Origin of the sequence: Streptomyces sp. NBC_00358, from assembly GCF_036099295.1 — a bacterium.
Lineage (GTDB): Bacteria > Actinomycetota > Actinomycetes > Streptomycetales > Streptomycetaceae > Streptomyces.
Genome location: NZ_CP107976.1, coordinates 4,482,366 through 4,539,140 on the forward strand (window position 1 = coordinate 4,482,366; position 56,775 = coordinate 4,539,140).

50 protein-coding genes and 2 pseudogenes (2 of these 52 running past the window's edge) are annotated in these 56,775 nt (G+C 69.4%); 13 read left to right on the plus strand and 39 right to left on the minus strand.

Going from position 1 to position 56,775, the window contains the following annotated elements:
* The 16 genes from OHT01_RS18855 to OHT01_RS18930 form a co-directional block, all read right to left on the minus strand.
* Positions 1-961, minus strand: the 5' portion of a protein-coding gene (locus tag OHT01_RS18855; RefSeq protein WP_328554301.1) for a site-specific integrase. Its footprint begins 221 nt before the window's first position; 961 of the gene's 1,182 nt are visible here — the first part of the coding sequence; the start codon lies at positions 959-961; the stop codon falls past the left edge of the window.
* Positions 962-1,036: 75 nt separating this feature from the next.
* A complete protein-coding gene (locus tag OHT01_RS18860; protein WP_328554302.1) occupies positions 1,037-1,258 on the minus strand; it encodes a helix-turn-helix domain-containing protein in 222 nt (73 codons plus the stop codon).
* Positions 1,259-1,723: 465 nt separating this feature from the next.
* On the minus strand, positions 1,724-3,199 hold the full coding sequence (locus tag OHT01_RS18865; RefSeq protein WP_328554303.1) for an ATP-binding protein: 1,476 nt from the start codon (positions 3,197-3,199) through the stop codon (positions 1,724-1,726).
* A 2-nt stretch (positions 3,200-3,201) separates the two neighbouring features.
* Positions 3,202-4,035, minus strand: coding sequence for a bifunctional DNA primase/polymerase (locus OHT01_RS18870; RefSeq protein WP_328554304.1), 834 nt, complete (start codon positions 4,033-4,035; stop codon positions 3,202-3,204).
* Positions 4,032-5,246 (minus strand): DNA cytosine methyltransferase, encoded by a 1,215-nt coding sequence (locus tag OHT01_RS18875; RefSeq protein WP_328554305.1) that lies wholly within the window; start codon positions 5,244-5,246, stop codon positions 4,032-4,034. The genes OHT01_RS18870 and OHT01_RS18875 overlap by 4 nt, the downstream gene beginning before the upstream one ends.
* Before the next feature lie 88 nt (positions 5,247-5,334).
* Entirely contained in the window at positions 5,335-5,823 is a 489-nt protein-coding gene (locus tag OHT01_RS18880; protein WP_328554306.1) for a hypothetical protein, read from the minus strand.
* A gap of 19 nt (positions 5,824-5,842) precedes the next feature.
* Positions 5,843-6,316, minus strand: coding sequence for a hypothetical protein (locus tag OHT01_RS18885; RefSeq protein ID WP_328554307.1), 474 nt, complete (start codon positions 6,314-6,316; stop codon positions 5,843-5,845).
* 12 nt (positions 6,317-6,328) lie between these two features.
* Positions 6,329-6,523, minus strand: coding sequence for a hypothetical protein (locus OHT01_RS18890; RefSeq protein ID WP_328554308.1), 195 nt, complete (start codon positions 6,521-6,523; stop codon positions 6,329-6,331).
* Between the two features lie 16 nt (positions 6,524-6,539).
* Positions 6,540-6,794 (minus strand): hypothetical protein, encoded by a 255-nt coding sequence (locus OHT01_RS18895; RefSeq protein WP_328554309.1) that lies wholly within the window; start codon positions 6,792-6,794, stop codon positions 6,540-6,542.
* A 141-nt stretch (positions 6,795-6,935) separates the two neighbouring features.
* On the minus strand, positions 6,936-9,182 hold the full coding sequence (locus tag OHT01_RS18900; protein WP_328554310.1) for a cell division protein FtsK: 2,247 nt from the start codon (positions 9,180-9,182) through the stop codon (positions 6,936-6,938).
* A 91-nt stretch (positions 9,183-9,273) separates the two neighbouring features.
* Positions 9,274-9,654, minus strand: a complete 381-nt coding sequence (locus OHT01_RS18905; protein ID WP_328554311.1) for an RRQRL motif-containing zinc-binding protein — start codon at positions 9,652-9,654, stop codon at positions 9,274-9,276.
* A complete protein-coding gene (locus tag OHT01_RS18910; RefSeq protein WP_328554312.1) occupies positions 9,654-10,301 on the minus strand; it encodes a GGDEF domain-containing protein in 648 nt (215 codons plus the stop codon). Before OHT01_RS18910 ends, OHT01_RS18905 begins: the two co-directional genes overlap by 1 nt.
* Positions 10,298-11,155, minus strand: coding sequence for a protein spdB (locus tag OHT01_RS18915; protein ID WP_328554313.1), 858 nt, complete (start codon positions 11,153-11,155; stop codon positions 10,298-10,300). Before OHT01_RS18915 ends, OHT01_RS18910 begins: the two co-directional genes overlap by 4 nt.
* On the minus strand, positions 11,155-11,493 hold the full coding sequence (locus OHT01_RS18920; RefSeq protein ID WP_328554314.1) for a hypothetical protein: 339 nt from the start codon (positions 11,491-11,493) through the stop codon (positions 11,155-11,157). The genes OHT01_RS18915 and OHT01_RS18920 overlap by 1 nt, the downstream gene beginning before the upstream one ends.
* Positions 11,490-11,756, minus strand: a complete 267-nt coding sequence (locus OHT01_RS18925) for a DUF6284 family protein (protein ID WP_328554315.1) — start codon at positions 11,754-11,756, stop codon at positions 11,490-11,492. Before OHT01_RS18925 ends, OHT01_RS18920 begins: the two co-directional genes overlap by 4 nt.
* A 90-nt stretch (positions 11,757-11,846) precedes the next feature.
* A complete protein-coding gene (locus OHT01_RS18930) occupies positions 11,847-12,008 on the minus strand; it encodes a hypothetical protein (RefSeq protein WP_328554316.1) in 162 nt (53 codons plus the stop codon).
* Between the two features lie 363 nt (positions 12,009-12,371).
* Here OHT01_RS18930 and OHT01_RS18935 point away from each other — a divergent pair, with 363 nt between their 5' ends.
* Together OHT01_RS18935 and OHT01_RS18940 are read left to right on the plus strand one after the other, a co-directional pair.
* On the plus strand, positions 12,372-12,749 hold the full coding sequence (locus tag OHT01_RS18935; protein ID WP_328554317.1) for a GntR family transcriptional regulator: 378 nt from the start codon (positions 12,372-12,374) through the stop codon (positions 12,747-12,749).
* Positions 12,750-12,907: 158 nt separating this feature from the next.
* Entirely contained in the window at positions 12,908-14,155 is a 1,248-nt protein-coding gene (locus OHT01_RS18940; protein ID WP_328554318.1) for an XRE family transcriptional regulator, read from the plus strand.
* A 62-nt stretch (positions 14,156-14,217) separates the two neighbouring features.
* Here OHT01_RS18940 and OHT01_RS18945 read toward each other — a convergent pair whose 3' ends face one another.
* The 4 genes and pseudogenes from OHT01_RS18945 to OHT01_RS40175 all read right to left on the minus strand — a co-directional run.
* Entirely contained in the window at positions 14,218-15,663 is a 1,446-nt protein-coding gene (locus tag OHT01_RS18945; RefSeq protein WP_328554319.1) for a hypothetical protein, read from the minus strand.
* Positions 15,664-15,671: 8 nt separating this feature from the next.
* Positions 15,672-17,774, minus strand: a complete 2,103-nt coding sequence (locus OHT01_RS18950) for an ATP-binding protein (protein WP_328554320.1) — start codon at positions 17,772-17,774, stop codon at positions 15,672-15,674.
* A gap of 137 nt (positions 17,775-17,911) precedes the next feature.
* The gene (locus OHT01_RS18955) at positions 17,912-19,009 is read right to left on the minus strand and encodes a DNA adenine methylase (protein WP_328554321.1); all 1,098 of its coding nucleotides are present in this window, start codon (positions 19,007-19,009) and stop codon (positions 17,912-17,914) included.
* Between the two features lie 197 nt (positions 19,010-19,206).
* Positions 19,207-19,403, minus strand: a pseudogene (locus tag OHT01_RS40175) (hypothetical protein); the annotation flags it as partial.
* Positions 19,404-19,569: 166 nt separating this feature from the next.
* On the opposite strand from OHT01_RS40175, the gene OHT01_RS18960 reads away from it, so the two are divergent.
* Positions 19,570-19,878 (plus strand): hypothetical protein, encoded by a 309-nt coding sequence (locus tag OHT01_RS18960; protein WP_328554322.1) that lies wholly within the window; start codon positions 19,570-19,572, stop codon positions 19,876-19,878.
* 573 nt (positions 19,879-20,451) lie between these two features.
* Here the strand turns inward: OHT01_RS18960 and OHT01_RS18965 are convergent.
* From OHT01_RS18965 to OHT01_RS18990, 6 genes are all read right to left on the minus strand, one after another.
* On the minus strand, positions 20,452-20,790 hold the full coding sequence (locus tag OHT01_RS18965) for a cyclic-phosphate processing receiver domain-containing protein (RefSeq protein ID WP_328554323.1): 339 nt from the start codon (positions 20,788-20,790) through the stop codon (positions 20,452-20,454).
* 256 nt (positions 20,791-21,046) lie between these two features.
* Entirely contained in the window at positions 21,047-21,349 is a 303-nt protein-coding gene (locus OHT01_RS18970) for a hypothetical protein (protein ID WP_328554324.1), read from the minus strand.
* Between the two features lie 632 nt (positions 21,350-21,981).
* Entirely contained in the window at positions 21,982-22,353 is a 372-nt protein-coding gene (locus OHT01_RS18975) for a hypothetical protein (protein ID WP_328554325.1), read from the minus strand.
* A gap of 755 nt (positions 22,354-23,108) precedes the next feature.
* Entirely contained in the window at positions 23,109-24,380 is a 1,272-nt protein-coding gene (locus OHT01_RS18980) for an acyltransferase family protein (protein ID WP_328554326.1), read from the minus strand.
* A complete protein-coding gene (locus OHT01_RS18985; RefSeq protein ID WP_328554327.1) occupies positions 24,377-26,551 on the minus strand; it encodes a bifunctional polysaccharide deacetylase/glycosyltransferase family 2 protein in 2,175 nt (724 codons plus the stop codon). Before OHT01_RS18985 ends, OHT01_RS18980 begins: the two co-directional genes overlap by 4 nt.
* A gap of 25 nt (positions 26,552-26,576) precedes the next feature.
* Positions 26,577-27,089, minus strand: a complete 513-nt coding sequence (locus OHT01_RS18990; protein ID WP_328554328.1) for a hypothetical protein — start codon at positions 27,087-27,089, stop codon at positions 26,577-26,579.
* 222 nt (positions 27,090-27,311) lie between these two features.
* On the opposite strand from OHT01_RS18990, the gene OHT01_RS18995 reads away from it, so the two are divergent.
* From OHT01_RS18995 to OHT01_RS19005, 3 genes are all read left to right on the plus strand, one after another.
* Entirely contained in the window at positions 27,312-28,322 is a 1,011-nt protein-coding gene (locus OHT01_RS18995) for a glycoside hydrolase family 26 protein (protein ID WP_328554329.1), read from the plus strand.
* A 109-nt stretch (positions 28,323-28,431) separates the two neighbouring features.
* Positions 28,432-30,072: an outer membrane protein assembly factor BamB family protein gene (locus tag OHT01_RS19000; RefSeq protein ID WP_328554330.1), complete on the plus strand. Its 1,641-nt coding sequence runs from the start codon at positions 28,432-28,434 to the stop codon at positions 30,070-30,072.
* 360 nt (positions 30,073-30,432) lie between these two features.
* The gene (locus OHT01_RS19005) at positions 30,433-32,397 is read left to right on the plus strand and encodes an NAD-binding protein (protein ID WP_328558170.1); all 1,965 of its coding nucleotides are present in this window, start codon (positions 30,433-30,435) and stop codon (positions 32,395-32,397) included.
* Positions 32,398-32,528: 131 nt separating this feature from the next.
* Here OHT01_RS19005 and OHT01_RS19010 read toward each other — a convergent pair whose 3' ends face one another.
* Complete coding sequence (locus OHT01_RS19010; protein WP_328554331.1) at positions 32,529-34,361, minus strand: S9 family peptidase; 1,833 nt, start codon at positions 34,359-34,361, stop codon at positions 32,529-32,531.
* Positions 34,362-34,489: 128 nt separating this feature from the next.
* Between OHT01_RS19010 and OHT01_RS19015 the strand changes: the two genes are divergently transcribed.
* Entirely contained in the window at positions 34,490-34,864 is a 375-nt protein-coding gene (locus tag OHT01_RS19015; RefSeq protein ID WP_328554332.1) for a nuclear transport factor 2 family protein, read from the plus strand.
* Positions 34,865-34,913: 49 nt separating this feature from the next.
* Positions 34,914-35,753: an SURF1 family protein gene (locus OHT01_RS19020; RefSeq protein ID WP_328554333.1), complete on the plus strand. Its 840-nt coding sequence runs from the start codon at positions 34,914-34,916 to the stop codon at positions 35,751-35,753.
* 131 nt (positions 35,754-35,884) lie between these two features.
* On the opposite strand, the gene OHT01_RS19025 is transcribed toward OHT01_RS19020, so the two are convergent.
* The 7 genes from OHT01_RS19025 to OHT01_RS19055 all read right to left on the minus strand — a co-directional run bounded on the left by OHT01_RS19025 (position 35,885) and on the right by OHT01_RS19055 (position 42,441).
* Positions 35,885-36,922, minus strand: coding sequence for a hypothetical protein (locus OHT01_RS19025; RefSeq protein ID WP_328554334.1), 1,038 nt, complete (start codon positions 36,920-36,922; stop codon positions 35,885-35,887).
* 83 nt (positions 36,923-37,005) lie between these two features.
* The gene (locus tag OHT01_RS19030) at positions 37,006-37,581 is read right to left on the minus strand and encodes a SigE family RNA polymerase sigma factor (protein ID WP_328558171.1); all 576 of its coding nucleotides are present in this window, start codon (positions 37,579-37,581) and stop codon (positions 37,006-37,008) included.
* A 571-nt stretch (positions 37,582-38,152) separates the two neighbouring features.
* The gene (locus OHT01_RS19035) at positions 38,153-39,214 is read right to left on the minus strand and encodes an aspartate-semialdehyde dehydrogenase (RefSeq protein WP_328554335.1); all 1,062 of its coding nucleotides are present in this window, start codon (positions 39,212-39,214) and stop codon (positions 38,153-38,155) included.
* The gene (locus tag OHT01_RS19040) at positions 39,211-40,503 is read right to left on the minus strand and encodes an aspartate kinase (protein ID WP_328554336.1); all 1,293 of its coding nucleotides are present in this window, start codon (positions 40,501-40,503) and stop codon (positions 39,211-39,213) included. The genes OHT01_RS19035 and OHT01_RS19040 overlap by 4 nt, the downstream gene beginning before the upstream one ends.
* 255 nt (positions 40,504-40,758) lie before the next feature.
* Entirely contained in the window at positions 40,759-41,418 is a 660-nt protein-coding gene (locus OHT01_RS19045; RefSeq protein ID WP_328554337.1) for a DUF5063 domain-containing protein, read from the minus strand.
* Complete coding sequence (gene recR, locus OHT01_RS19050; RefSeq protein ID WP_328554338.1) at positions 41,411-42,010, minus strand: recombination mediator RecR; 600 nt, start codon at positions 42,008-42,010, stop codon at positions 41,411-41,413. Before recR ends, OHT01_RS19045 begins: the two co-directional genes overlap by 8 nt.
* Positions 42,011-42,096: 86 nt before the next feature.
* Positions 42,097-42,441, minus strand: a complete 345-nt coding sequence (locus OHT01_RS19055; RefSeq protein ID WP_328554339.1) for a YbaB/EbfC family nucleoid-associated protein — start codon at positions 42,439-42,441, stop codon at positions 42,097-42,099.
* Positions 42,442-42,742: 301 nt separating this feature from the next.
* On the opposite strand from OHT01_RS19055, the gene OHT01_RS19060 reads away from it, so the two are divergent.
* A complete protein-coding gene (locus tag OHT01_RS19060; protein ID WP_328558172.1) occupies positions 42,743-43,486 on the plus strand; it encodes an SLATT domain-containing protein in 744 nt (247 codons plus the stop codon).
* Between the two features lie 76 nt (positions 43,487-43,562).
* Here the strand turns inward: OHT01_RS19060 and OHT01_RS19065 are convergent.
* Both OHT01_RS19065 and OHT01_RS19070 read right to left on the minus strand, forming a co-directional pair.
* Positions 43,563-45,083: pseudogene (locus OHT01_RS19065) on the minus strand (substrate-binding domain-containing protein); the annotation flags it as partial.
* A 177-nt stretch (positions 45,084-45,260) separates the two neighbouring features.
* Positions 45,261-47,375 (minus strand): serine/threonine-protein kinase, encoded by a 2,115-nt coding sequence (locus OHT01_RS19070; protein ID WP_328554340.1) that lies wholly within the window; start codon positions 47,373-47,375, stop codon positions 45,261-45,263.
* Between the two features lie 367 nt (positions 47,376-47,742).
* On the opposite strand from OHT01_RS19070, the gene OHT01_RS19075 reads away from it, so the two are divergent.
* The 3 genes from OHT01_RS19075 (at position 47,743) to OHT01_RS19085 (ending at position 50,825) form a co-directional block, all read left to right on the plus strand.
* The gene (locus OHT01_RS19075; RefSeq protein WP_328554341.1) at positions 47,743-49,098 is read left to right on the plus strand and encodes an aspartate aminotransferase family protein; all 1,356 of its coding nucleotides are present in this window, start codon (positions 47,743-47,745) and stop codon (positions 49,096-49,098) included.
* A 171-nt stretch (positions 49,099-49,269) separates the two neighbouring features.
* Complete coding sequence (locus OHT01_RS19080; protein WP_328554342.1) at positions 49,270-49,965, plus strand: GntR family transcriptional regulator; 696 nt, start codon at positions 49,270-49,272, stop codon at positions 49,963-49,965.
* A gap of 209 nt (positions 49,966-50,174) precedes the next feature.
* A complete protein-coding gene (locus tag OHT01_RS19085; RefSeq protein ID WP_328554343.1) occupies positions 50,175-50,825 on the plus strand; it encodes a hypothetical protein in 651 nt (216 codons plus the stop codon).
* Between the two features lie 73 nt (positions 50,826-50,898).
* Here OHT01_RS19085 and OHT01_RS19090 read toward each other — a convergent pair whose 3' ends face one another.
* The 3 genes from OHT01_RS19090 to OHT01_RS19100 form a co-directional block, all read right to left on the minus strand.
* Complete coding sequence (locus tag OHT01_RS19090; protein WP_328554344.1) at positions 50,899-51,189, minus strand: DUF3303 family protein; 291 nt, start codon at positions 51,187-51,189, stop codon at positions 50,899-50,901.
* 206 nt (positions 51,190-51,395) lie between these two features.
* Positions 51,396-53,213, minus strand: a complete 1,818-nt coding sequence (locus tag OHT01_RS19095) for a bifunctional metallophosphatase/5'-nucleotidase (RefSeq protein WP_328554345.1) — start codon at positions 53,211-53,213, stop codon at positions 51,396-51,398.
* Positions 53,214-53,557: 344 nt separating this feature from the next.
* Complete coding sequence (locus OHT01_RS19100; protein ID WP_328554346.1) at positions 53,558-54,637, minus strand: LacI family DNA-binding transcriptional regulator; 1,080 nt, start codon at positions 54,635-54,637, stop codon at positions 53,558-53,560.
* Positions 54,638-54,976: 339 nt separating this feature from the next.
* Here OHT01_RS19100 and OHT01_RS19105 point away from each other — a divergent pair, with 339 nt between their 5' ends.
* Positions 54,977-56,775: the 5' portion of a glycoside hydrolase family 127 protein gene (locus tag OHT01_RS19105; RefSeq protein ID WP_328554347.1), read on the plus strand. Its footprint extends 139 nt past the window's final position; 1,799 of the gene's 1,938 nt are visible here — the first part of the coding sequence; its start codon is at positions 54,977-54,979; its stop codon lies off the right edge, out of view.

Sequence of the window (56,775 nt, forward strand, 5' to 3'; positions counted from 1 at the left end):
CGAGTCCTGCCTTCCTCACTACGGCTTTGAAGTCACGCCGCACGTTCGCCGCATCCAGCGGCTCACCGCTCCGGGTGGTGAATACGCGGCCAGCCGGACTCCACTCCATCCCCTTCGACGCCCGCTCCTGCATCTGCCACCGCTTGTGCTCTTCGAGCACGTCGACCACCTGCTGCGGCAGGGCGATGGTCCGGCGACTCTTCCTGGTCTTTGTCTCGCCGTGCTTACGCACCGACCGCCATACAGCGACATGAGGCGGCACACCATCCCCTGCCTCCAAGAAGACGTGATCCCAGGTGAGGGGCCGCGCCTCTTCCGTGCGCACACCGCCGAGTAGCGAGAGCACAAGATAGGCGTACAGCCGTGACGGGCGAGCGGCAGCAAGCACAGCTTCCGCCTGCTTCAAGTTCAGTGCCTTGCTCGGACGTCCGGGCCGCCCCTCCGGTGCGGTGACGAGCAGGGCGACGTTCCGCGCGGCCTTGTCCCTGCGCTGCGCGTGCTCGATGGAGCGGCGGAGGATGGCGAGTAAGTCGCGAAGGCTGCGCGTCGCGAGGAACTCAGCCCTGTCGTCCAGCCAGTCGTCGACGTCGTCCGCGCTGAGGTCCTTCAGCTTTGCCTTGCCGATGAGCGGGATGAGGTGCTTGTTCGCCATCGAGCGGTTCTTGCCGATCGTGCCCTTCTCGTCGCGTCCCTTGAGTCCGCGCTCAAGCCAGTCGTTCACTGAATCAGTCACGGTGTAGTTGGCCGGCGCTTTGACGCCGGATTGCACTTCCTTCTTCAAGTCACGAATCTTTTGGCGCACCTCGGTCTTGGTCTTGCCGTAGACCTTCGGACGACGGCGCTTGCCGTTCGGGGCGTACCCCAGGGATACCGCGCCGACGTAGCGGTTCTTCGCGGCGTCCCAATAGATCGTGTCCTCACCGTGGCCAGCTCTGCGGGCACGCTTCGGGGTCTCTGTCATGTGGTGCTCTCCAAACAGCAGGGCCGCGCTCCGGGAAGCGCGGCCCTGCCGAAGTGCGTAGGGATAGAAGGTTGTTCAGGCGGATCGGGCTACGGCTTCCGCCTCGCGCTTGAGGAGTTCGACGTACTGCGCGACGTACTCAGGCGGGACAAGTCGGCGACGGCCGATGCGGACCGTCCGGAGTCGTCCGAGGCGGATCTCCTCGTAGATCAGCGACCGACCGATGCCCAGCGTGGCCGCTGCTTCTTCCGGCCGGTACAGGACCCGCTCAATGTGAGGGGCGAGCGTGACGCTCATTCCGGAGTGCCTCCTAAGCAGGGGGTCTTGAGTGCTTCTCAGGGGGTCGCGCCTGTCCGAGGTGCGGATTTCTGCGTCATTGCGTCATCAGCGTCATTCAGGCTTCTGACCTGCAGTTTCGCGTGACGCGGGAGCTAGGGGCTGCGTCATCGCAGCGTCATGGGCTGCGTCATCGAATGACGCAGATGACGCAGGATGACGCAGGGCCCGCCCTCTGCGTCATGGCCGTAGCCGCAGGTCAGGCGCCGGTTTTCGACCCGCATGACGCAGATGACGCAGCGTCTTCCCTCTTAGGACAAAAGAGGGGTGGTGTCTGTTGTGGTGCGGTACCGCTTCACGCGCAAAGAAGGAGCCGCTACGCGGCGCGACCCTCGGGTGGCGTTCCGCCGAACAGCAAGAAGAGCACGCCCCCTCGCCGCCGGTGGTGCTCTTCTTGCTTGTCCGCGCGAGCGCGCGCACTGCGGGTCAGAACGCCCGTGCTTGCTCGTGTGGGGGCGCTGTGGTCGTGCGGGTCATTTCGAGGTAGCGGCCCTCGCTGGTGCGGCCCGTGTCGATGAGGACACCGCGAGCGGCGAGCGTCGGTTGGAGGCGCTTCAGCCGGTCGGAGAGCACCTTTCCTGTGGTTGGCCACCCCTTGGGCAGAGCACGCAGTTCCTCGCCGCTGTAGAGGCAACTGAGGCAGTGCAGCCACTCAGTTGAGGTCATCCGCTGCGCCGCGCCCGGCTCGATGGTCTCGGCGTGCCTGAGGACGGTCTGTGCGAGGAGGTCACCCTCGATCACGTCGTCGTTCAGGTCGTCCAGACTGGCCCGATAGGCGGCCAGCGCCCCGAGGCCGGTCGCCGCGTCGAGCTGCGCGCACAGGTGCGCGAAGTCCGCCATCCGCAGATCGGTGGGGGTCTCCGCCTCCACTGCACGGACCTTGACCGTGAGATCAAGGAGCGAGCCGAGCACGACGGGCAGCACCTCCGCGTAGTCCGTCCACAGTTCGGCCTCGGTGCGCCGCACCCGGGGCCGTTCCAACCGCAGGGGCAGGAGCCGTTCGGCGAGGTCGGGCCGGATGACGCCGACGTCGATTCCGGTGAGGAGGAGTGGCCGGCGGTAGCCGACGCGGAACACGTCCCCGTCGGTGAACAGGGCGCGCTTGACGCTCTCGGCCCCGGTGACGATGCAGCACATGGCGTCGGACAGGTCCGGCGTCATGTGGGAGAGGTTGTCCAGCGCGGTGACCCAGCCAGCCGCGACCGCCGCGATCAGGTTCTCCTCGTCCTTCGGGGCCCGGCGCAGGTCCCCGCTCATGCCCTCGATGATCCGCACGAGCATCCGTCCGCCGGTGGACTTGCCCGCGCCCTGCGGTCCGGTGAGGAACGGCGCGGGGACCGGCACGGACGGGCCGAGGCAGCCGATGAGCCAGGCGATGGCCAGGCATTCGGTCTCCGCGTTGGCGAAGTTGCACAGCCGCATCAGCAGGTCGATGCCCTTGCCGTCGGTGTCCTTGGTCGGCAGGGGCAGTTCGCCGGTGAGCTGGGTCCGCCGCCAGCAGACTTCGCGCGGGTCGGGGGTGAGGATGTCCCAGCCGGTGGGGTGGATGCGGACGGACTGCCCGTCGTTGCGGCCCAGGTCCAGCCACGTCGCCCCGTCGAACCCCGGGGCGACGCGGATGTTCACGGGCTGCACGTCCTCGGTCAGCGCGAGTGCTTCGATCAAGTCCAACGCCTCCTTGAGCGCGGTCCCGTTGAACACGCCGACCCCGTCCTTGAACAGGCCGACCATGAGTTCCTGCCGGTGGCTGCCCGTCGTACCCTGCGATCGGATCGGACGGGCCACGGGGTGGCCGTTCTTCTGCGCGTACACGGTCCCGTCGGCGGTGCGGAAGTACCGGAAGTACTCGTGCGCGTAGTCGGCGATGACCTCTCGGCCGGGGGTCTTCTCGTCGTCGGACATGGTCACAGTCCCAACCTGGTCAGGGCGTTGGTCCATGCGTCGGTGCAGTGCCGGGGCGTTTCGCCCTTGGCCTGCGCGGCGGTGAACAGCCGCGCGGTGTGCGCGTCGGTGAGGCAGCCGCACCGGCCGTGCTTGGACAGCACCGCGAGGAACGTCCGGTAGACAGTGGCGTGCACCGCCTCACGGGCTCCGGTGATGCGCTGCTCCGCCATGGCGATGCCACGATCCAGATAGGTGGGCGTGCGGTGAGGGCACTCCCCGCCCCCGGTCGGCGAGGGCACCGTGACGGCCGCCGGCCGGATCGTGGAGGGCTCCTTCACGGTCAGCGCGCGCACGACGTACGGCAAGGCCGTGATGGTTCCGGTGCCAGGCCCGAGCCACCGGGCGTACTGCATGGACGACTTGATGTCCACGCCGGGCCGTACGGCGTTGGCGGACTGCATGGCGCCCCGGTAGAGCCAGTGCTCGCCACGGGTCGTCGGCACGATCCGGGTGGCGGGCAGGGTCGCACGGGCCCACGCGATGGCTTCCGCGTTGTCGAGGTCGACGACGGTGAGGCCGGCACCGCCGGGGTGATAGGCCACCCCGGCGGCGTCGCGCCACGCTCGGGCCCACGTCGTCGAGTTGATGACGCCGGGGTCGGTGGTGGCGGCGGCCCAGCCGTGGCACGGGTGCGGGCAGGTGCAGGGGCCGGGGGCCTTCATGTTCGGCCGGCCACCGCACGCGTTCTTGGCGCAGGCCGGGCAGTTCCCGAACGGCACCTTCCCCGCCCTCAGCGGCAACGCCGGCACGCCAGCCTCGGCCAGGCCGAGGGCGATCCGCAGTTGGCTGCTCATGCGGCGGCCTCCCGTTCGAGCCGCGCGGTGGCGCGGGCGTCGAGCAGCAGGCCGTAGGCGTGGTGGGCTTGTCGGGGGACGACGCCGTTGCCGAGAATGCGCAGTTGTTCCCGGCGGGGGATGCCGGGCACGTCGGTGACCCAGCCAGCGGGCAGGCCCATCATCCACTCGACGAACCGGGGGGACAGACGGCGGTTTCCGCGGGTGCCGGGTTCGGTGGGCAGGGGCGCCGGGCGTCCCAGGATCAGTTCCCATCGACGAACGGCCGTCTCGTATTTGCCCCATTCCTGGTCGAGGTGGTCGGGCTGCCAGGAACGGGGGGCCTCGTGCCAGGCGCGCAGCTCGCGCGGGAGACGACCGTCGGCGATCTCGACGGCCTGCTCCAGCGACGGCGCGGAGCGCTGTGCCGTTGCCGCTCGACGACTCGTGCGGTCAGCGGCGGCACGGGGGGTCGGCAGAAGGTTGACGACGGTCTCGTTCAGCGGGCGCGCGTTCCTCCCGAGCAGGTTGGAGGCGCCCGACTTCCAGTCCCGGGCGGCCGGCGTCGGGAGCAGGCTCACTTTTCCTGCGGGGCGGGCAGCGTCGTCACGGCGGTCCGCAGGTTCATCCCGCCCTTGCGGTTGGGGGAGGTGCCGGGCCCACCTGTACCGTCGGCCGTGGTCGGGGTCGGCATCAGCGGGATGAGCAACTGCGAACCAGCGGTCCCGCGGGTGCGGGGCGCCGACTTCTCGGTCACCAGCTCGTAGACATGTCCACCGCGCGTCATACCCGAGCGCGGCCAGGTCCGCGGCGACGACGTCCAGCCCCCGAGAGCGGAGCGCCGCCACGTTTTCCAGGAAGACGAGACGCGGTCGAAGGACGCCCACAGCCTGAGCGACGTTTTTCCAGACCCGAGACCACTGGCCATTGATTCCGTCCCTTCGTCCAGCGTTGGAGATGTTGCGGCAGGGGAAGCCAGCGCCGACGACGTCTGGGGCGTACAGGTCGCGGACCTGGAGCCAGTCGACGGCGGTGATGTCCCCGAGGTTCGGCACTCCGGGGTGGTGTGCGGCGAACACGGCCGCGGCGTGCGGGTCGTTCTCGGCGAACGCGGCGACCTCGCCGCCGATCCCGGCACGGATCGCCGTTTCGAGTCCGCCGTAGCCGGCGCACAGGGCGACGATCGTCGGTGGCGAGCCGGGGGCTCGTCGGATGTCGGTGGGTTGCGTCATGCTGGATGTCTCCAGTTCCTTAGGTGGGTACTGGCTGACAAGGGCGGCCCCGTTCTTTGGCGAGATGCGGGGGCCGCCCTTGGCGTAGCTACTGGTTCTTGGCCCAGAGGGCGTACTGCCGGCGGACGTAAGCGCGCGGGTCGCAGATCACCGGTACGTCGTCCAGGTCCATGAGTTCGCGGGCGGCTTGTACGGCGAGGTCCGCGGCGGCGGTGGGGATGTCGTCGCCGTCGCTGTTGTCGTGCAGGGCGATGCGGTCGAGCAGGGCGGCCTTGCGGAGCCAGAACTCGCGCTCCGGGAAGGTGCCGGACACCACTTCGCGGGCTGTGCGTGCGGTCCATCCGATCTCGCGGACCATGCTGGGGGCGGTGTCGTACGCGGTTTCCGGTGTGGGCCAGTGCGCTGTGTCTGTCTGCGCGTCTGCGGTGGGCAGGTGGTCGGCCCTGATGTAGAGGCGGTTCCGCTGGCCGTCACGGGTGGGGTAGACGGTCACGGTGCCGGTCGTGAACGTGCCGTCGAGTGCGGCGACGACACGCTCGGTGTCCTGCGGGGCGCAGATGACTCGGATCTCGAACACGGGTGTCCTCTCCGGGGGTTCAGCCGTGGAAGTGGTTGCGCTTGATGACGGCCTTGCGGATGTTGACCGTGCTGCCGCGCCCGCCGCTGATGGAGCGGATCGGGGTGCGCCAGGCGAGGAGCGCGAGCGCGATCCACATGACGGTGCCGGTGCCGAGTCCGGCGGCGGCGTTGACGACCTCGCCCACGCCGTAACCGACGCCGGCCGCGAGGGCGCCGCCCCCGAGCCCGGCACCCAAGAACCGCTGTGCGACCGGGTCCAGAAGCGGGAGCGGGGTCAGGTCGCGCGGTTCGGGGCGGATCATCGGGGCGGGGGCAAGGTGCTTGGCCATGGGGACCATGCGCCCGTAGGCGTCGGGCACCCACACCACAGGTCCGCGTTCGGCGGCCAGTTCCCCGGCGGCCGGGGCGGGCGTGTAGAGGGTCAGGGATGCCGGGTCGTACGCCGGGGCGGCCGGGAGGTCCGGCCGCAGGGCGGGGGCGTGTTCGTTCACGGCGGGTCTCCTTCAGTTGCCGAGGGCGGACAGGGCGTCGGCGGATGCCTGCACGAGGTTGTGGATGGGCTCGTAGGCGCCGGTCCCGGCGACGAAGAAGCCGAACAGGAACAGGACCAGGGCGGAGCCGCCGCCGGCGGAGCGGGTCTTGACGGCGAGGGCGGATGCGGCGCCGAACAGCAGCACGGCGGAGATGTTGAGGATCATCGGGTGCCTTCCGGGGTCAGTCGGCGGTGCCGGCGCGGTAGATGCGGGCCCAGCGGTTGTAGAGCCAGCGGCCGGCGCGGATGCGTTTGCCGGTGGCCTTGCAGCGGCGGCAGTCCTTGCCGCGCTTGAGGCGTCCCTTGCGGTCGGTCTTCAGCGCGTGGCCCATGCCGCGGCACTTGCGGCAGTTGCCGAACGGCGAGCCGGCGCACACAGCGACGTAACAGAACGTGACGCCGAACAGGAGGGTGATAGCGAGCAGGGCAGGGGGCATGGCGGGCCCTTCCAGGCGGTTTTCGAGGGTTTCCGCAGGTGGGCCGCTATCCGCTAGCGACCTGATCACAGCAGGTTTGGGGCGCTAGCGGGGCCGCTAACGTTAGCGGGGTGTGCCGCTAGCGCTAGCGGCCCCGGACTCTCAGCCCGCATCCCGCTTTCCATCACGCTCCGCAATCGCGGTGGTGATGTGGGAGCGGTCGATGCCGCGCCGGTTGACGACCTTGCCGTCCACCCGGCGCCCCACCTGGATCGTGGACACGCCGTGCGGCTTCAGCGCCGCGGCGAGTCCTTCGGGGTCCCATCCGTCGTAGACGTCCGGCCGCAGCTCGGCGAGCCGGGCGACGACGGTCTCGGACCACACCTTGGTCTCCTCGGCGGGGACGACGGCGAGGATGTCGGCGAGCAGGTCGTATCCCGCCGACTCACTGACCGGCGGTTCCTGTCCGAGGGCGTGTCCGGCGAGCGTGCCCGCCTTCTCGCGCAGTGCGCGGGCGCGCAGGGCTATGGTCTCGGCGAGCACCGAGTTGACGTTCACGGAGCGCACGATGCGGGCGTCCGAGCCCTCACCGACGAAGTAGCAGATGCCTTTGTCGGCCCAGGCGAACATCGTGGCCCGCACCCCGCGCTTGTACGAGGACGTGCCGAGCACCATGTCGTTCTCCAGCTGGCCCATCACCTTCAGGCACCAGCGGGCCGACGCGTTCGCGCTGATCCCGGTCGGCAGCGACTTGGCGTCCGGGCGCTGGGTGGCGAGCAGCAGCACGATCCCGGTGGCGGGGCCGCGCTTGACCAGGTCGGTGCAGATCTCCTCGAACTCCGCCCCGTACTTGGGGTGTTCGAACCACTTCTGGCACTCGTCCACCCCGATCACGATCGGGTGCAGACCGAGCGACGGTTTGTCCGCCAGCTCGGAGGTGACCTTGGACTCCGGGCAGATGTCCCGGGGAAGGGAGCGGATCACCTTCGCGCGCCGGCGCAGCTCGCCGCGGACCTCGCGCATGTCGGCCAGCGCGTACTCGAAGTCCTCCTCGTCCTCTCCGGCCCGGTGGCGGTAGGACACTGCGTCGCCGACCGGGTCGAGGTCGCCGGTGCCCTTCATGTCGTAGCTGTGCACTTCGGCGCGCGGGTCCAGTGCGGCGAGTAGCAGGAGCAGGCGCAGCAGGAAGGTCTTGCCCATGCGCGGGATCGCGCCGATGACTCCGGCGATGTACATGAGGGTGACCTCGACCCAGCGTCCGCGCTGGTCGGTGGCGAACGCAGCGGGCTTGAACAGGTCCACTGAGCCCGTCTTGGCCAGCGGCCACGCGGGCGCCACGGTCTTGGACATGTCCTGATCGCCCACCCACAACACCAGACGCCCGGTGTGCTCATCGGGCACCGCCTCGGGCCACACGCAGCCCAGCGGACGGCGCAGCCCGGAGGCGAGGCGTTCGCGGCGGTCCATCACGTCGGTGACCGTCACGCCGTACGGCAGGTCGCCCTCGGCTCGCCAGCCGGGCCCGTCGCGGGTGATCGGCGCGGTGAACGCGAACCCGTCCCGGCCCTTGCCCTGCGCCTGATTGATCGCCGGGATACCGAGCGCGCCGAGCGCCCGCAGCACGATGTCGCTGGTGAGCTTGGGTGCGTTCGGAAGTTCCACAGCCCTGTGGACGACCGGAGCATCGGCACGGCGGCCGGCGCCCCCGAGCGCCATCACGACCGCGCCGACCGAGACGGCCTGAAGCCAGTCGGGGGCGAGGACGTAGAGGGCGAGCGCGGAGCCGAGCCCGACGAACATGGCCAGCACCGCGACCAGGGTCCGCAGTCGGACCCGTCCGTCGCGCTGCCGCGACAGCTTCAGGTACTCCGCGGCGTCCTCACGCCGGACCGCGGCGAGCCGGACCGGCTCGCCCTCACGGTCGGCCACCCACCGCATCGCTCCCCCGACGAACCGGGCCGCGCCCGTCGGCGCCTGGAAGGCGAGACGGCCGGCGTAGACCGGGGAGCGGAGCGCGTGATAGCCGAGTGAGTGGGCGTAGTGGCGGGCCACCCATCCACTCGCGGTCTTCAGCTCCGCGAGGGACTTGAGCCAGACCGGTACGACCGACCGTCGGCGGGCGCCTTGCAGCCGACCGAGATAGCCCGGACCGGTCGCCTTCACGGCTTGGTCGACCGTGATGCGAGCGGTCGGATCGCCCGATGCGGCGCGGAACGGGTCGAGGTCTCCCCTGCCCTGCGAGTCGGTCACATACACCGTGTCGTCGACCGACTCGGTCGGGTCGGAGTCGGGCGACTCCGACCGGGCGGATCGAGCCTTGTCGAGGTCGACCACCTCTCCCCCGGAGTCGGCGGCCAGGTCGGCTTCGAGTCGGTTGAAGAGTTCGTTCTCGTCGTCGGGGTGCTTCACTGAAAGTCCTTCCAAGGGAGGAAAGGCGGGGTCCGGCCGTCGCTGTAGGAGGTGGGCGGACGGACCCCGCCGGATCGTGGTGCAGGGAAGTTCAGGCAGCGCGCTGTTCCTCGGGGTAGGCGCACGGCACGCACACCCCGAGTGAGGCCGGGATGACGTATCCGGCGTCCAGGGCGCAGGCCGGGCAGGTACGGCGCGCCCGCATCGCGTTGGCGAGCGCAGCGCGCTTGCCCGGCGTCATCGGACGGACCGGCTTGGCGCAGTCGACGCGGTAGAGGTAGGCGACCAGCGGACCGCGCCGGTGGCGCGGGCGCATGAGCTGCGCCGCTATCGACTGACCACCCGGACGCAGCCCGCGGGCACGCAGTTGGCGGCGTGTGGCGAGCCCGTCAGGGGCGTAGCGCCACGGGTAGGTGGGGATGCCGAACTGGGCGCCGGTCGGGTCGTAGCACTTGCCGAACGACCCAGACATCAGGCCGCCATTCCGACGATCGGGGCGTCCGTGCGGGTGCCGGTTCGGCCGGCGCGGCGTCCGGCGACGGTGGCGAACAGTCGGCCCAGTCCCGCACGTCGGGTTCCGGCACGGCCCTGCTTGGCCGCGTACATGGCCTCATCCGCCCGCCTCAGCAGTCCGGACAGGTCATCGGCGGGGAAGTCCGCGGCGCGCACCCAGCCGAGCGAGACCGTGGTGCGGACGCTCCGATCCTGGCCGTCGACCGGCCGGGCGAGCACACGGTGCAGCACGGCGAGCAGGTCCCCGGGGGTGCCGTGGTCGTCGATGAGCACGGCGGCGAACTCATCGCCCCCGAGCCGTCCGGCGACCCCGGACGCACCGACGTGGTGGGCAAGACGGTCGGCGGTCGCCTTCAACAGCGCGTCCCCGACCAGGTGCCCGTAGGTGTCGTTGATGTGCTTGAACTTGTCGACGTCGGCCAGCACCACGACCGCGCGCGGGTCGCTCAGCAGTCGGCGGGCCCGGCGGGTGAATGCGTCCCGTGTCCACAGTCCGGTGAGCGGGTCGTGGCGGGCCGTGGTGAGCCGGCCGTGCAGCCACCGGGCGTGGACCGCCCAGCCGAGGACGGGCGGCAGGGCCGGTAAGAGTGCGGCGAGGATGTTCATGCCGCCACCCGCTTCCATGCAGCCCGGAGGCGGACCTCGGATGCGGAGTGGCCGGCCGCGCGGAAGCGGGTCGCCATCTCGCGGTAGGAGAGTGCGGGAACGCGGCTGGTGCGGATCTCTTCAACGACCGCGTCAAGTTCGGCGTCGGTGAGCGCGGGCCCGGATTCCAGGGCGGTCAGCGGCTCGGTCGGTCCCCAGATGGGGAGTTCCCAGCGGGGTGTGACGTCGGGCGTGACGCGGGTCGTCACGCTGGTCAGTGCCCTGCCCGTGTCCTCGCCGGACCGGGCCGCTTCCAGCGTCGACCATGCATCGGACAGTCGTTTGGCGGTGGTGGCCTGGACGCGGGCGACGCGCGCGCCGGCCTGCGTCACGGCCGTCAGCCGGGTCTCCTCCGTCGTGGCTTCCGCCCGCAGCCGGGCACGCGCCACGGCCGCCTCGTCGCGTGCTTCCTGCTGGATACCGGTGATGGCGGTCAGCGCAGCCGGGGTGAGGGCGGTCCGCTCCCACAACCCGTGCACCAGCCACAGTGCCTTCGCCGCGAGCGGCAGCCACGCCACCGCCAGCCACGCGCCCGTGTCCGCCTCGGCGGTCAGCGCGTGGGCGATCAGGACACCGGTGGCGAGCAGACCGAACGACCAGCCGACCCCGGTCACGGCGTCGGAATGGTCGCCCTGCGCGGCGAGGCGCCGTTCGTAGGCGAGGGTGGCCAGCCAGCCCCCGTCGATGCCCAGACCGACCACCAGCGCGACCGGCCACGGCATCGCCGAACCCAGCCACATCACGACCACGGCCAGGGTGAGAACCAGGGACACCGCCGTCACCGCGACGGCGGGTAAAGCGGTCGGGCGGGCCATCACGCCACCCCCGCACCGGACAGCCGCGCGCCGTCGGGAACCTGCGTGTAGCCGGTCAGCTCGATGTCCGCACCGCCGTACCTCGTGTGCGCGTTCAGCACGCCGGTACGGCTGTTGCACTGCACGTGGAAGTCGACCGCGTCCGGGGCGATACCGAGCGCCGCCCGCCACGCCTCGAACGCGGCGAATCCGTCGTCGTGCAGTGACAGGGCCACCTGATCCGGATAAATGGCGGTCACGTGAACCACCGGGGCCGGCAGGTCGGGGAAGTCGACCGCCAGCAGCCGCAGCGCCCGCAGCGGCGCCGCCAGGGCGTCCAGCGTGAGGATCGTGCTCATGCCGCACCCCCCGCCAGGGACGTGCCAGCCGTGCGGTTGGTCAGCTTGGCCCGCTCCGCGAGCACCCGAGCCAGCGCCCGGCGCACCCGGCGGACGTCGACGTCGTTCAGGGCGTGGTCCATGGCCGTGATCTGCGCGTCGACCAGGTCGACGTCCGCCAGGATCAGCGGCATCTCGGCTTCGATCGCGGACAGCTCCGCGTCCGTCGGTTCCATCCAGTCGGCGAACGCCGTGACGGCGTCCTGAACAGTAATCTCGTTCATTGGGTCGTGGTCTCCCTTGCAGGTGGTACGGCCCGAAAGCGGCTCCGGTGTTCCAGCACCGGAGCCGCGCGCCGTTTCGTGGGGTGGGTGTCAGTTGCTCTTGCGGTCGCCGGTGTGGCCATAGGTGGCCTTCAGCTCCGCCGCGACGTCCTTGCACTTGCCGGCCACGATGCGGGCGTAGACCTGCTGGCCCTTCTGGACGTTCTCCGGGGTGGTCAGGTCGGACGACTGCTGCGACTTCTTGTCGGACATGCGGACTCCTGACGTGTCGCGGATAGGTCACCGCATCGGAAGGTGATGACGACGTGAGGTGAAGTGATGCTCTGTCTCCTTCGGGAACACGGGCTCCCGTTGCAGGCGTATGGAGACGTGACCTTTCGGTCTAAGCCCTCCGGGATGCCAAGGGCCCCGGGTCCCTCGCCCCCGCTAGACGGAGGCTCATGGCCCCAAGAGGGGCCCTTTCTTGCAGGTCAAGCACCTAAAAAGCAGCCGCCGAACCCGTTACGGATTCACCGGGCTAATACGTAACAGCATGTACTAGCACGTACCATGACGCAAGAGGGCTGCGTAGATTCGTGCTAGGTCGTGCTAGGGGTGGGTACGCTCGATGCCGTGATGAGCGCTGAAATCTCGAAAGACGACCCCAGACCGGAGTCCGAGCAGGCGGCCGACATCCTGCGGCAAGAGATCCTGCGCGGTGACATCAAGCCGGGAGCCCATGTGGGCTCCGTACGAGACCTGGCCACGCGCTTCAAAATCTCGGGGATGACGGTGCAGCGAGCCCTTGCGATCCTCCGCGAGGATGGGCTCATCCTGACCACGTCCCGCGGCAGCTACGCCCGCGATCCGCAGCAAACCACCGAAGCAGGCGAAGCCAACGCGGTCGCCCTCCCCGAAGTTCTGCGCCAGCTCGAACATCTCACCTCCCAAGTCTCGGAACTTCGCGGCAGGCTCGAAGCGCTCGAAAGTCGCTCCGCGCCGGGTGGTGCGTGATCTGCAACCAGCATGCGGGGAACGGGAGTTGAGAGGTAAGTGACAGCCAGGGGACGGCAGAGGAGGGGAGGGGACATGTCCGGTGACACCCGCCTGTCACCTTCCCTGTCCCCCCGGCTCACGCGCGAGACTCAGATCAGGCACTCGGAGGAGGGCGCATGACCGACGACAGGCCCGCATGGGCGCGGCGTATCGCGGCTGAGCGGATGGCGCGCGACTGGTCGCAACGTGACGCAGTCAGGGCCCTCCGAGCGCACGCTCCCACGGAGCTGCCCGCGGACGAGAGCATGATTCGCCAGTGGAAGCGTTGGGAGTCCGGCCAGGCACCGAACGACTTCTACCAACCGATCATCGCGGCCACGTTCGGCACCGTGACGCACGCGCTCTTCCCGGCGCCCACGCGGCGCGACGGAGACCGGGAAATCTTGGCGGCGAGCGGCATGGAGACGCTGGAGATCGTGAGCCGTCTCAACCGGTCGGACGTCGATGGCGCCACGCTTGATGCCCTGCGGATCACGACCGATCGACTGTGCTCGGAATACCCGTACATGCCGAGCGGGCAGCTCATCATCGAGGGGCGCCAGTGGCTGCGCCGTGTCGTCGAACTCCACGCAAAGAGCCTCACGCTTGCCCAGCACCGCGAGGTACTCGCGCTGTCCGGCTGGCTCGCTCTCCTGGTCGGCTGCGTCGAGTACGACATGGGAGACCGTCACGCTGCCGAGTCGACGCGGCGGGCGGCCCTCTCGCTCGCGACCGAAGCCGACCATCCAGAGATTGCCGGATGGGCGCACGAGATGCGGGCATGGTTCGCGCTCACGACCGGCGACTACCGCGGGGTCATCGCGGCAGCACAAGCCGGAGCCGAGACGGCAGCACACCACGGCGTCGCCGTGCAGCTTGCCGGCCAAGAAGCCAAGGCGTGGGCGCGACTCGGGGATCGCCGGCAGGTTGAAGTGGCTCTCGACAAGGGACGCCGGCTGCTGGAAGGGATGCCGTATCCCGAGAACCTGGACAACCATTTTGTTGTCGACCCCGCGAAGTTCGACTTCTACGCGATGGACTGCTACCGGCTCGTTGGGGAAGACCGACTTGCGCGAACGCTCGCTGAAGAGGTCCTGCGTGCAGGAACAGACTTTGACGGCACGGAGCGGTCACCTATGCGGAATGCCGAAGCGCGGGTGACTCTGGGGGTCACCGCGGCGCGAGAGGGCGACCTCGAACAAGCCCTCATCCACGGCGAGCGCGCTCTACACGGCGAGCGTCAATCCGTCCCGTCCCTGATCATGACTAGTCGAGAACTCGCGGCCGTCATGAGGCAGCGCTACAACACCGAACCGGCCGCACAGGGCTACCTGAACCACCTGCAAGAGCTGGGAAGGGAAAAGCCTGGGTTTCTGCTTTCGTAACCGACTCTGGCAGACTCAGGCGCCACTTTTCTAGCATCCTGCGACGTTCACAATGGAACTGGCTACCGTCCCCTGTGCCCGTACCTCGGGGGCTTGAATTGGCTTAGCCCGATGCTGTCTTGTGGCATCTTGAGACCCTTTTGGGCGAGCAGCGTCAACACGCTACGCCCCGTGCCCAGTGGCAGCGATGAAGCTGAATGGGCGAGCGCGATGGGAATGACGGCGTTGGGGTACAGACGAGTCTGCATTCGATCCAGCACCTCAAGAGTGGCCCTGAGCGTCGGATAGCTTGCGTACTGCTCGGAAGGCACTGGGATGAATCCACCATTACCGTCCCGTTGCGGCTTCTCGTACGGGCGCCCACCGGGAACGCGGGGGACAGTCACGACCAGAACTTCACCCGTGCTTGTCTTGTAAATGAAGCGGCGTCCGTAGAACTCATCCCTGCCGTAGTAATGGTCCAGTTCTTGATTTACCACGTACTGATTGACATAAGGCGTGTCAAGCATCATCACATGCCCATTCGGGATGTGACTTTGAATGGCGCGGGCGTGATCCACAAAACGGCCCGATTTTTCGATTCCGACCAACAGAGGAGGAGCGATGTTACGCGTTTCCAGCGCGGCGCACAGCTGGCTCCAATATTCCAGGAATTGGGACTTCATGGGCGCAGCAGGTCCGTAAACCGCCAGAGGGCCGTCGGTAATAAAGATGCCCTGAGACAGGTTTCGCGATTCTTCTCGGTAAAAGCCGTCGATGTATGAGACGAGCAACAGCCGCTCAGCCATGTTCATGGCGCGCGTGAGCGTCAGAAGGTTTTCGCCATCGTCGGTGAATTCTTCGTAGCCGCGCATGACGTCCGTGGCGTACAGCTTCGTCAAGCAGGACGGAGCGGCGCACGTGCCACCCAAAGCCGTGACGGTTTGATTGGGCGCCTTGCACGTGGGGCACTTGCTCAAAGTGAGGGATGAGGCCGGGGATCCTGGCCCTCCATGGATGGTCATGAGCGCATCGGTGAGACTGAACGGATCGCCGAAGTCATCGATCTCTGACTCGACGAAACTCCGATCAAATTCTGCGCGCCATGTGTCCCGGCCAGTGATTCCTTTCAGGAACACATTCGATCCAGGGAGGACGCTGTTTACTGTCTGCGTTATCTGTGCACGCTCAAGTTCACGAGCATCCACCAGACCGGAACGATTTGCATTGAGGAACCTGGGGATGTCGACGTATACTCCCGCGATCTGAACGTAGCCAACACGAACAGAAGGATATCCGGGTCGCGCTTCGACCTCCTGATTCGATCCATCAAAGGCAATGGCGAACGTGGGGTCGGGGCGCTGATCCTTTTGGATTTCTTCGAGAGAGGTGACCCTGTCCGTTACATGAGACGGATCACCCACCTCAAGGGCGGGCGTGTTCCAACGCTCCATCGCTTCGAGAATTGCAGGACTAAGCGCTGTCTGTACGTGGCCAATTCTTGAGGCGCGTTCGTCGGGGTAGGGCACGGTTCACCTCAGAGATTGACCGGAGGCAGGCCGGCTGCCTCGCGAGCGCGATTAATCATGGCGTGGTCGAATTTCGCGATCTGAACGGGTACGATGTACTTGCCCGAAAATGTCTTCATTCGGGCGTATCCTCGGTCCTCCACCTTCCGAAGCCCCTCGGCGAACACTGCGAAGTCGTAGTAGTGCGAAAGCTCGCGTGTTTCGTTGTCCGAGTTCAAGTGGGCAACGATCCAGTTCGAGGTATTCGACAGGATTCGCTTGTCGACGCTAGTTACTTCCTGCGTGGCATACACCAGTCCCATGCCATATTTTGCGGCTTCCTTGGCGAGACGAACCCAGGGGTCGTCCTTTACCGTGGACTTTCCCGACTTGCTGCGGTCGAAGAGGTTGTGAGCCTCTTCAACCACGATCTGGATGGGCACGTTGTCGAGATTCGCCCTGAATCGCTGGTTCGCGCGGTCGATGAGTCGGAACACCAATCGCTCAGAGAGAATCTTCGTGACCTCGTCACTCCCGATGGAGAGATCGATGATCACGAGCCTTCCTGCTACAAGGTCGTCCCAAACCTTTTCTGCGAGGTCGCCGCGGCTCGTGGGGTCATGGAAGTCGACGAGCGTCTTGATGCGATTGAGTACGGCGCTTCCTACGGTGGCATCGAAAACTGTGAGCACCGACATGAACGGCTCGCAGCTCTGCCATGTCGCTGCATTGACAGACTGATATTTCGGGGGGACGCTTCCGCTCAGATTCTCCGCAATCCGCTCCGAGAGCCATGCTACGACCATTCGCGCGGCGGCTGGCGATTTGACAGCGCAGATCCCTTGCCTGGGATTTGCCAGCTCGATTACGCCGGGACGGTCTGCCTCGAACGCCGCTCGCGTATCTTTGTCCATCTTGAAGCGGATTGAGAAGCCTGTTGCCGATCCGGCGAAGTTCGCCTTGGCCAGGAGGGCATAGAAGGCCAGTCTGCCCCGCTGGACATCGCCAATGACGTCGTAGTACTCGCGATCGCCAGCCTGGCCCGTCGGGTACTCATCCCGACTGGGCTCCAACAACCGAGCCGTCTTGAAGGCATTCGCGTAGGAGGCGTTCATTTCCGCGAGGGCATTGCCAATCATTTCCCACACCATGGCGAATTCGTTGGTGTCGTGGAAGTTGATTGCGAGCGGAAATTCCTGATTATCGCCATATTTGGGGTTCATCTTGTAGATGTGAACCCGATCGCTTCCGGTCCCCAGGAGGCGCAGTCCCGTTTTGTCCTGTGGGTTGACGTTCGCGTACTCGCCTTGCGGGTCAAAGATGAGTTGCCCGATGTTCGTCTTAGTGAGCGCTGCATGCTCAAAGACCGAGGTGACGATGGTTTTGTTGGTGTTCGATTTACCCACGCGCGTCATGCCGAGCACGGCAGTCTTTCGCGAGATGAAGTCGGTTACACGAACTTTGACAGGGACGCTGTCCATCTTTGCTTCAACGGCACGTCGGCGCGTGGAAGCGAACCGAACGACGCCGACGTCAATGAGATTCGGCTCTTCCTGACTCTCGATCTCATCTGCCGTCTTTTCAGGATAGGAGGCAATGAACGACAGTACTTCCGCGGACGGAAGATAGACGAAGTAGCGCGCACCGGAATAGACATTATCGATGTCGGCACCCCACTGAACGTAAGGCTGTCTGGCCACGGTGTCCGCGTAGAAGGTCCCCAAGACCTCGCAATCGAAAGCAGACATCTCAATTTGCCCGTTGGTCAGATTGTCGATCACAGCCTCAGGCCTCTGATCACGGACGTCGGCTGTACGCATGGCAGCGAGCCGCGTTGCAATCAGTTCGCTCTCATTGGGAAGTGCTGCAGTACCACGAACACGGAGAAGGATGATTTCGTCTTCATCGAGGGGGGCGTTCGTCTCCTTGGTCGGGACCGTAGCCGCGGCCAGCAGGAAGCCGTTGCGCGGCACACCCCCGGCTTCTCGCTTGATGAAGTCGTCAGTGATGACGATCGCCTTGTCGTAGTCAAGGTGGTAGATCCCGCCGAGCCTCTTGGCGTCGTTGAGCAGTGTCGTCAGCGGACTCCCGCCGGCCGTGGCCGCTCCTGCGATGCCCGACAGCCTCTTCATGTGCCCTCCCCAGTAACCGGGTTCTGCCCGCTCACGACTGCAGGACCACGCTGGCGCAGGAGTGACCGGGCGCCAGCGCGGCGCCACATTAGCTTCCGGGAGACTTCATACCGGACGCCACTGACAACGGCTTGAGGCTAGTCCAACTGGGGTTGGTTCGTGGGACTTTGGTGATCTAGCTCCCGGTAGCGATCCGAAGCGGGGATCACTGGGAGGTTGGTCACGAGCAGCTCGTCCTTGACCGTGCGTTTTTCGGATCCGGCAGCCGTGTACCGGTGCGAAACGTGCAGTGTCGTCTGTCCGGAGCGCTCGCAGTACAGGTCACGTACGGCTCCGTGGTCGTCGTACGACAGGAGCCAGCGATACTTGACGTCCTTCAATAGGGCCGAAGCCAGGGCCCCGTGCTCGTTGCTGTCGAAGGACCACTCGTACAGCCACTGGGCCTTGTCGACGTACGGCGGGTCCAGGTAGACGACCACTTCGTCGTCCGCAAGAAACCCGTACCGCTCTGAAACCCTCTTCAGGGCCGTCTGCCAGTCTGCTTGCCAGACGTCCAAGAGTCGGCCGGTCGAGGCTAGTTCGGCTACGCCGTTGATGCGCCTGGTGAGGCCCTGCATCCCGAATCGACAGTCGATCTTGTACTTGGATTCCTGGGCACGCCCACCGATCGGTCCTGCTCGTCCATGGAGGATCCCTGAGAACGTCGTGCGATTGAGGAAAAGGCACTTCAGTGCCCGGTCACGCCTGCCGCGTGGCTTGGCCGCGCGCCATCGGTCCCACGCTTCGACGGTTATCTCCAGCTCCTGCATGGATGAGATCAGCCAGGAAGAGTCGAATGCGGCTGTCTTCCAGAAGGCGGCAACCAGTGGATCGACGTCGGCAAGGATCCCGTGCTCGGCCACTCCCGCACCGAGCAGTCTCAGCGTCGTCGTCGCGCCTCCGCAGAACGGCTCAACCAGTAGGCGCGGCGGCGGAATGTTGGCGACGATGAGACCTTCTATGACTGGCACCAGTTGGCGCTTGGCACCCGGGTAGCGAAGGGGGCTGATCACGGAGTGGCCGAAGAGCGATTGATCGCCCAGAGGGTCAGGTTTGTCCAAGACTGCTTCGGGCGGCCACGGACTACGGCGACGTGCGACACCTCGCTTGTTGCCCATCGGGTCCTCTCTACTTTCGCACTCAACTGACGAACCGGTCGCCCTGTCGTCACGGTTACTGTATCGGGCCCTAAGCATTCGCCCAGGTCAGATGATGGATTCTGTGAGTTAGGTGCGGCCGCCGTAACGCCGAAAGCGGGTCCCGCTCCCGCACAGGCAGGCTGTAGCTACGTGACGCGGGAGATGCCATGGTCCTGAACCACAATGTCGACGCGGCCCGGCGGCGCCAAGCAGCCATCCAGGCTTTCCGTACGAGGGCCAGGAGAGCCCTGGGGTTACGAGTCAGAGCAGCCCATCCGGATCGGCTGAAGCGCCATGTCGGCGGGAGTGGCGGGCGTCCTGCTGGCCTGCCAGGCCCGGAGTGTGCGGCCGTTCATGCGTCGCCGGAAGGCCGGAGTGTGGTTGGAGGGGGTTGCGACGGGGCCGGGCCGAGGATGGCCAAGAGGTCTCTGGAGCCCTGGGAGTGCCAGCCGTCCGCACGAAAGGGCAAGTTCCACCCCAGTGTCTGGTGACAGGCTGGATCGACTTGACCGAATCAGGTGGTGCCCCACGGGTCGAATGCCCCAGAATGCGGGGGTGAACGAGTGGAAAGCAGCCGTATCGGCTTGGCTGCCAGGGCAGTTGGAAGGTGCAGCCTGATGAGCAAGGTCCCGGAGAACGGTGATGAGATGGCGTCCGATGGCTCCGGTCCTGTAGCTGGCGAGGCTGCTCAAGCCGAAGCTGGCCCGGTCAGGTCCGGGCCGTCCTGGAAGCAGGTTGCCGTAGCGGCCGGCAGCTTGGCTGTCACCGCAGCGGGCGCAGTCGTCGTCACCCTCATCGCGACACACAACTCCGCACGTATGGCGAACGCGGCGGCTTACGCCCACGGCCTCCTTGACGGGGCCAACGCCGCAAGGAACGGTTACGACTTCGATGATGACGACTACTTCGATGAGGATGACGACTGAGACGAGCTGGCGAACGGCATGAGCCCTGCCCTTTGACCTTCGGGCAATATCAGGGCCGGGGGCCAAACAGGGGGCCAGACGCAACAGTCACCGCATGACTCTCCCGGACAGTCATGGACAGTTGCAGAGGGAAGCAGGCAAGTCAGCGGCTCCATACCAAGGCCACAAGGGGACCTGATCGCGTTCGGGACGAAGAGGTCGTGGGTTCAAATCCCGCCACCCCGACAGCTAAATCGCAGTTCAGAGGGCCCTTACCGAATTGGTGAGGGCCCTCTGGCGTTGCTGCGTGGCTACCGATTCCTGAGTGCCTATGACCCGCGTCGGTCGGAGCCGAAGATGCCGTCCATGGCCACCGCTCCGGTCTGGATCACAGGCCGGATCCGCTTCCGGTACACCTCCTCGGTCACCGCGGTACCGGAGTGCCCGACCAACCGCACGTGCGTCCCGCCCGACGCCGGCTCGCCGGCGGACCGCTGCCCCTGCCTCTCGCCCTGCGGGACCGGACAGCCGATGAGCCGCCGCCAGAAGACGACCGGTGACGCCACCATTGGAGCCAGACTTCAAAGCGGATTCCTAGACCGTCGCCCGCCGGACCTGGTAGTTCCAGCGCCTGAGCGACCGGACGACGGTCTCGGCGCCGATGGGGTTGGCGCTGTGCACGTAGACCGTGCCGATTCGGAAAGGCCGCCCGTTGAAAGCTGCTTCTTCCAGGAGGGTCACCACGGGCAGGATGCTGTCGTCGCCGCCGAGGTCGTGGTCGAGCCAGAGTTCATCGATCAAGCTGTCGCGGTGCTCTTGCAGGAGCTTGACACCTTCGCCGCTGCTGCGCGCGATCCGCGTGGTCCAAGGCAGTGGCCGGAGATCGTCTATGCCAAGGATGACCGGCGACGGTACGGGCGACTCTTCTCTCATTCGAGCATCATCACCGCACGGGCGCCGCTGTGCCCCACTCCTCAGCAGCTCGCGTGATCATGGCCCCGGCTCGTGCCACACGCGTGCCAGATCCAGCGGGGAGCCACGGGGAACGACAGTGGCCGGCGGGTGGCTGATCCCGCGTCCACCGACGTAGGTGCTTCGCAGGTCAGAACAGCAATTGGCGCACCTCGCCCCTAAAGCGGTGGGTCTATTCGTCCGCCTGATACGCGTCGAACAGGCCACCATGAGGCGGCTACCCCTGGACGGGAAGATCAGGATGGGTGGCCAGAAAGATCATGTAGGCGATCGCCGCTGCCGCCCCCACGAGGGACAACCCGCCACCCACTACGGCTCGCGTCCTGTTCGCTCGCCCCGCCTTTGATGCGCGGTACTCGACAAAGGCCCGCACCAGGCCAACGAGCGCCATTGGCAGCGCGACGAAGCTGACCAGTATCCAGAACGGACAGCAGAACGAGAACGCCAAGGACGCTCCGCCGAACCAGACCGCAAGCTCCGCTTTCTCCCGCGTCTCGTCCGGGGTGCCGACAGAAATCATGGGCCGATCCAAGCAGAACCCTTCCTGGCGTACAGCAGGCGAGGTACAGCGACCGTCGCGACCCGAGTCGTCCGTCAGCAGCCACATCCGACCGTGCGACCAGCCGGGCAGACCTCAGGGACCATCGTGTCCATGGTCCGGGACGAAGAGGTCGTGCCAGAACCGTGCCAGGTGGTGCGGGGAACCACGGGGACCGACGGAGACCAGGGCGTCGGGCAGTTGCCTGGCGTAGCCGCTCCACGGCAGGTCAGCCCAGCAACCGCCAGGAAAGACCCAAGCTTCCCAAGCTGAGAGCGCGAGTTGATTCTCGTCACCCGCTCCAACACGAACCTAGGTCATGGACCCGGGGTCATTTGTTGTCCGGACCGGTACGCGCGGATTTCGTCGCCATTCCATGGCGTTGGGCCATCGAGCAGGCCCTGGGCCCACTCGTGCATCACCGTCGCCCGGCCTGCGACTACGAGATCCTGCCCGCCCGGTCCGAAGCCGTGGCCCACCCCGGGATGACCGACCTGATGACCCGCCACCTTGCCGGCGAGGCCGTCATCCTCCGGCGCGACCTTGCATCACGGGATCAAGCACTCGTTCCGGTCTGAAACACCGAGCGAAATATCCTCTCAACCCGATCAAGGCTATTCGGTGCCGTTCTCGGCCTTGTGCAGCATCTGGGCCAACAACAGGGCGCCTCCGGTCGCCGCCCCTACGGCTCCCGCGGCCAGGAAACCGCGAGAGGAACGCCAGGACAGCACCGACCACCGCGACTGCGCGGAGAACAACGATCCTGTACTCAGCCACGACCCGGTTGAGATCAGCGACAGGGAGGAACCGATCGAGCCGACCGACAGGGCACTTCCGATCGAGCCGACCGACAAGGCCGAACCGACAGACCCCACGGACAGTACCGATCCCACTGAGCCGATAGACAGCACGGAGTCCTTTGACCACAACGACAGCACTGAACCAGAGGAGGCACGACGGATCGACCGTACGGACAGTTTCGTCATGAGGCCATCCTGCCCGCTGGTCGCGCTGTCTCGGGTGAGGACCTTCCTGCACCTGGCTTGCCGCGTGGCGGGGCAGACCCCCTTGGGAGCCCGGATCGGCCCGGAACTACGACTACGCCGGACCCCGCAAAAATCAGCGAGTCGATCATCGTCGCTTCCGCCGAGGAGACCTTCGGCGGCTCGGTCTCCTACGCGAAGACCACCACCGTCACGCTTGGCGGCTCGTGGAAGGTTCCGGCGAGCCGGCGGGACGGATGGCTCGCCCTTGGCTCGAAGGGGTATCCAGGTGGCGGCAGACCGATTCAACGTGACACTGCGGATGAGCAGGCATTTGAGTGGTCAACTGGCCTGCCATGGGCGCCTATTTCAACCAGGGGGTTCCCCGATGGGGATGGTTCGCCCGACGTCTCGTCCGGCGGCATACGCGGCAACTACAGCGACAGCGATGCGATGGGCGAGCGGCCCATCACGGTGATGCTCACCGCGATCGGGTGGGCGGCCCACAGTTGCGGGATCGCAGTCCTGCGCGGCCGGTACCCGACGGCGGCCACGAGAAGCGTGGCGACCAGGGTTCAACGGGCGTACTCCGCATGGCCGTACCACCCACCAGGCAGTACGCGGACGCGGCGCGCTCCCCCGCGCCGGGCGTCCGCGCCGGGCGTCCGCGCTGACGAGACCGTCCGGTGGGTCACCGTGCTGATCTCTCTCCGGCCCGGGCCTTGTCCCCCGCCCCGGCGCACGATCTCCCGCCGCTTCTAGCGGCTGCGGCGGCGGCCCTTGGAGCGGCGGGGGTAGGGGAAGAGGCGCGGGCGGCGCTTGGCGGCGACGTCCTCGATCCAGCCGAAGAGCAGGATCGCCAGGCAGATCAGCGGGACGGCGATCACCAGCGGGGTCCACTGGCTCGCCAGCAGCCACTGCGCGTGCTCGTAGAAGAAGCTGTTGCTCCACAGCGGGTCGATCAGCGGCTCGGTCAGCACCAGTGCGAAGGAATGCCACAGGTAGACGGTGACCGCACGGGAGTTGAGCAGGGTGATCACGCCGTTGAACCGCTCAAGCGGTTTGGGCCACTGCTCCCAGGACGGGCTCAGGTGGAGCAGCAGCAGCACCGCGCCGAAGGACCAGATGGCCTGGGCGACCGGTACCGCTTCCAGGTCGTGCCCGATCCGCGGGTTGTCCACCGGTGACTGCATGAGCCACCAGTAGCCGAACATGAGCACCAGCGGTGCGATGGACGGCACGATGTACTGCGGGATCCTGCGGAGCAGCCCCTCCTGGTGGGCCATGCCGAGCAGCCAGCAGGAGCCGAAGGTGGTGAAGTCGGTGGCGGCTTCCATCAGCCGACCGGACTGGTCGACCAGGCCGGAGTTGATGAAGACCGCGAGCGCGATCGGCACCAGCAGGGTGACCCAGGGCAGCTTCCGCATCGCCTTGAGCATCAGCGGCGACAGCAGTACGTACCAGAGGTAGGCGCGCAGGTACCACAGCGGCACACAGATCTGTTCGGCCCAGGAGCTCGGCAGGTGCCCGCCGAAGGTGTGCAGCGTGGCCCCGAACGGCGGCTCGCTGAACGGCAGAATCCAGTACGCCAGGTCGCCCCACCACCAGTTGGGGTGATGGCCGGCGTCGGGCCTCCAGCCTTCCAGGAGCATCAGCGGCACCACGACAGCGCCGAACAGCCACATCGGCGGCAGCAGTCGGCGCAGTCGGCCGCGGATGACGCTCAGTGCCGGCCGGTTGAGGGACCGCACCATCAGCGACCCGGCCAGCGCGAACATGACGCCCATGGAGGGGAAGACGATCGGCAGCCAGTTCCAGCTGAAGTTGTGGTAGACCACCACGCGGACCAGGGCCAGCGCCCGCAGCAGGTCGAGGTAGCGGTCACGGCCGGGCTTGCGGGCGGGTTCCGGGGCCGCGTCGTCGTGCTGCGGGACGCGCTGCGTGGGAATCACGGCAGGGTCCATCACCCGCAGGGCCATGGTCTCGGAAGAGTTCCGGGCGCCGAAGGCACCTCGTTCCGCGGTACTCATGAAGACATTGCCCCCGTTGTGTGCTCAAGCCCGACCTCACCGGTGCGCTTCAGCTTCTGCCAGCGCAACCGGCCCCCGGTCAGCGCGGTGATGGTGGACTGCAGCAGCACCATGTACATGAGCACCCGGTAGACCACCTGCTGGGCCGGCAGCGTGATCAGATGCCACGCCTTCTCCTTGTCGAGGTGGAAGGACCACCAGGCGCAGACGGCCTGCAGGGTCATCACCGCGAACCAGGCGGCCAGGGTCCGGTACGCGTCGACGAAGACCACGCCGTAGACCATGCCGATGTCGATGGCGGGTGCGAGCAGCGGGGTGACCACCATGAACAGGGCGACGAACGGCAGACCCACCCGGCCGAAGTGGCCGGCCGCGCCGCGCTCCAGCACCGAGTGCCGGTGCTTCCACATCGCCTGCATGGTGCCGTAGCTCCAGCGGTACCGCTGCGACCACAACTGCTTCATGCTGACGGGCGCCTCGGTCCAGGCCCTGGCGTTCTCGGCGTAGACGACCCGCCAGCCGGCCCGGTGCAGGGCCATGGTCACGTCGGTGTCCTCGGCGAGCGTGTCGTCGCTCATCCCGCCCGCCTGCTCCAGCGCCGATCGGCGGAAGCCGCCCACGGCGCCGGGGATGGTCGGCATGCAGTTGAGCACGTCGTACATCCGGCGGTCGAGGTTGAAGCCCATCACGTACTCGATGTGCTGCCAGGCGCCGATCAGCGTGTCGCGGTTGCCGACCTTGGCGTTGCCGGCGACCGCGCCGACGCGCGGGTCGCCGAAGGGCTGCACCAGCTCGCGGACGGTGGACGGTTCGAAGACCGTGTCGCCGTCCATCATGACGATCAGGTCGTACGAGGCGGCGGCCACACCGGTGTTGAGGGCGGTCGGCTTGCCGCTGTTCGGCTGCCGGATGAGCCGCACCATCGGCAGGTCGAGCTCCTCCACGATGGCGGACGTGTCGTCGGTCGACCCGTCGTCGACCACGATCACCTCGATGGGGTAGTCGCTTGCCGCCAGGGAGAGCAGGGTGTTGGTGATGCACTCCTGCTCGTTGTACGCGGGTACCACCACGGTGACCGGTTCGGTGACCGCGTCGCCCCAGGAGAAGTCCTTCTTGCGGGTGCGCCGCACATGGACGGCCGAGAGCACCAGCATCAGCGCGAAGCGCAGCATGACCAGTACACCGACGACGGCGAGCAGGCCGACCAGCCACGGCAGCAGCCCCACCGAGAAGGTGGTGCACCACAGGAACGCCTTGCCGACCCACAGGCTGTAGTTGCCGACCTTGGTGTTGGCGGAGCCGGTGCCGAGCGCCTCGCCGGTGGTCTTGAAGGTGTAGCCCTGGGCCTTGAGCTTGTCGATGATGACCGGCAGCGCGGCCAGCGTCTGCGACCGGTTGCCGCCCGCGTCGTGCAGCAGGATCATCTCGCCCTGGCCGGGGAGGTCGGGCATGGCGGCCTTGACGATGGAGTCGACGCCGGGGCGCTTCCAGTCGTCGGTGTCCTTGTCGATGAAGGTGGTCAGGTACCCCTCCGACCCGGCCTGCTGGGTCACCGGCCACGACCAGTCGTCCAGCGCGTCCACGGTGGAGGAGTAGGGCGGGCGGAACAGGCTGGAGTGGATGCCGGCGACACCGGCCAGCGCGAGCTGGGTCTCGCCCAGCTCCCAGGTGAGCCGGGAGCCGGAGTGCAGCGCGAGGTCGGGGTGCGTGAAGGTGTGCAGACCGATCTCGTGGCCGTCGGCCACGATCTGACGGATCAGCGCCGGGTTGCGGGTGACCATCGAGCCGGTGACGAAGAAGTCGGCGCGGACGTCCTCCTCCTTCAGCACCTTGAGGATCTTCGGCGTCCACTGCGGGGACGGTCCGTCGTCGAAGGAGAGGACGACGGTCTTGTCCGGGATCGTGTAGTTGACCGGCTTGCTGTTCTTGGCGCCGCGCGCGTCGACGATCGGGCCGCCCTCCAGCACGCTGTTCGGCACCGTGCTCTTGTCCACCGAGATGGCGATGCGCTCGTCGTGGAAGACCTCGTTGTTCGCCATGCCCCGGAGCACCATCAGCGCCAGCAGGGTCGCCAGTACGGTCACCGGCAGAAAGAAACGCAGGGGAGGTGCGGCGAGTCGGCGCGGCCGCGCGATGGACTGCCTGGGGCGTTGGTGACGGGTGCGGGACATGGACTTCCTGGTCGATCGCGTCTGGCTACTGAGCGGTGGCGCCGGACACGGAGCTTGTCGCTGCCGTACCTGCCGCCGGGGTAGCGGTGACTGACGCGGTGGCGCCGGACACGGAGCTCGTCGCTGCCGTACCTGCCGCCGGGGTAGCGGTGACTGACGCGGTGACGCCGGATACGGAGTTCGTCGCTGCCGTACCTGCGGTACCTGCGGTACCTGCCGTCGGCGCGGCGGTGACCGACGCGATGACGTCGGATGTGGTCGCCGGGGCGGTGGTGGTGCTCCCGGGCTCGGCCACGCCTGGAGCCGCGGGTAGCGGCGCGTTCAGGTACTGGCTGGGCGGCGTGGTGTTCGCGGTGCCGGGAACGGTGAGCCCGGGCGCCTGCGACTGGGTTCCGACCAGGCCGGAGACCATCGCCACCACGAACCCGGTGCAGATGATGCCCAGCAGCCAGCCGAGACCGCGCAGGCGACGGCCGCGCTGACCGGACTGGTCCACAAAGACGGGAGCCGTCTCCACCTCCGTGGAGGCACTGGTCATCGACAGCCTCGAGCTTCCTTCATCGTGTTACAACTGCCAGCTCGACACTGCCGGAAAGTTAGCCAGTAGTACGGAAAAAGATCAATGTGCGAGGAAAGGGAGATTATCCGACCCACCCCCGATCTTGTACCAAGGTTAGTATGAAGATTCGGTGAATGTCACGCGGGTCTCGTAGAGTTCCAGCGAAGCAGCTTGCTCCCCTGCAGGAACGGACCTCCCCGCATGGCCATATCCCGCCGCCGCAGCCGCCTGACGATCGCCGCGGCCCTCATGGTCGCCGTAACGTTCCTGGTGGATGCCTGTGGCGGTGCGGGAAGCGGGGGCGGCGCCAAGGCGGTCAAGGCCGGTGCCCCGGCCGCGCGCTTCCAGGTCTCGTCCATGCTCAGGCCGTCCGGTCGCGCGCTGGGCGTCGTCGACGACAAGACGCCCTGGCAGTACGGCATCGTCACCGCCTTCGCCAAAGAGGCCGGACGGGCCCCCGACATCCGCGAGTACTACAGCTCCTGGGGCGACGACTTCGACGCGGAGGGCAACGCCTTCCTGTGGCAGCACGGCCAACTGCCCATGATGGCGCTGGTGCCCTCCGACATGTCGCTCGCCGACATCGCCAAGGGCAAGGACGACGCCTACATCCGCCGGCTGGCGGGTCAGATCGCCGCCTACGACGGGCCGTTGGCCCTCTCCTTCGCCGGCGAGATGAACGGCCCGTGGAACTCCTGGGGCCCCAAGCACACCAAGCCCGCCGACTTCGTCGCGTCATGGAAGCACGTGCGCGACATCTTCACCGCGCAGGGCGTCACCAACGTGATCTGGGTGTGGACCCCGCACGTGGTCGACTCGGGCACGACCGCCAAGCTGCGCCCCTACTACCCCGGCAACGCCTACGTCGACTGGGTCGGCCTCATCGGCTACTACGGGCCGATCGACGGCGTCGCCTTCTCCAGCCTGTTCACGCCCACCCTGCACCAGATCTCGGGTTTCTCGGGCAAGCCGGTGCTGATCGCGGAAACCGGGGTCGCGCAGAGCGAGGGCAAGGGTGCGCACATCCGTGACCTGTTCCAGGGCGCCGCGAAAGCCGGCGTCATCGGGCTCGTCTGGTACGACCAGCGCAAGGACTGGCCGGGCGGCGACCAGTTGATGGACTGGCGGATCAACACCTCGATGGATGCGCTGGCCGCGTTCCAGGTGGAGTCGAACCGGAACAAGTTCGGTCATTCGTTCAAAAAAGGCTGATCCGGAGCAAGCAGGGGAAGCCGGGCGCAAGCCCGTGAGGAACGACATTTATCATGGCGCATCACTGCGGCTGGCGCTTGCGGATGCCCGACCAGGGGAGATCACGGAGATGACGACGGAATCGTCGCCGGGCCAGGGGGCTCCGCAAGAGGACTACGGCTGGGCTTTCCGGCCCCGCCAGCCGGCCGCCGACCCGCAGCCGTACCGGGAACAGCACCAGCCGGAGCCGGACATGCCGTGGGACGGCCGGTCGTCGGCCGAGCCGTACGGCCGCTCCTCCGACACGCGGTGGGACGGCACCATGCCGCTGCGGTTCCCCGAGCCCGGCGCCGGCGCCCACGAGGCCGTGCGCGAGCCGGGTCACCGGACACCCCCGCACATCCGGCGCGGCAGCGAACCGGCGGACCAGGACTCCGGATACCCGTCGGCGGCGACCACCGTCCTCGACCGGGCGGGCCTGCGCGACCCCGGGCCTGTCGCCTCGCAGCAGCAGCCCCCCGAGGGCGCGGGCGGCAAGCGGGCCAAGAAGAGCAGGCGGACGGGCAGGATCGTGCTCGTCCTTGCCCTCCTCGCCGCCGCCGGCGGGGCCGCCGCCGTCATGCTCAAGCAGGAGGACGACGCCGCAGCCGCCGTTGCCTCGAAGAAGCTGACGCAGGTGTGGCAGATACCCGCGCGCGCCGACGACGCGTTGATCGGGAGCTGGCTCACCGACAAGCTGCTCGTCCGGGCCGGCAGCCGAGGCGGTCTGCGGGCCTACGACCTCACCGACGGCAAGCAGGTGTGGAGGGCCAAGTCCTTCGCCGGCGCCGCCAAGCTCGGCACCGTTCCCTGCGCGATGTCACCGACGCTCAGCGCCCAGGGCATCGGCACGGTCGCCTTCGGCAAGGACGGCAGCAGCTGCACCTGGCTGGCCGGTGTCAAGGCGTCCACCGGCAAGATCCTCTGGTCCATGCCGCTGACCAGCGCCAAGCACCCCACGCCGGCGACCGCCGCGACCTATCTGCAGGGCGAGGTCGCCACCGTCGTCAGCGAGAAGTTCCTCGGCGGTGTGGACGTCCGCACGGGCAGCCGCGTATGGGGCTACAAGGCCCGCGGCCACTACTGCAACGCCTACGACTCGGGCACCGGCGGCGTCGTGCTGGTGGACGACTTCTGCCTCGACCGGAAGACCAGGTTCACCCTCACCGCGTACGACGGCAGGACCGGAAAGGTGATCTGGCGGAAGGCCGAAAGCGCCCACTCGGATGTGACGCACGTCCTGTCCGGCTCACCGCTGGTCGCCTCCGTCCACACGGCGCGCCAGGACTCCGTGCGGGTCTTCGACGCCACCGGGACCGGCCGCAAACTGGCCGTGGGCGACGACGAGGTGACGACCGGCAACAACTCCGGCGCCGACCACTCCGTACGGCTCTACGGCAACGTCCTGGTCGCCCCCGCCTCGTCCGCCGGCAGCACGGTGATCGACGGCTTCGACACCGCCACCGGCGCCAAACTCTGGACCCTCCGCTCCGCGGTGCTCGCCGTCCCCGCGTCCGGGGCGAAGGACAAGGTCTACGCCGTCACCACGTCCGGCTCCCCGCAGCTCATCTCGATCGACCCGCGCACCGGTCGCACCACCCCGGTCGCGGGCCTGCCGGTGGGGAACGGCAAGTGGAGCTTCGTCTCCGGCACGGTGTACGTCACCCCGGACGGCGGCATGCTGGAACTCAACGCCCTCGGGACGAACGGCGGCGTGCGGCTGTACCAGTAGAGCCGCCTCCCACTGATCACGGTGCGGCCGCACGGACCGGCGTCGAGGAACGCGAGTGCCCCCGCGACCAGGTGCCTCTCCCGCTGCTCGGGCCCCGAACCGAGAGCAGCGGAGAGACCCTGTCGAGTGCCCGGCAAGGCCAGAGCCGCTCGCCCTCCGCCCCTCCATCCGGGACCGGTGGACGGACCGCTCAGGCATCCGGCCGCCCCGGTGCCGGAGCGGCGCGCGCAGAACTCCCGCAACCCACCTCGGACTTCCCGCAGACTCCTGGGCACTGGAACCACCCGTACCCGTGCGGCAGTCTTCTCCCTCGTGGGGAATCTTCCGTCTCAGAGTGCGTCGAGTGACGCCGCCGCGCACATGGTGGTGGCCGGGGACGATGCCCTGGCCCATCGGCTGGCCGCCGAGTTGCGGGGGGTGTACGGCGAGCGGGTGACGCTCGTGGTGCCGCCCGCGCAGGGCGGGGTACGGCCGCCGGTCGTCGGGCGGGCGCGGGCCACGGCCCTGTTCGACCGGGTGTCCGCGGCGGTGAACCGGGCCTCCGGGAACGGCGGCGCCGTCGGGAGCGGGGGCGGGAACGACGGGACCGCGGGCGGCGGCGGTGGCCGGACCGGTGAGGCCCCCGGGTCCGAGCGGGTGGTGGAGGCCGCCGAGCTCACCGAGGGCGCTCTGGCCTACGCGGGCGTCGAACAGGCCGCCGCGCTGGCGCTCGTGTACGACGACGACGAGACCAACATCCGTGCCGCCCTCACCGCCCGACGGCTCAACCCGCGGATCCGGCTGGTTCTGCGGCTCTACAACCGGCGTCTCGGGCAGCACATCGAGGCACTCCTCGACCAGGCCTCGGCACTGGCCGCCGCCACCACGGCCGGCGGGTCACCGAACGCCGGGGCCGCCTCGGGCCCGGCCTACGACGCCTCCACCACCGTGCTCTCCGACGCCGACACCGCCGCACCCGCGCTGGCCGCGACCGCCGTGGCCGGTACGAGCAAGGTCGTCCAGACCGACGGGCTGATGCTGCGTGCGGTGGAACGGCCGCCGCCCGGACCCGGCGAAGTCGCCGATCCGGGTCTGTGCACCCTGGCGTTGCTGTCCGCCACGACCAACGACCCGGCGGGCGCCGACGGTTCCGAGAGCAGTGGCGCGCAGGGGCCTCAACTCCTGCCCGACGAAAGGGCGGTGGCCGCCGCCACCGGACGCGGCATCGTCGTCCTGGAGAACGTGTCGTACTCCGGCCCGGAACTGAACGCCGGGCGGGGGGTCGTCCCTTGGTTCGGCTCCCTGCTCTCCCGACGGCTGCGCTGGTCGTTCGCGGGACTCGTCGGATGCGTGATCGGGCTCGCCGTGGCATCGGTGCTGGTCACCGGGGAGCCCGCACTCCAGGCGACGTATCTGACGCTGCTGGATCTCTTCGCCATCAACAACCCGGCCATCGGCGAGCCGCTCGGACGGCAGATCCTCCAACTCTGTTCCGGCATGGTCGGGTTGCTGCTGCTGCCGGTGCTGCTGGCCGCGGTGCTGGAGGCGCTCGGCACCTTCCGCAGCGGGACCGCCCTGCGGAAGCCGCCGCGCGGGCTGTCCGGGCACGTGGTGCTGCTCGGCGTCGGCAAGATCGGTACGCGGGTGCTCGCCCGGCTGCGGGAGCTGCGCATCCCGGTGGTGTGCGTCGAGGCCGATCCCGAGGCGCGTGGGCTGGCGCTGGCACGGCGGCTGCGGGTGCCCGTGGTGCTCGGGGACGTCACCCAGGAAGGTGTGCTGGAGGCCGCCAAGATCCATCGGGCGCACGCGCTGCTGGCGTTGACCAGCGCGGACACGATGAACCTGGAGGCGGTGCTGTCCGCACGGACCCTGCGGCCCGATCTACGTGTCGTCCTGCGGCTGTACGACGACGACTTCGCGACGGCCGTGTACCGCACCCTGCGGGCCGCTCACCCCGACGCGCTCACCCGGAGCCGCAGCGTGTCCCATCTGGCCGCGCCCGCGTTCGCGGGGGCGATGATGGGACGGCAGATCCTCGGGGCGATTCCCGTCGAGCGGCGGGTGCTGCTGTTCGCCGCGGTGGACGTGGGCGGGCATCCTCAGCTGGAGGGGCGCACGGTGGGGCAGGCGTTCCGGGCGGGCTCCTGGCGGGTGCTCGCGCTGGACACGGCGACTCCCGGAGAACGCCGGGCGGAGCCGGCGTCCGCCCCGCGTGGCCCCCGGCTGGTCTGGGACCTGCCCTCCACCTATGTCCTGCGGCCGGAGGACCGCGTGGTGCTCGCCGCCACTCGGCGGGGTCTCGCGGAGCTGCTCGGCAGGCGTCCCCGGCAGCGGGCCGGGACATGACCGACCTCTCCGGGGAGTCCTCCGAGGAGCTCCCCTCCGGGAGGTGTCCCCAGGCGGCCACAGGCGCCGCCGAGGGAACCTCCCGGAAGGGAAGGGGGTAGCGGAAAGGAAGGGACCGGAAGGGCTGCGGGCTACTGCTTCCCCAAGTGCCTTTCCGCGAAGTCCAGTTCCAGGCGGACCTGCTTGATCCGTTCGTCGACGACCAGGGAGCCGTGACCCGCGTCGTAGCGGTAGACCTCGTGGACGGCTTCGCGGGCGGCGAGACGGGTGACGTAGTTGTCGATCTGGCGGATGGGGCACCGGGGGTCGTTGACACCGGCCGAGATGTAGACGGGGACCTTGACCGCGTCGACGTAGGTCAGCGGGGAGGACGCCTCGAAACGCTCGGGGACCTCTTCCGGCGTGCCGCCGAGGAGTGTGCGGTCCATGGCCTTCAGCGCTTCCATCTCGTCGTGGTACGCCGTGACGTAGTCGGCGACCGGGACGGCGGCGATGCCGAGGGCCCACGCGTCGGGCTGGGTGCCGATGCCGAGGAGGGTGAGATAGCCGCCCCAGGAGCCGCCGGTGAGGATCAGACGGTCGGGGTCGGCCAGGCCGGAGACCACCGCCCACTCCCGGACCGCCGCGATGTCCTCCAGCTCGATGAGGCCGACCCGGTGCTTGAGCGCGTCGGTCCAGGCACGGCCGTAGCCGGTGGAACCGCGGTAGTTGACCCGGACCACCGCGTAGCCGTGGTCGACCCAGGCCGCCGGGCCCGCCGCGAACGAGTCGCTGTCGTGCCAGGTCGGGCCACCGTGGATGTCGAAGACGGTGGGCAGCGGGCCGGTGGTGCCCGCCGGCTTCTGGATCAGGGCGTGGATACGGCCGCCCGGTCCCTCGACCCAGACGTCCTCCACGGGGACCGATCCCGGGGACTTCCGGCCGGGCGGGTCCAGGACGATCCCGCCCGTCGTCGAGCGGACGGCCGACGGCTCGGCCGCCGACGACCAGAGGTACTCCACCGTCCCGTCCGGACGTGCCGTCGCCCCGGAGACCGTGCCGGGCGGGGTCGCGACGGCGGTCAGCCCGTGTGAGGCGAGGTCGTAGCGCCACAGGTCGCTGCGCGCCTCGAAGCTGTGCGCGATGAGGAGGGCCGAACCGTCCGGGTACCACTCGGCGGCCACGTCGCCCGGGAGGTCGAGGCCCAGGTCCGTCTGCTCGCCGGTCGTCACCTCCCACACCAGGGGCTCCCAGCGACCGCGCCGCTGATGCCCGATGAGCAGCCTGCTGTCCCCGTCGACAGGGGCGAAGCCCAGCACCTCCAGGCCCAGCTCGACCGTGCCGCCCTCGGTGTCGTCGAGCTCGGCGACCGTCGTGCCGTCCGGGCGCAGCACCTTGAGCGCCGAGTGCATCGCGTCACCGTGCTCGGTGTGCTCGATCGCGATCAGGGAACCGTCGTGCGACAGATCGCCGACCCCGGCCGATTCGCGGTGCCGGTAGATCTCCACCGGGGTCTCGCCGGTCCGGGCCACGTGGATCGTCGAGCCGTCGTCGTCCGTCGAGCGGCCCACCACGGCCGTACGCCCGTCACGGCCGATGGCCAGGCCCGCCGAGTAGGAGGGTTCGAGACCGGCGACCGCCGGCTCGTCGACGCCTCCCTCGACGAGGGCGGCGTCGAACGGGCGGCGCCGCCAGATGCCGAACTCGTCGCCGTCCTTGTCGTCGAACCACCAGATCCACTCGCCGTCGGGCGAGAGCAACCCGTCCGTCGTGCCGTTCGCCCGGTGGGTGACCTGGCGCTGCTCTCCCGTCGCGCGGTCCCACGCGTACAGCTCGTACGTCCCCGTCGCGTTCGAGACGAACAGGGAGCGGTGCGGGGCGTCCTCGGCCCAGTCCGGCAGCGACACCCGCGGTGCCCGGAAGCGCTTCTCCCAGTCGGGCATGTCTGCCTGCTGCTGCTCGGTGGACCTGATGCTCTCAGTCATGGCCCCATAGTGCCTGGCCCGGCCGTCCCCGCGCCGACAAGGTCCCCAGCCTGTGGACAACTTCGCGGCCGGTCGAACATGTGCGCAGGTCAGGGCCGTTGTCAGTGGCGAGGTGCAGACTTTTTCGCATGACCGATCTGCGCAAGACCGTCGAGAGTTACTGGGCCGCCGCGGACGCCCGGGAGTGGGGAGCGTTCGCGGACCTGCTCGCCGAAGACGTCGTCTACCTGCTGCCGCAGACGCGGGAGCGCATCAGCGGCAGGCAGCGGTACGTCGAGTTCAACCGCGAGTATCCGGGCGACTGGCACGCCCGGATCGAGCGCGTCGTGGCCGAGCCCGGTCAGGCCGTCACCTGGACCCATTTCACGGTGGGCCTGGAGGAGATGCACGCGATCACGTTCTTCACGGCGGACGAGGAGGGCCGAATCGCCACGGTGACCGACTTCTGGCCCGAGCCGTACGAGCCTCCGGCGGGCCGGGAGCATCTGGCCGAGCGCTACTGAGCGGGCCCCACGGCCGAGCCCGGCCGGGCGGCCCCGTACCGTGGAAGGCGTGTACCGGTTCCTGCTGACGCCCCGCTGGTGGGGGATCAACGTCTTCGTGCTGTTGGCCATCCCCTTCTGCGTGTTCATGGGGTCGTGGCAATTGGGGCGGTTCGAGGACCGGGTGCGGGACCACCGCACGGCGGACGAGGCCGCCTCGACGGCCACGACGGACCCGGCCCGGCCACTGGCCGAGATGCTGCCCGTGACCACGCGGACGTCCGGCGGACAGACCACCGCGACGGGCCGCTACGGCAAGCAGCTCCTCGTACCCGGCCGGGAACTGGACGGCCGGAGCGGGTACTACGTGCTGACGCTCCTCCGGGTCGACGGCGGCAAGGCGCTGCCCGTCGTCCGGGGCTGGCTGCCCGGTGCCGCCGACCCGGCGAAGGCTCCGGCCGCACCCGTCGGCGACGTCACCGTCACGGGTGCTCTGCAGGCGTCCGAGAGCCCCGGCTCGAACGGGGTCAGCGCGGTCGGCGGGCTTCCCCCGGGACAGACGGCGGCGATCAGTTCGGCGTCGCTGGTGAACCTCGTTCCGTACACCCCGTACGACGCGTGGATCACCCTCGACAAGGCCGACTCCGGAATGAAGGCGGTGCCGCCGACCGCCCCGGACAACACGGGCCTGGACCTCAAGGCGTTCCAGAACCTCGGCTACACCGGCGAGTGGTTCGTCTTCGCCGGCTTCGTCGTCTTCATGTGGTTCCGGCTGCTGCGCCGCGAGGTGGAGTTCGCCCGCGATGCCGAACTGGGGCTGCTCCCTGACGACACGGACACTCCGGCCGCCCCGGAGAAGCGGTCCGAGGGCACCGACACCACCTCGGTGTCACCGTCCGCCACCGCCTGAGCGGGCGTGCCGGGCCACGGCCTGAACAGACCGGACGACCCGCGGCCACGGCAGCGGGCGTGCCAGGGCTTCCGGGGCTTCCGGGGCGAACCCGAGTACGGCTCCGCCCCGCGTCCCACCCTCGTCAGGACTCAGGACGAGGCCAGGATCCCCGTGTGGTAGACGGTGCCCGCGCAGGCGTTGGGCACGGTGACCGATGCCGTCGCGCCGCCCGTCGCCGCCGTGCTGGAGACGATGACGCTGCCGTCCTGCACACCGTCCTCGAACAGGAGCTGCGGCGAGACGCCGACGGCCGCGTCGGAGGTGGTGCCGCCGTCGGTCGCGCCCTGCGACGAAGTCGGGTCCGGTGAGGGCTCCGCCGTGGCAGGACAGGTCGCCGCGGGAACCCAGGCGAACTTCACCACGTACGACCCGCCCGGCTGGAGCACCACGGAGGTGACCTCCGTGGAGGGATCGGGCAGCCCGGCCGCCGCGTCGCCCGCCACATGCGTCGCCACGCCGACCTTGGAGGCGTCCGCCGCACCCTGGGCCAGCGTGTTGACCGTGCCGGCGCCGGTGACCGTACAGGCGGTGGCCGAGACGTTCGAGACGGTGAAGGAGCCGTAGACCGCGCCGGTGGAGTCCGGACCGGCGGAGGTACCGGAGGCGCCGCCGAGCTGGTCCGCCGTGCACGCGGTGTCGGTCGAGGCGGAGGCCGAGGGACCGGCACCGCCCGTCGCGGCACCGTTGACGCCCTTGTCCTTGTCGCCCGGTTTCTGCGTCTGGCCGTTTGCGCTGTTGTCCTTGGACGTGCCGGCGGAGCCGCCCCCGTCCTTGCCGTAGCCGTCCGAGCTCTTGCCCTGGCTCACGCCGCCCTGGGCCTGCGAGCTGTTGGCCGCGATGGACGGGTCGGCGTTCGACCCGGAGGAGTTGGAGACGTGGACGAACGCCGGGATCGCCGTGCCGATGAGGAGCGCCGCCGCGGCCATGCCGACGACGGCCTGGCGCTTGCGGGCCCGTCGGGCCGGGACCGCCCGGCGCAGACGGTCCAGGGTGCCGTCGGTGGGTTCGATCTCCTGGACGGCCTGGTGCAGCAGCCGGCGCAGTGCCAGCTCGTCGCCGGCGAGCCCGTCGGTTCCCAGTCCGACCGTGTCCAGGATGTCGGGCTGTTCGTCGGGGCCGTGTTTCACAATTCCGTTCCCAGCGTGCGATTGCTTGTGCTCGTGTTCCGGGCGCCCCTCGTCCTCGGGGCGCCTCCGGTCGTCGTACCCGCTCATGCCGAGGCCCCCATGGCGACGCGGAGCGCGGCGATGCCCCGCGAGCCGTACGCCTTCACCGACCCCAGGGAGACGCCGAGCGTCTCCGCGACCTGAGCCTCCGTCATGTCCGCGAAGTAGCGCAGGACCAGGACCTCGCGCTGGCGGCGCTGGAGTCCCTTCATCGCCTTGATCAGCGCGTCGCGCTCCAACTGGTCGTACGCGCCTTCCTCGGCGCTCGCCATGTCGGGCATCGGCTTCGAGAGGAGCTTGAGGCCGAGGATGCGCCGACGCAGGGCCGAGCGCGACAGGTTGACGACGGTCTGGCGCAGATAGGCGAGCGTCTTCTCCGGGTCCCGGACGCGTTTGCGCGCCGAGTGCACCCGGATGAAGGCCTCCTGGACGACGTCCTCGCAGGAGGCCGTGTCGTCGAGCAGCAGCGCCGCGAGACCGAGGAGCGACCGGTAGTGCGCCCGGTAGGTCTCGGTGAGATGGTCGACGGTGGTACCCGCCGCCAGACCGTCCTCGGCACCGTCACGCTGATTCGGGATGCGGGCGGGCCGCGTAGAGGGCATGGGCGCGATCACCGGCATGCCGCCGGGCGCGCCGGGGCTGCGGAGTCGGCGGGGTGGACGCAGGGCCGTGCCCCTTGTCTGTACCGCAGTGAATTCGAGTACCTCTGCCACGCCAGTTGGACACACGTCCCCCCGGCAGGGTTGTACGCGACGGGCAACACATTCGCACCGGATGTTCGGGAGGCCGGGATCCCGTCCCCCGCAACACCCCCCGGAGCGTCCGCCGTCACACCGTTCAGCGCCCGCGACCGTGCACCAGATGCCCTCATGCGTAACAGCTCTTCTCCCGTGCCCAATGTTCTGCCGCCCCCCGGACGCCTCAAATGGCGAGCGCAAAGACGCTCCCCGCACTCCGCGCGGTTGCGCGGGACAGGGAGCAAAATCTTCGAACGCCGACACCGGTCCGTTCAAGTGGTCCGGACCATTAAGTTGATCACTGGACCGACATAGATCCTACAAACCCACCGCCCGCAGAGCATCGGGATTACGGCCCGGACCCGCCAGGAGCGCAGAACGTGCGGAGCGCACGCCCCGCGGCCCCACCGCCGCGCGGAGCCCGGGGAGCCGATTCCCGGACGTGGAAACGGGCCTAGGAGGTCCTGATGATCTCCGCGGCCACCAGTTCCGCGATCTGGGCGGTGTTCAGGGCCGCGCCCTTGCGCAGGTTGTCCCCGCACACGAACAGTTCGAGGGCCGTCGCGTCGTCCAGTGCCCGGCGGACCCGGCCCACCCAGGTCGGGTCGGTTCCGACCACGTCCGCGGGGGTGGGGAACTCCCCGGCGGCCGGATTGTCGAACAGCACGACTCCGGGTGCGGTGGCCAGGATCTCCCGCGCCTTGTCGACGGTCACCTCGTCCTGGAAGCGGGCGTGCACGGTCAGCGAGTGCGTGGTGACGACGGGGACGCGGACACAGGTCACCGCGACCTTCAGACCGGGCAGCCCGAGGATCTTGCGGGTCTCGTCACGTACCTTCATCTCCTCCGAGGACCAGCCGTCCTCGGCGAGCGACCCGGCCCACGGCACCACGTTCAGGGCGACCGGCTCCGGGAACGGGCCCGTGTCGTCGCCCACCGCGCGGCGTACGTCACCGGGGCTGTTCCCCAGTTCCGTGCCCGCGACCAGGGACATCTGCCGGCGCAGGGTGTCGACGCCCGCGCGGCCGGCACCGCTGACCGCCTGGTACGAGGAGACGACGAGCTCACGCAGTCCGAACTCGGCGTGCAGGGCGCCGAGCGCCACGATCATGGAAAGCGTCGTGCAGTTCGGGTTGGCGACGATCCCGCGCGGGCGCACCCGGGCGGCGTGCGGATTGACCTCGGGGACGACGAGGGGGACTTCCGGGTCCATCCGGAAGGCGCCGGAGTTGTCGACGACGACCGCGCCCTTGGCGGCGGCGATCGGCGCCCACTGGGCGGCCACCTCGTCCGGTACGTCGAACATGGCGACTTCGACCCCGTCGAAGGCCTCCTCCGACAGGGCCACCACTTCCACCTCGACGCCGCGCACGGCCAGCTTGCGGCCGGCCGAGCGCGGCGAGGCGATCAGACGGATCTCGCCCCAGATGTCCGCGTGCTGGGACAGGATCTGGAGCATGACCGTGCCGACGGCCCCGGTCGCACCCACGACCGCGAGCGTCGGTCGTCCGGTCATCGCCCGGTGCCTCCGTAGACGACGGCCTCGTCGCTGTCGGAGTCGAGTCCGAAGGCTGTGTGCACGGCGCGCACGGCCTCGTTGACGTCGTCGGCACGGGTGACCACGGAGATACGGATCTCGGAGGTCGAGATCAGCTCGATGTTGACCCCGGCGTCGGTGAGCGCCTCGAAGAAGCCTGCCGTGACACCCGGGTTCGTCTTCATGCCCGCGCCGACCAGCGAGATCTTGCCGATCTGGTCGTCGTAGCGCAGGGACTCGAAGCCGATCACACCCTTCGCCTTCTCCAGGGCGTCGATGGCCTTGCGGCCCTCGGTCTTCGGGAGGGTGAAGGAGATGTCCGTCAGGCCCGTGGTCGCCGCCGACACGTTCTGCACGATCATGTCGATGTTGATCTCGGCGTTGGCGATGGCACGGAAGATCGCGGCGGCCTCGCCCGGCTTGTCCGGCACACCGACGACCGTGACCTTGGCCTCGGAGGTGTCGTGAGCGACACCGGAAATGATGGCCTGCTCCACCTTCTGGTCCCCTTGCTGCTGTGTCTTTCGAACGAGTGGTGCGCTGCTGACCCAGGTGCCCTGAAGTCCGCTGAAGGACGAGCGCACATGGATCGGGATGTCGTAGCGGCGGGCGTATTCCACACAGCGGTGGAGCAGCACCTTGGAGCCGGAGGCCGCGAGCTCCAGCATGTCCTCGAAGGCGATCCAGTCGATCTTCTTCGCCTTCTTCACCACGCGCGGGTCGGCGGTGAACACGCCGTCCACGTCGGTGTAGATCTCGCACACCTCGGCGTCGAGCGCCGCGGCCAGTGCGACGGCCGTGGTGTCGGAGCCGCCGCGGCCCAGCGTGGTGATGTCCTTCTTGTCCTGCGAGACACCCTGGAAACCGGCGACGATGGCGATGTTGCCCTCGTCGAGCGCCGTACGGATACGGCCCGGGGTGACGTCGATGATCCGCGCTTTGTTGTGGACCGAGTCGGTGATGACGCCTGCCTGGCTGCCGGTGAAGCTCTGGGCGCTGTGGCCCAGGTTCTTGATCGCCATCGCCAGCAGGGCCATGGAGATCCGCTCTCCGGCGGTCAGCAGCATGTCGAACTCTCGTCCGCTGGGCATCGGAGACACCTGCTCGGCGAGATCGATCAGCTCGTCCGTCGTGTCGCCCATCGCGGAAACGACCACGACCACCTGGTGGCCGTTCTTCTTCGCTTCCACGATCCGCTTGGCGACGCGCTTGATGCCCTCGGCATCGGCTACGGAGGAACCTCCGTACTTCTGCACGACAAGGCCCACGTGCGCTCCTCGATCAGTCCGTCTCTGCACCGCACTACTGCGGTCGGCTCAGTCTAACGAGCGGCCGGATTTCCCTTCCGGGGTATCGCATCGTGAGATGTCCCGCTCACGACGTGATCACTCCGGGCTGTCAGGTCGGTAAGGGACCTCCGGCCGCTCCGAGACGGCACCTGCCCGTGCCGGAGCCCCGCCACTCCGAAAGTGCCCCGAGTCACACCGCGGAGCGGTCGGACCACCGATGACCGGGGCGGGCGGCTACTTGACGGTGCGCAGGCCGAGCGGCCCGGCGATCTCCTCCGCCATCACCTTGCCGGCCTCCTCCGCGAGGGCCTCCTCGCCGATCTCCTGGTCGGTGTCGAGGCCGTCGAGCTCCTCCAGGGGCTGGTTCAGCCGGACGTGGGCCACCACGGACTGCAGGGCACGCAGGGTCGCGGAGGCGGTGGAGCCCCAGTTGGAGAAGTAGGAGAACTGCCACCACCACAGGGCTTCCGTGGTGCGGCCCGCCCGGTAGTGGGCCATGCCGTGGCGCAGGTCCGCCATGACGTCGGCCAGGTCGTCGGAGATACGGGCCGGGACGGGGGCCTTGCGGGGCTCGTAGGGGTCGAAGACCTCGGAGTAGACGTCGATCGGCTCCAGCATCACCGCGAGACGCTCGCGGAGTTCGTCCACATCCCCCTCCGGGCCGAGGTCGGGCTCGTAGCGCTCGTCGGGGACGATGTCCTCGTGCGCGCCGAGACGGCCGCCGGCCAGGAGGAGTTGGGAGACCTCCAGGAGGAGGAAGGGCACGGCCGAGTCCGGCTCGTCGCCCTTGGCCACCTCGGTGACGGCGACCAGGAAGCTCTCTACCTGGTCCGCGATCTGGACCACGAAGTCGTCGGGGTCCGGGCTGGTCGCGTGCAGCGTGGCGTCAGACATCTAGAAGTCGTCTCCCCTCGAAGGCGCGGCCGAGCGTGACCTCGTCCGCGTATTCCAGGTCGCCGCCCACCGGGAGGCCGCTGGCCAGGCGGGTGACCTTGAGGCCCATGGGCTTGATCATGCGGGCGAGATACGTGGCCGTGGCCTCGCCCTCCAGGTTCGGGTCCGTGGCCAGGATGAGCTCGGTGACCGCGCCGTCGGCGAGACGGGCCAGCAGTTCCCTGATCCGCAGGTCGTCCGGGCCGACGCCCTCGATCGGGCTGATCGCGCCGCCGAGCACGTGGTACTTGCCCCGGAACTCACGCGTCCGCTCGACCGCGACGACGTCCTTCGGCTCCTCCACCACACAGATCACCGAGAGGTCGCGGCGCGGGTCGCGGCAGATGTTGCACAGCTCCTCCTGCGCCACGTTGCCGCAGGTCGCGCAGAAGCGGACCTTCGCCTTGACCTCCAGGAGGGTCTGCGCGAGCCGACGGACGTCCGTCGGCTCCGCCTGGAGGATGTGGAAGGCGATCCGCTGCGCGCTCTTGGGACCGACGCCGGGGAGCCGCCCCAGTTCGTCGATGAGGTCCTGAACAACGCCTTCGTACAACGGACTGCCTTTCCGAGTGTCCTGGTACCGCCTGGTCGCGTCCTACGTTTCTTCCTGGTGCGTACGGTAGTTGGCCGCCACCGGTCTTAGAAGGGCAGACCGGGGATGCCGCTGCCGCCGCCGAGCCCCTGGGTGAGCGGGCCGAGCGTCCGCTGCTGGAGCGCCTGCGCGTTCTCGTTCGCCGCCTGGACCGCCGCGACGATCAGGTCGGCGAGCGTCTCGGTGTCCTCGGGGTCGACCGCCTTCGGGTCGATCACCAGGCCGCGGAGCTCTCCGGAGCCCGTCACGGTCGCCTTCACCAGGCCGCCGCCCGACTGGCCCCCGACCTCCGTGCGCGCCAGCTCCTCCTGCGCGTTCGCCAGGTCCTGCTGCATCTTCTGGGCCTGCTGCAACAACTGCTGCATATTGGGCTGGCCACCACCGGGAATCACGATCAGCTCCTGGTTTCGAGTACGGCTGTCCGGACGCTTTTTTCCTGTCCAGCACGAGCCTACGTGGTCGACGGGCCGGTCGCCCAAGCACTCTTTCGAGTGACACCGTCGCAGCGCTTATACCTGATCAAGACCCTCTTCCAGGCGGAAAAGCCGGTAAACCCGGTCCATCGCCACCCATTGGGCGGTAGGAAGGGGGCGGCGCAATTGCACCACGCGTCACATGACGTCACGCAGTGTCCATTTCGTCACCGTCGTCATCGTCGTCCGTCATCACCAGTCGTCAACAAGGGAGTGCCGGGTGAGTCAGCCGGAGATGCAGCCGGAGGGGCCGCCCCAGGACGGGCGGAGCGAGGGCGCGGCGGGGCTGCGGCCGGGCGACCTGGGCGGTCGGCCGTTCCCGCTCGGCGACTGGGGGGAACCCGCCGAGCGGCTCCACGAGCTCTACCGGTGGGTGGAGCGGGGGGCACTCGACACGGCCGCCTGGTACCTGTCCGACCGGGTGTGGAAGCGGTGGTGCGCGCGGCTGCTGCGGTGCGGGGTCTCCCTCGGAGCCGTCGCCGGGGCAGCGCTGCCGCTGCTCGACCTGACGGGGTCGGTGAGCGGGGCGGCTCCGTGGGGATACCTGGCACTGCTGCTCGCGGTCTCCTGCGTCGCCGTCGACCGGTACTTCGGAGTGACCTCCGGATGGATGCGCGACGTGGCCACCGCACAGGCCGTGCAGCGGCGGCTTCAGGCACTTCAGTTCGACTGGGCGTCCGAGAGCGTCCGGGAGGTCCTCGGCCCCGCGGACGGAACGGCGAGCGAGGCGGCGGACCGGTGCCTGGGGGTGCTGCGGAGGTTCTCGGAGGACGTGACGGAACTGGTGCGCACCGAGACGGCGGACTGGATGGTGGAGTTCCGCACGGGACCGGCGCCGCTGGGGATCCAGTCGTCGTCGGCCGGAGCCCCCCGGCCCGACGGCCCGCCCCTGAACGGACGCGTGCCCCTGCCTCCGGGCACCCGCCCGAACATGCCCCGCCAACGCCCGCCGGAGCCCCGGTAGCGGTCCCGCGCCGCCGCATGCCGGGGGCGCCGCGTGCCGGGGCGCCGCGTGCCGGGGCGCCGCGTGCCGGGGCGCCGCAGATCCTCAGCCCGACCGGCGTCCCGCACGGCAGATGGCCGTGGGTGCGGATGACGTCCTGGCCGCTGCCCCGGCCGATGTAGGAGAGGAAACTGGAGGCGAGCGAGTCGGCGGGCGGCTGTCCGTAGGTGTAGGCGTACTCGATCTCGCGGTACGGGTAGTCCGAGGTGCCGCGCTCCAGGTCCTCGACGGAGGCGGTGTGCCCGTCGAGGCTGATCCGGTGCAGGCCCTTGTGGCCGGTGGCGTCGTTGAGTTCGCTGTAGCCGATCGCGCCGGGGAGCCTCGCGACCGTGTTCAGCACCTGCTCGGTGGAGTCGAGTTCGCAGCGCACGACCGGTGCCGTCGCGTCGTCCTTGTGGACACAGTCCAGCGAGGAGTTGGCGATCTCGCCGCGCCCGAGCACCCGGCGCTGGAACACCTGCCGGGTACCGGAGTTGGCGTCCCGGCTGACGAGCAGGACCGGCCGGTCGGGTCCGCCGAGCTGCTTCCAGTTCCTGATCTCGCCGCGGTACAGACGTCGTACGTCGGCCGAGGACAGGTTCCTGACCGGGACGGCGTCGTTGACGACCAGCGCGAAGACCGACACCGCGATCCGGTTCTCCCGCAACTGCGGCAGGTCGCCCGGCTTGGGGCCGTCGGAGAGGGCGACGAGGGCCGGTGACCCCTTCTTCGACGCCTGCCCCGCCGCGTCGAGCTCGCGCATGCCGGCCGTGCTGCCGTGCGCGTCCACCGTGATCGTCGAGCCCGCGCAGTCGTGCTCGTACTTCCCGGCCAGTTCGCGCATCACGGGCTCGAAGGCGGTGGAACCGGTGACGGTCAGCGTGCCCCGCTCGCAGCCGATCGGCGGCGGGGTGCCGTCACGCAGGACGACGATCAGGGCGAGCGTGACGACGCACGCCGTCAGCAGCACGGTGATCAGCCGGGCCGCGCGGCTGAACAGCGGCGGCTGGTCGTCCGGGGTCGTACTGCGGTTGGGCCGGACCTCGCCGTCCCGGATGCCGCCGACGATCCGTATCGGACATCCCACGTCGCCGCCCGACAGCAGCACGAGCAGCTTGAAGTGCTCGCCCCGGTTCAGCGGGACCCGCGGAATGCGCAGGGTGCCGTTCTCGTAGCCGAGACCGGCGGCCGGGGTGAAGTGGTCCATCAGATGGTCGGTGCCGGGAGGCTGGGTCACGGACACCCCGCGGATGGTGCGGTCGGTGAACACCGCGGTCAGACCGTGCCGTTCACGGCTCGTGTAGTCGTCCCCGGCGATGCTCTGCGAGCCGTCGTTCTCGATCCGCAGCAGCACGAGGGTCGCGTCGGACATGCCGGGCACCTCGTCGAACAGCCCGAGCCGGACGTTCGCGCGACCCGAGCGGACGTCGTCGCCGATGGGATTGTCCATCTGGACCCGATAGCCGACCCTCTTGCGGCGCGGCACCCTGCGTTCGTACCAGACCATCACGGCGGAGGAGACGACGCCGATGACGGCGGTTCCGACGGCCACGACGTTCTCTGCGCTCAGCCACTCCACGTGAGCCACTCCCCCGAGCACTGCGGTGCGGTCACCGTACGGCTCCGGCCGGAAACAGCCCACATACGGGAGGTGAACTTCGGCAGGCCCCCGTCGGCACGGCGGCCGGCGCGTTCACCGGGGGTCCGCGGCGGCTGCCCGCGGACCCCGGGCGGGGTCCCCTCGGCGGTCCCGGGGTCAGCCGCTCTTCGTGTAGGTCAGCTCGGCCTCGGCTGCCGAGCCGGTCTTCGCCCGCCGCAGCCGGCCGTCCGGCAGGAGCGCGATCTCGGAGGCGTCACCCGGCTTGCAGGACGGCGGTTCACCGACGGTGACCTGGGAGGGGCCGATCTCCAGCGGCCCGCCGGGCCCCGGATCCGTCGAGAGGGCGGCCTGGAAGACACAGTGGTAGTTGCTGCCGTCCGCGGTGACCGTCAGCACCGTGTCGCCGACGCCGCCCTGCTGGATGGTCATCCTGCGGGTGTGGTGGCCGGTGGAGTTGTCGATGGCGGCGTCCCAGGTGCCGAGGAAGGCCTCCGGGACGGTGCCGCCCTGCGTCGCCCCGGTGCTCGGCGAACCCGAATCGACGGTCGGCGTCTGCGACGCGCTCTGCCCCGGCGCCGTCTCCCCGGAGGCCGGGGTGGACGCCTTGGGATCGTCCTGGCCGCCTCCGCCCGCGCCGCCCTTCAGCAGCGCGTACACGCTGCCGCCCGCCCCGAGCGCGACGACCAGGGCCACGACGACGAGGAGGGCGGTGGACCGGCCGCTCCTGCGCGGGGGCTCCGGTCCGAGCGGGGCGGTCCCGGGACCGTACGGCGGCGTCGGGCCGTACGCCGGGGTCGGCCCGTACGGCGGGGTCGCGCCGCCGGGTCCGTACGGGACCCCGGCGACCCCCGGACCGTACGGCGGTGTCGAGCCGTACGGCGTCTGGGGCGAGCCCCAGCCGGCCTGCGGGTAGCCGTAGGCCGGGTGGGCAGACCCTTGGCCGGGGGACTGCGGGTGCTGCTGCGGATACCCGTACGCGGGATGCGGTCCGGCCGGCGCGGCCGGAGGAGGCGTCGCACCCGGGCCCGCGACCATCGTGGGGAGATGGTTCACGGGGCCGGGCTGCCCGGGAGGCGGCGGGGTGGCGCCCTCCTCGGACGGGGCGGGAGCGTGCTCCGGCGAGGCCTCGGCGGACGCGGCGGGCGCGGAGGAGGAAGCGGAGGGAGTCGAGGAGGAGGCGGAGGACGAGGAAGCGGAGGACGAGGACGAGGGGGGCGCGGCGGGCGCGGCGGACGGCGGCTTGGAGAAGTCCGGGGTGGCGGTCGGCGCCGGGGCTGCCGGTGGCAGGGCCGGCATCGCGGGAGCGGCACCGAGCGCCGGAGCGCCGGCCGGGAGCTGCGCCGGTCCGTCGTCGGGGTTCTCCGTGTCGAGCAACCGCACTGCGTGGCGCCCGAGTTGGGCCACCAGCGAGCCGGGCAGCCAGGGGTCGAGGGTGCGCCCCTGCGAGACGGTGTCCTCCGCGCCCGTGCGTTCCAGGATCTCGTCGAGACCGGGCCGGGCCTCGGGGTCCTTGCGCAGACAGTCGCGCACCAGGTCGGCGAGGCCCTCGGGGACGCCCGTCAGGTCGGGGTCCTCCTGCGCGATGCGGAACATCATGGCGTGCACACCGCTGTTGGCCGCCCCGAACGGAAGGGTTCCGGTGGCCGCGTACGACAGGACGGAGCCGAGGCAGAAGATGTCGCAGGCGGGCGTGACCCGGTCGCCGCGCACCTGCTCGGGGGCCATGAAACCGGGAGAGCCGACGAGCGCCCCGGTGTGGGTCAGGCCGCCGTCGGTCACCGTCTCCAGGGCCCGTGCGATGCCGAAGTCGATGACGCGGGGACCGTCGATGGTGACGAGGATGTTCGAGGGCTTGAGGTCGCGGTGGATGAGGCTCGCGGCGTGGATGTCCTGCAGCGCGTGCGCGAGGCCCGCGGCGAGGATGCGCACGGAACGCTCGGGCAGGGCACCGTGGTCGCGCCCGACGACGGCCTGGAGCGAGGGCCCCGCGACATAGCCCGTGGCCACCCAGGGGATCCCGGCCTCGGTGTCGGCGTCCAGCACGGGCGCGGTCCACAGCCCGCCGACCCGGCGCGCGGCCTGCACCTCCTGGCGGAAGCGGGCCCGGAACTCCTCCTGCTCGGCCAGTTCCGGACGGACGAGCTTGACGGCGACCGTACGCCCCCGGTCGGACCGCGCGAGATAGACGTGTCCCATCCCTCCGGCACCGAGTCGCGCCAGCAGTCGGTACGCCCCGATCTGCTGCGGATCCCCCGCCCCCAGCTTCTCCATGGCAGTGCCCACCTTCCCCCATATGTGTGCAACAGACCGAGGATAGTGCGCCGTACGGGGAGGCGGGCGGGGCAGTGTCCCCGGTTCCGTCACGACTGGTGCCGTTTTGGTAACGGGCCCGACGTCCGCCGCCGGGGCGTCGCCGGGAAGGCCCGCCGGACACGGCCGGACACGGCGCAGGCGCGGGCGCGGGAACGAGCACGGACGCGGGCAGCGCGGGCACGGCAACGAGCACGGACGCGGGCGCTGCGGGGGCCGGTGCCGACGCGTCGCCCCGGCCAAGCCCGACAGACTGTCGCGGAAAGCCCCGGACCGCAGACAGGACGCCGATACCGCGCCCGGTCCGTGGACATTTACGCTTCGCCGCATGACCCCTCAGCCCAACCCCCAGACCGGCGCCGCCGTGAAGGCCGCGGACCGCGCGCACGTGTTCCACTCCTGGTCCGCGCAGGAGCTCATCGACCCGCTCGCCGTCGCCGGCGCGGAGGGGTCGTACTTCTGGGACTACGAAGGCAAGCGGTATCTGGACTTCACCAGTGGGCTCGTGTTCACCAACATCGGGTACCAGCACCCGAAGGTCGTCGCCGCGATCCAGGAGCAGGCCGCGACCCTGACCACGTTCGCGCCCGCCTTCGCCGTCGAGGCGCGTTCCGAAGCGGCCCGGCTGATCGCCGAGCGGACCCCCGGCGACCTGGACAAGATCTTCTTCACCAACGGCGGCGCGGAGGCCGTCGAGAACGCCACGCGGATGGCCCGGCTGCACACCGGCCGTCCCAAGGTGCTCTCCGCCTACCGCTCGTACCACGGCGCCACCTCCACGGCGATCAACCTCACCGGTGACCCGCGGCGCTGGCCCAACGACAGCGGCGCCGCCGGTGTCGTCCACTTCTGGGCGCCCTACCTGTACCGCAGCCCCTTCCACTCCGACAGCGAGCGGCAGGAGTGCGAGCGCGCGCTCCAGCACCTGGAGGACACGATCGCCTTCGAGGGGCCCGCGACCATAGCGGCCCTCATCCTGGAGACGATCCCGGGCACCGCGGGCATCATGACTCCGCCGCCCGGCTACCTCGCCGGGGTGCGGGAGATCTGCGACCGCTACGGGATCGTCTTCATCCTGGACGAGGTCATGGCCGGGTTCGGCCGCACCGGCAAGTGGTTCGCCGCCGACCACTACGAGGTGACGCCGGACCTGATGACCTTCGCCAAGGGTGTGAACTCCGGCTATGTGCCGCTGGGCGGTGTGGCGATCTCCGCCGCCATCGCCGAGACCTTCGCGAGGCGGCCCTACCCGGGCGGGCTCACCTACTCCGGCCACCCGCTGGCCTGTGCCGCCGCCGTCGCGACGATCAACGTCATGGAGGAGGAGGGGATCGTCGACCAGGCCGCGGCCATCGGCGAGACCGTCCTCGGGCCGGGGCTGCGTGAGCTGGCCGAACGGCACCCGAGCGTCGGCGAGGTGCGTGGCACGGGCGTCTTCTGGGCGCTGGAACTGGTGAAGGACCGGGAGACCCGGGAACCGCTGGTCCCGTACAACGCGGCGGGCGAGGCGAACGCGCCGATGGCCGCGTTCGGCGCCGCCGCCAAGGCCCGCGGTCTGTGGCCCTTCATCAACATGAACCGCACCCACGTCGTACCGCCGTGCAACATCACCGAGGCCGAGGCCAAGGAGGGGCTGGCGGCCCTGGACGAGGCACTGTCGGTGGCGGACGAGCACACCGTGTGACGCCGTAGCGGGGGTTCGCCCCGGTGGGGTCGGCCGCGCGGGTCACCCTCGCCCCTTCGGGGGTGCCGGGGAATCCGCCCGCCGACCCCCACGGCGTATGGTGGCCTGCCCGAAGGGATACGCGAGTAGACACGCGCACCCACCCACGCGACGGGGAGTGAGACCACCACCATGGCCGGCACCGGCGGCACGGGCGCCGTAACCCGCAGCACCCTGCGGCAGCAGATCGCGGACGCGCTCCGTGACGAGGTGCTCGGGGGCCGTCTCCGGCCGGGCCAGGAGTTCACGGTGAAGGAGATCGCCGAGCAGTACGGCGTCTCGGCCACCCCCGTCCGCGAGGCCCTGGTCGACCTGTCGGCCCAGGGCCTGCTGGACGCGGACCAGCACCGCGGCTTCCGGGTGCACGAGTACTCCGCCGACGACTACCGCGGCATGATCGAGGCGCGCAGCCTGATCACGGAGGGCATGTTCCAAAGACTCGTGGCCGACGGCATGAAGCAGGCCGACGACCCGCGCGCGCTCGCCGCCCTCGCGGCCGTCCGGCGCCGTGGCGAGGAGGCCCAGCGCGCGGCCAGCGCCGGCGACCTGAACATCCTCATCGGCTACGACCTGCGCTTCTGGCGCGAGCTCAGCAGCCTCTACGGCAACACCTACCTCGGCGACTTCCTGCACCGGATGCGGGTCCAGTCCTGGGTCTGCACGGTCCAGCATCTGCGCCGGGTCTCCGACCTCAGAGGCCAGCTGTGGTCCGGCCACACCGAACTGGTGGACGCCCTCGCCCGACGCGACGCCGACACGGCCCGGGCGATCGTGAAGGCGTACAACGAGCACGCGCTCGCCCTCATCGAGCGCCTCGACGCCCCCTGAGACCCCCGGGCCGGGCCAGGACGACCCCGGTCCCGTGTTTGAGGAAGCCCCCTCCCGGCGATCGGGGGGATGGGGGCCCGGCCCCCGAGCGGCGGACGGACCCCGGCCAACCGGGGGCCCCAGTTGCGTACCGGCCTCTTCACAGGACCGCCACGCGCACTACGCTGCCCTGACCACCCTGCACCCCAAGGAGCAAGAGGAGCCGTCTGTTGGCCTGTGACCTGTGGTTGGTCCCGCTCGTCGACGTGCTGTGCCACACCCCCGACAACCCTTTCGCCGAGGAACTCGCGCTCTACGACAAGGTGCTCGCCGAGGCCGGACTCCCTCCGGTGCCGGTGTACGCGTACATGCCCGGCCTGTCGGGTGACGTGGCCCCGGTCGCCGGATTCGACTACGACGCGCTGCACTTCCTGCGCCGCGCGTACCTGCTCCAGATGTGCGGACTCGCGGTGGCGCCGGTCGACGAACTGGGCGGCGACTACGAACAGTTGCTGGAGATGTTCGAGACGAACGCCCAGCAGTCGCATCTGGTCTGGCACTACGACCACGCTGGCGCGTACGTGCCGGTCGAGTTCCCGCATCCGCTGGCCAACGACGAACTCCTCGCGGGCGGCGGCCCCCTGGGCTCCTCCCAGGCCCTGCTGCGCGAACTCGAGTTCGTGGCCCCCTCGATCGGCATCGACCCGGCCAATCCGCCGACGCCACCGCAGCCCCCGAGCGCCCCGACGGAGCTGGAGGAGCCCGCCGCTCCGGCCCCCTACGACGCCAGCCCCTTCGCCCGCGAACGCCACGTCTGGTTGGGCCTGCACGCCGCGGCGACCCGGAGTCTCGCGCAGGGTTCGATGATCATCTTCAGTTGAGCCGCTCGGTGCGGGGCCCCGGCAGCGGAGGCCCCGCACCGGCCGCCCCCGGCGGTCACGGCGGCCCCGGCCGTCAGCCCAGCTTGGCCAGGCCCTTCTTCAGATCCTCGGCGTTCATGACGGGCGCGAGCTCGATACGGGCGCCGAGGCTCATGAAGAACGGCTCGGCGATCGCCGGGATCTGGCTGCTGTCCTGCAGGTCGAAGACCATGTAGCAGGCGCGGCTGCCCTCGTGGGTGGTGAAGTAGGCCGCTTCCGGCTTGAGCCGCTCCATCGTCTCCTGCATCAGCTGCGGAAGCTTTCCCTCACTGATGAGCTCGTTGGCCTTCTCCGTGTCCATGGTCGCCCTGAGCATCACGCGCATCGCTCTCTCCTTCTCCGTCGGTCGACGCACGCAGAGGCGGACAAACGTGCGCTTCCAGGCTATTCCCCTCGCCGTCGGCGTGCTCACGCGGCGGCCCAGACGTCACTCTCTCCAGTGAGGCCTGGGCCGCGTCGACCGTGGGGCGGGAGCGCCGGGCGTGCCGGACCGGGCGGCGAACGCGCGGGCCGGAAGGCGGGCGCGCCGGATCAGAAGACCGGCGTGCCGTCCTGCGTCAGCTTCCAGTTGGCGACCGCGAAGTCCGCCGGGTTCAGCGAGCCCTTGGCCGTGACGTAGTCGATCATGAGCTGGCGGATCTCGTTGGTGGAGCTGTAGGCGATGTCGGCGGCCGCGATGTGCGGGTAGCCGCTGCCGCCGTTGGCGCGGTAGTTGTTGACGGCGACGACGAAGACCTGGTCGGCGGCGACCGCGGTGCCGTTGTAGGAGAGGTTCTTGATCCTCGACCCCTCCGGCTGCGCGATGTCGATCTCGTAGGAGACACCCGCCGCGGTGTCGTACATGTAGTCCCAGAAGCTGTTGGCGTTGGTGAGGGTGGCGGTGTCCACCGCGGTACCGGACGGGACCTGGTGGTAGTACTTCGCCGCGTACTCCAGGTAGTCCTTGAGCTGGGCGCCCGTCAGCTTCTTGCCGTACAGCGTGTTGTCGTAGATGTAGAGCCCGGCGACGTCGCGGATGGTGACGTCGCCCTGCGGGATGTCGGCGGTACGGCTGAAGGGCGCGGCGACGGAGATGAGCGGCAGGGCCGCGTCGGCCGTCGACAGGCCGGTCGCGACGGCAGCCATCTGCACCTGGTGGATGAAGTCCATGACGGGGACGTCCTTCCAGCACGCCTCCGCCGCCGAGAGGTCGGCGGTGCAGGTGCCGACGGGCGTGTTGACGTACTTCACCACCAGGTCGTGGTCGGCCTTGATCAGCCGGGTGATCTCGGCGTCCTCCTCGACGGTGTTGCTGTTGAGGGTCTGCGCCTTGGTGCTGGTGACCTTCCACTGGCCGCGGACGAGTTCGAGCTCGAAGTCGAAGACGGTGAGCCGCATGCCGTAGCAGTAGGGCTCGGAGAGGACGACGTCCTTGCCGGTCTCGGTGTTGGTGACCGTGTAGGACGAGACCTCCGTGTGGGTGTGGCCCACGAGGATCGCGTCGATGCCGGGGACCTGCTGGGCGACGAGGTTGGAGGCGTTCTCCACGTACGGGAGTTCGTCGCCGTACGACGAACTCCCGTCCAGGCCCGAGTGGTCGGTGAGGAACACGACGTCGCAGCCGAGCGCGCGCATCCGCGGGACGTACTTCTTCGCCTGCTCGACGAGCCCGGTGAACGCCATCTTCCCGGCGACGTTGTCCTTGTCCCACAGGGCGATTCCGGGGTTGGTCAGGCCGAGGATGCCGACCTTGATGTCCGGGGCGCCGGGGACGCGGATGCGCTTGACGGTGTACGGCTGGAAGGCCGGGCGCAGGGTCTTCGCGTCCAGCGCGTTGGCGCCGAGCAGCGGAAAGTGACACTGCTCCTCGAATCTGCGCAGCGTCTCGATGCCGTAGTTGAACTCGTGGTTGCCGAGCGCGGCGGCGTCGTAGCGCATGGCGTTCATCGCGATGGCCATGGGGTGCTTGGGACCCCGCTTGCCGTCGGCGGCGACGATGGGGTCGACGCGGGCGTAGTAGTAGGCCAGCGAGGTGCCCTGGATGATGTCGCCCGCGTCGACGAGCAGGACGTGGTCCTCGCCCTTGGCGGCGCGCTGCTGCTTGACGAGGGTCGCGACCCTCGCGACGCCGACCGAGTTGCCCTTGCTGTCCTTGTACGCCGCGTCCGTGTAGTAGTCCCAGTCGAAGACGTGGCTGTGCAGGTCGGTGGTGCCCAGGATCGAGAACGACCAGGTGCGCGGCGGCTTCGGGGGCTTGCGGTGCGCCGCCTGCGCGGGGGCCGCCGCGGCCACGCCGCCGACGGCCACGGCCGCACCGGTGACGGCCGACTTCTTCACGAAATCCCGGCGGTTCAGAGGATTGACGGGCATACGGACTCCTGGGACTGGGGTGACGTGGGCAGGGGGACGTGCCGTGCGGGCCGTGCGGAACTACACGCGTAGAGCGTGGTCGCCCACCTATCCTCTCGGGAACCAGGAGAAGCCCATCTCCCGGTCAAGTAAAGGTCAGTTCCAGGTATCCGGTACACAACGAGCCGGGGTTTCGAACCGTGTTCACCCCGCTGTCACATCGCGCTGACCACGATGTCCGGCCCAACCGCCGAGCCACTCACCGCAGTCGCCCGGCCCGCCCGGCGGACCCGTCCCGCCCGGAACTCCCCGGGCACCCGTATCCCGAAGGCCCGAACGCCCGAACGCCCGAACGGAGCCCTCGGTCAGCTCGACTCACGGACCACCAGCCGGCACGGGACCGTGTGGACACCCCCGGGCCCCGGCTCCGCGTCGTCGGCATCGGCGTCGGCGTCGGCGTCTGCGTCGGCGTCTGCGTCTGCGTCTGCGTCGATGGCCTCCAGGAGGCGCAGCGCGGCGATCCGGCCGATCTCGGTGAGGTCCATGTCGATGGTGGTGAGCGGCGGGCGGCAGGCCAGCGCCATGGTGTCCCAGTTGTCGTAGCCGACGACGGCGATGTCGCCGGGAACGTCCACACCCCGCTCGCGCAGCGCGTCGGCGACGCCCCGGGCGATCTGGTCGTTGCCGCAGAAGAAGGCGTCCGTGTCCGGGGCCGTGCGCAGCACGGCGTCGGCGGCCCGGCGCCCCCACGCCTCGCTCCACTCGCCGAAGTGGACGCGCCCGGTGGCCGGTCGCAGCGAGGAGCGCTCCAGGTGCTCGACCGCGTGCCGGGCCCGGTCGCGGGCCGCCGCGTGGTGCTCCGGGCCGGTGACATGCGCGATCCGGGTGCGGCCCGCGGCCAGCAGATGCTCGACGGCGAGCCGCGCGCCGCCCCGGTCGTCGGAGACGACGGAGGTGTCGGCCGGGTCGGTGGAGGGGGAGAGCGCGTACACGATCGGGATCGGGTCGACACCGGCCAGCGGCGGGCGGGGGTCCGTCCGGCGGCCGGTGACGATGATGCCGTCCACCCTGCGGTCCATCAGGTTGCGCAGATGGTGCTGCTCGCGGATCGAGTCGCCCCGGGTGTCGCAGAGCAGTACGGAGATCTTCCCGGCGCCGAGCGCGTCCTCCGCGCCGAGCAGCACGGGGGTGGAGAAGCGGCCGATGCCGTCCGTCGTCATCAGGCCGACCGTCCAACTGCGCCCGGTGTGCAGGCTCTGCGCGTGCTGGTTGGGCCGGAAGCCGAGCGACTCCACGGCATCGAGAACCCGCTGGCGGGTCTCGGGCCGCATCCGCCCGCCGCCGTTCAGCGCCTTCGACGCCGTGCCCACACTGACCCCCGCGAGGGCGGCGACATCGGCGAGCTTGGCCCGGCCGGCGGAGGACGAGCGCGGAGCAGAGGTCACGGGCAATCCTTTTCCTTCGCGTCGACCGGGACGTCACGGCCCCTCGCCGACGACATTAGCGACCCCATCGTGCCAGCGGCCAGGGGTAGGGGCCAGAGCCCGAGCAGGGGAGAAAAATCTGCGTCACGCCCCTTGACCCCCTCGGGCCGACTCCCCTCTACTTTCCGGCAGGAAAACGGTTGCGCAAACAAGTTCCCGAGCAGCCCGCCGTGCCGTACCCGAGTGCCCTGTCGTGCCGTACCCGAGTGCCCCACCGTGCCCGTACCCGAGTGCCCTGCCGACCCGTTCCCGAACACTGCACGACCCGTCGAACGCGCTCCCGACGAGAACCGGAGAACCATGCCCCGCACACGCTCCGCCGCCCTCCCCGGCACGGGACCCGTCCACCCCACCCCCGGCGCCCTCGGCGCGCTGCGCCCCGCGCCCGTCACGATCGGCGCCGGTTTCTGGCACACCCGCCGTGAGGTCAACGCGCGCACGTCCATCCCCCAGGGCCCGGAGCTGCTGGAGTCGGCGGGCAACCTGCACAACCTGCGGCTGGCCGCGGGCACGGCCGAGGGCGCTTACCAGGGCGCGTACCCGTTCGTCGACACCGACGTCTACAAGTGGCTGGAGGCCGCCGCCTGGCGGCTGGCCGAGGAACCGGCCGGGAACCTGGCCGCCGAGGTGGACCGGATCATCGCCCTGGTGGCCGCCGCCCAGCGGCCCGACGGCTATCTCAACACCTGGTTCCAGCTCCGGAAGAACGGCGAGCGCTACCAGGATCTGCGCTGGGGCCACGAGTTGTACTGCGCGGGCCACCTCATCCAGGCGGCCGTCGCCCACCACCGCACCACCGGACGCCCCGAACTCCTCGACGTGGCCCGCCGTTTCGCCGACCACGTCGACTCGGCCTTCGGCGCTCCCGGCAGCGGGAAGCCCATCGACGGCATCGACGGCCACCCCGAGGTCGAGACCGCGCTGGTCGAGCTGTACCGCGAGACAGGCGAACGCCGCTACCTCGACCTGGCCGGGTACTTCGTCGACCGGCACGGACACGGCCTGCTCGGCGGCGAGGCCTACTGCCAGGACCGCGTCCCGCTGCGCGAGGCGACCACCGTGGAGGGCCACGCCGTACGGCAGTTGTATCTGCTGGCCGCGGCGGCGGACCTGGCGTCCGAGACCGCCGACACCGAACTCCGCGCGGCCACCGAGCGGTTGTGGCAGGCCATGGTGGCGGCGAAGACCCATCTCACCGGCGGGCTCGGCGCCCACCACGACGAGGAGGACTTCGGCGACCCCTACGAACTCCCCAACGAGCGCGCCTACTGCGAGACCTGCGCGGCCATCGCCTCCGTCCAGTGGAGCTGGCGCATGGCCCTGCTCACCGGCGAGGCCCGCTACTCCGACCTGATCGAACGGACCCTGTACAACGGCTTCCTGGCCGGAGTCTCCCTGGACGGCGAGCGCTGGCTGTACGTCAACCCGCTCCAGGTCCGCGACGGCCACACCGATCCGGGCGGCGACCAGTCGGCCCGCCGCACCCGCTGGTTCCGCTGCGCCTGCTGCCCGCCCAACGTCATGCGGTTGCTGGCCTCCCTGGAGCACTACCTCGCGTCCACCGACGCCGGTGGTCTCCAGATCCACCAGTACGTCACCGGCGAGTACCGAGCCGACCTGGCCGGCGCCCCCGTCGTCGTACGCGCCGAGACCGACTACCCCTGGCACGGCACGGTCGCCCTCACCGTCGAGCAGACGCCCGACGCCCCCTGGACCCTCTCCCTCCGCATCCCTCAGTGGTGCGGCTCCTTCCGCGTCCACGACGGCGAACGGACCTACGACGGCACGAACGCGCCCGTCCGGGACGGCTGGCTGCGCCTGGAGCGGACCTGGGCCCCCGGCGACCGGGTGATCCTCGAACTCGCCCTGGACGCCCGGCTCACCGCGGCCGACCCGCGCGTGGACGCCGTACGCGGCTGCGCGGCGATCGAACGCGGCCCGCTCGTGTACTGCCTGGAACAGGCGGACCACCCGGACGGCGGTCTGGACGACATCGTCCTCGACACCGGCCGCCCGCTCGCCGTCAAGCAGCGCCCCGACCTGCTCGGCGGTGTCACCACCGTGCTGGCCGCCGGCCACCGCCGCGAGCTCCCCGACGA

Excerpts from the sequence above, each read along its gene's own strand:
- OHT01_RS18860 (WP_328554302.1), bottom strand. The coding sequence starts at position 1,258 with ATGAGCGTCACGCTCGCCCCTCACATTGAGCGGGTCCTGTACCGGCCG.
- OHT01_RS18865 (WP_328554303.1), bottom strand. The coding sequence starts at position 3,199 with ATGTCCGACGACGAGAAGACCCCCGGCCGAGAGGTCATCGCCGACTAC.
- OHT01_RS18870 (WP_328554304.1), bottom strand. The coding sequence starts at position 4,035 with ATGAGCAGCCAACTGCGGATCGCCCTCGGCCTGGCCGAGGCTGGCGTG.
- OHT01_RS18875 (WP_328554305.1), bottom strand. The coding sequence starts at position 5,246 with ATGACGCAACCCACCGACATCCGACGAGCCCCCGGCTCGCCACCGACG.
- OHT01_RS18890 (WP_328554308.1), bottom strand. The coding sequence starts at position 6,523 with ATGATCCTCAACATCTCCGCCGTGCTGCTGTTCGGCGCCGCATCCGCC.
- OHT01_RS18895 (WP_328554309.1), bottom strand. The coding sequence starts at position 6,794 with ATGCCCCCTGCCCTGCTCGCTATCACCCTCCTGTTCGGCGTCACGTTC.
- OHT01_RS18905 (WP_328554311.1), bottom strand. The coding sequence starts at position 9,654 with ATGTCTGGGTCGTTCGGCAAGTGCTACGACCCGACCGGCGCCCAGTTC.
- OHT01_RS18910 (WP_328554312.1), bottom strand. The coding sequence starts at position 10,301 with ATGAACATCCTCGCCGCACTCTTACCGGCCCTGCCGCCCGTCCTCGGC.
- OHT01_RS18915 (WP_328554313.1), bottom strand. The coding sequence starts at position 11,155 with ATGGCCCGCCCGACCGCTTTACCCGCCGTCGCGGTGACGGCGGTGTCC.
- OHT01_RS18920 (WP_328554314.1), bottom strand. The coding sequence starts at position 11,493 with ATGAGCACGATCCTCACGCTGGACGCCCTGGCGGCGCCGCTGCGGGCG.
- OHT01_RS18925 (WP_328554315.1), bottom strand. The coding sequence starts at position 11,756 with ATGAACGAGATTACTGTTCAGGACGCCGTCACGGCGTTCGCCGACTGG.
- OHT01_RS18930 (WP_328554316.1), bottom strand. The coding sequence starts at position 12,008 with ATGTCCGACAAGAAGTCGCAGCAGTCGTCCGACCTGACCACCCCGGAG.
- OHT01_RS18935 (WP_328554317.1), top strand. The coding sequence starts at position 12,372 with ATGAGCGCTGAAATCTCGAAAGACGACCCCAGACCGGAGTCCGAGCAG.
- OHT01_RS18940 (WP_328554318.1), top strand. The coding sequence starts at position 12,908 with ATGACCGACGACAGGCCCGCATGGGCGCGGCGTATCGCGGCTGAGCGG.
- OHT01_RS18950 (WP_328554320.1), bottom strand. The coding sequence starts at position 17,774 with ATGAAGAGGCTGTCGGGCATCGCAGGAGCGGCCACGGCCGGCGGGAGT.
- OHT01_RS18955 (WP_328554321.1), bottom strand. The coding sequence starts at position 19,009 with ATGCTTAGGGCCCGATACAGTAACCGTGACGACAGGGCGACCGGTTCG.
- OHT01_RS18960 (WP_328554322.1), top strand. The coding sequence starts at position 19,570 with ATGAGCAAGGTCCCGGAGAACGGTGATGAGATGGCGTCCGATGGCTCC.
- OHT01_RS18965 (WP_328554323.1), bottom strand. The coding sequence starts at position 20,790 with ATGAGAGAAGAGTCGCCCGTACCGTCGCCGGTCATCCTTGGCATAGAC.
- OHT01_RS18970 (WP_328554324.1), bottom strand. The coding sequence starts at position 21,349 with ATGATTTCTGTCGGCACCCCGGACGAGACGCGGGAGAAAGCGGAGCTT.
- OHT01_RS18975 (WP_328554325.1), bottom strand. The coding sequence starts at position 22,353 with ATGACGAAACTGTCCGTACGGTCGATCCGTCGTGCCTCCTCTGGTTCA.
- OHT01_RS18980 (WP_328554326.1), bottom strand. The coding sequence starts at position 24,380 with ATGAGTACCGCGGAACGAGGTGCCTTCGGCGCCCGGAACTCTTCCGAG.
- OHT01_RS18985 (WP_328554327.1), bottom strand. The coding sequence starts at position 26,551 with ATGTCCCGCACCCGTCACCAACGCCCCAGGCAGTCCATCGCGCGGCCG.
- OHT01_RS18990 (WP_328554328.1), bottom strand. The coding sequence starts at position 27,089 with ATGACCAGTGCCTCCACGGAGGTGGAGACGGCTCCCGTCTTTGTGGAC.
- OHT01_RS18995 (WP_328554329.1), top strand. The coding sequence starts at position 27,312 with ATGGCCATATCCCGCCGCCGCAGCCGCCTGACGATCGCCGCGGCCCTC.
- OHT01_RS19000 (WP_328554330.1), top strand. The coding sequence starts at position 28,432 with ATGACGACGGAATCGTCGCCGGGCCAGGGGGCTCCGCAAGAGGACTAC.
- OHT01_RS19005 (WP_328558170.1), top strand. The coding sequence starts at position 30,433 with ATGGTGGTGGCCGGGGACGATGCCCTGGCCCATCGGCTGGCCGCCGAG.
- OHT01_RS19010 (WP_328554331.1), bottom strand. The coding sequence starts at position 34,361 with ATGACTGAGAGCATCAGGTCCACCGAGCAGCAGCAGGCAGACATGCCC.
- OHT01_RS19015 (WP_328554332.1), top strand. The coding sequence starts at position 34,490 with ATGACCGATCTGCGCAAGACCGTCGAGAGTTACTGGGCCGCCGCGGAC.
- OHT01_RS19030 (WP_328558171.1), bottom strand. The coding sequence starts at position 37,581 with ATGCCGGTGATCGCGCCCATGCCCTCTACGCGGCCCGCCCGCATCCCG.
- OHT01_RS19035 (WP_328554335.1), bottom strand. The coding sequence starts at position 39,214 with ATGACCGGACGACCGACGCTCGCGGTCGTGGGTGCGACCGGGGCCGTC.
- OHT01_RS19045 (WP_328554337.1), bottom strand. The coding sequence starts at position 41,418 with ATGTCTGACGCCACGCTGCACGCGACCAGCCCGGACCCCGACGACTTC.
- OHT01_RS19070 (WP_328554340.1), bottom strand. The coding sequence starts at position 47,375 with ATGGAGAAGCTGGGGGCGGGGGATCCGCAGCAGATCGGGGCGTACCGA.
- OHT01_RS19075 (WP_328554341.1), top strand. The coding sequence starts at position 47,743 with ATGACCCCTCAGCCCAACCCCCAGACCGGCGCCGCCGTGAAGGCCGCG.
- OHT01_RS19080 (WP_328554342.1), top strand. The coding sequence starts at position 49,270 with ATGGCCGGCACCGGCGGCACGGGCGCCGTAACCCGCAGCACCCTGCGG.
- OHT01_RS19090 (WP_328554344.1), bottom strand. The coding sequence starts at position 51,189 with ATGCGCGTGATGCTCAGGGCGACCATGGACACGGAGAAGGCCAACGAG.
- OHT01_RS19095 (WP_328554345.1), bottom strand. The coding sequence starts at position 53,213 with ATGCCCGTCAATCCTCTGAACCGCCGGGATTTCGTGAAGAAGTCGGCC.